This is a genomic window from Antarcticirhabdus aurantiaca (genome assembly GCF_009765365.1).
Taxonomy (GTDB): domain Bacteria; phylum Pseudomonadota; class Alphaproteobacteria; order Rhizobiales; family Rhizobiaceae; genus Antarcticirhabdus; species Antarcticirhabdus aurantiaca.
The window spans coordinates 111,195-165,802 of the sequence record NZ_VTOM01000001.1; the positions used below are offsets into that span (position 1 = coordinate 111,195).

Annotated in this window: 55 protein-coding genes and 1 tRNA gene (2 of these 56 cut by a window edge); 30 read left to right on the forward strand and 26 right to left on the reverse strand. The window is 71.0% G+C overall.

The genetic code is table 11. The features are described 5' to 3' along the window. From FZN60_RS00525 to FZN60_RS00560, 8 genes are all read right to left on the reverse strand, one after another. Positions 1–735, reverse strand: partial view of a metal ABC transporter permease gene (locus tag FZN60_RS00525; RefSeq protein ID WP_199266448.1) — the 5' portion only. Its footprint begins 396 nt before the window's first position; only the first 735 of its 1,131 coding nucleotides appear in the window; the start codon lies at positions 733–735; its stop codon lies off the left edge, out of view. A 2-nt stretch (positions 736–737) separates the two neighbouring features. Beyond that, the gene (locus FZN60_RS00530; RefSeq protein WP_158869971.1) at positions 738–1,523 is read right to left on the reverse strand and encodes a metal ABC transporter ATP-binding protein; all 786 of its coding nucleotides are present in this window, start codon (positions 1,521–1,523) and stop codon (positions 738–740) included. 50 nt (positions 1,524–1,573) lie between these two features. After that, positions 1,574–2,575, reverse strand: coding sequence for a metal ABC transporter solute-binding protein, Zn/Mn family (locus FZN60_RS00535; protein ID WP_158869973.1), 1,002 nt, complete (start codon positions 2,573–2,575; stop codon positions 1,574–1,576). Positions 2,576–2,759: 184 nt separating this feature from the next. Beyond that, on the reverse strand, positions 2,760–3,212 hold the full coding sequence (gene mntR, locus FZN60_RS00540; RefSeq protein WP_158869975.1) for a manganese-binding transcriptional regulator MntR: 453 nt from the start codon (positions 3,210–3,212) through the stop codon (positions 2,760–2,762). A 93-nt stretch (positions 3,213–3,305) separates the two neighbouring features. Continuing rightward, positions 3,306–3,854: a molybdenum cofactor biosynthesis protein B gene (gene moaB, locus FZN60_RS00545; RefSeq protein WP_158869977.1), complete on the reverse strand. Its 549-nt coding sequence runs from the start codon at positions 3,852–3,854 to the stop codon at positions 3,306–3,308. A 28-nt stretch (positions 3,855–3,882) separates the two neighbouring features. Then, a complete protein-coding gene (locus FZN60_RS00550; protein ID WP_158869979.1) occupies positions 3,883–4,797 on the reverse strand; it encodes a 4-(cytidine 5'-diphospho)-2-C-methyl-D-erythritol kinase in 915 nt (304 codons plus the stop codon). Then, on the reverse strand, positions 4,794–6,593 hold the full coding sequence (locus FZN60_RS00555) for a tetratricopeptide repeat protein (RefSeq protein WP_246726502.1): 1,800 nt from the start codon (positions 6,591–6,593) through the stop codon (positions 4,794–4,796). The genes FZN60_RS00550 and FZN60_RS00555 overlap by 4 nt, the downstream gene beginning before the upstream one ends. 177 nt (positions 6,594–6,770) lie before the next feature. Further along, positions 6,771–7,784 (reverse strand): polyprenyl synthetase family protein, encoded by a 1,014-nt coding sequence (locus FZN60_RS00560; RefSeq protein WP_246726503.1) that lies wholly within the window; start codon positions 7,782–7,784, stop codon positions 6,771–6,773. Between the two features lie 189 nt (positions 7,785–7,973). On the opposite strand from FZN60_RS00560, the gene FZN60_RS00565 reads away from it, so the two are divergent. The 5 genes from FZN60_RS00565 (at position 7,974) to FZN60_RS00585 (ending at position 11,257) form a co-directional block, all read left to right on the forward strand. Next, a complete protein-coding gene (locus FZN60_RS00565; RefSeq protein ID WP_158869983.1) occupies positions 7,974–8,192 on the forward strand; it encodes a putative signal transducing protein in 219 nt (72 codons plus the stop codon). Between the two features lie 2 nt (positions 8,193–8,194). Continuing rightward, positions 8,195–8,989 (forward strand): methyltransferase, encoded by a 795-nt coding sequence (locus FZN60_RS00570; protein ID WP_158869985.1) that lies wholly within the window; start codon positions 8,195–8,197, stop codon positions 8,987–8,989. Between the two features lie 74 nt (positions 8,990–9,063). Then, positions 9,064–9,930: a S49 family peptidase gene (locus tag FZN60_RS00575; protein WP_158869987.1), complete on the forward strand. Its 867-nt coding sequence runs from the start codon at positions 9,064–9,066 to the stop codon at positions 9,928–9,930. 76 nt (positions 9,931–10,006) lie between these two features. Next, entirely contained in the window at positions 10,007–10,189 is a 183-nt protein-coding gene (locus FZN60_RS00580; protein WP_158870616.1) for a hypothetical protein, read from the forward strand. Between the two features lie 144 nt (positions 10,190–10,333). Then, a complete protein-coding gene (locus tag FZN60_RS00585; protein WP_199266454.1) occupies positions 10,334–11,257 on the forward strand; it encodes a glycine--tRNA ligase subunit alpha in 924 nt (307 codons plus the stop codon). Here FZN60_RS00585 and FZN60_RS00590 read toward each other — a convergent pair. Both FZN60_RS00590 and FZN60_RS00595 read right to left on the reverse strand, forming a co-directional pair. Next, complete coding sequence (locus FZN60_RS00590; protein ID WP_158869991.1) at positions 11,241–11,570, reverse strand: DUF5615 family PIN-like protein; 330 nt, start codon at positions 11,568–11,570, stop codon at positions 11,241–11,243. The genes FZN60_RS00585 and FZN60_RS00590 overlap by 17 nt on opposite strands. A gap of 5 nt (positions 11,571–11,575) precedes the next feature. Beyond that, complete coding sequence (locus tag FZN60_RS00595) at positions 11,576–11,803, reverse strand: DUF433 domain-containing protein (RefSeq protein WP_158869993.1); 228 nt, start codon at positions 11,801–11,803, stop codon at positions 11,576–11,578. 138 nt (positions 11,804–11,941) lie between these two features. On the opposite strand from FZN60_RS00595, the gene ypfJ reads away from it, so the two are divergent. Together ypfJ and FZN60_RS00605 are read left to right on the forward strand one after the other, a co-directional pair. Continuing rightward, entirely contained in the window at positions 11,942–12,850 is a 909-nt protein-coding gene (gene ypfJ / locus FZN60_RS00600) for a KPN_02809 family neutral zinc metallopeptidase (RefSeq protein ID WP_158869995.1), read from the forward strand. A gap of 19 nt (positions 12,851–12,869) precedes the next feature. Further along, entirely contained in the window at positions 12,870–13,430 is a 561-nt protein-coding gene (locus tag FZN60_RS00605; protein ID WP_158869997.1) for a P-loop NTPase family protein, read from the forward strand. On the opposite strand, the gene FZN60_RS00610 is transcribed toward FZN60_RS00605, so the two are convergent. Then, positions 13,431–14,111: an OmpA family protein gene (locus FZN60_RS00610; protein ID WP_158869999.1), complete on the reverse strand. Its 681-nt coding sequence runs from the start codon at positions 14,109–14,111 to the stop codon at positions 13,431–13,433. A 2-nt stretch (positions 14,112–14,113) separates the two neighbouring features. After that, positions 14,114–14,572, reverse strand: a complete 459-nt coding sequence (locus tag FZN60_RS00615) for a hypothetical protein (RefSeq protein WP_158870001.1) — start codon at positions 14,570–14,572, stop codon at positions 14,114–14,116. Positions 14,573–14,731: 159 nt separating this feature from the next. Here FZN60_RS00615 and glyS point away from each other — a divergent pair, with 159 nt between their 5' ends. The 5 genes from glyS (at position 14,732) to FZN60_RS00640 (ending at position 22,528) form a co-directional block, all read left to right on the forward strand. Beyond that, on the forward strand, positions 14,732–17,047 hold the full coding sequence (glyS, locus tag FZN60_RS00620; RefSeq protein WP_158870003.1) for a glycine--tRNA ligase subunit beta: 2,316 nt from the start codon (positions 14,732–14,734) through the stop codon (positions 17,045–17,047). A 309-nt stretch (positions 17,048–17,356) separates the two neighbouring features. After that, entirely contained in the window at positions 17,357–18,907 is a 1,551-nt protein-coding gene (locus FZN60_RS00625) for a glycoside hydrolase family 25 protein (RefSeq protein ID WP_158870005.1), read from the forward strand. 388 nt (positions 18,908–19,295) lie between these two features. Next, entirely contained in the window at positions 19,296–20,270 is a 975-nt protein-coding gene (locus FZN60_RS00630; RefSeq protein ID WP_246726504.1) for an L-threonylcarbamoyladenylate synthase, read from the forward strand. Positions 20,271–20,321: 51 nt separating this feature from the next. Further along, positions 20,322–21,773 carry an FAD-binding oxidoreductase gene (locus FZN60_RS00635; protein ID WP_158870009.1) on the forward strand — a complete coding sequence of 484 codons (1,452 nt, stop codon included), beginning with the start codon at positions 20,322–20,324 and terminating at the stop codon, positions 21,771–21,773. Positions 21,774–21,952: 179 nt separating this feature from the next. Then, positions 21,953–22,528 carry a DUF6101 family protein gene (locus FZN60_RS00640; protein WP_158870011.1) on the forward strand — a complete coding sequence of 192 codons (576 nt, stop codon included), beginning with the start codon at positions 21,953–21,955 and terminating at the stop codon, positions 22,526–22,528. A gap of 32 nt (positions 22,529–22,560) precedes the next feature. Here FZN60_RS00640 and ubiA read toward each other — a convergent pair whose 3' ends face one another. Next, on the reverse strand, positions 22,561–23,568 hold the full coding sequence (gene ubiA, locus FZN60_RS00645; RefSeq protein WP_158870618.1) for a 4-hydroxybenzoate octaprenyltransferase: 1,008 nt from the start codon (positions 23,566–23,568) through the stop codon (positions 22,561–22,563). A 168-nt stretch (positions 23,569–23,736) separates the two neighbouring features. On the opposite strand from ubiA, the gene purD reads away from it, so the two are divergent. Next, on the forward strand, positions 23,737–25,005 hold the full coding sequence (gene purD / locus FZN60_RS00650; RefSeq protein ID WP_158870013.1) for a phosphoribosylamine--glycine ligase: 1,269 nt from the start codon (positions 23,737–23,739) through the stop codon (positions 25,003–25,005). A gap of 181 nt (positions 25,006–25,186) precedes the next feature. Here the strand turns inward: purD and FZN60_RS00655 are convergent, their stop codons facing one another. Then, positions 25,187–25,843, reverse strand: coding sequence for a TetR-like C-terminal domain-containing protein (locus tag FZN60_RS00655; protein ID WP_158870015.1), 657 nt, complete (start codon positions 25,841–25,843; stop codon positions 25,187–25,189). Between the two features lie 94 nt (positions 25,844–25,937). Between FZN60_RS00655 and FZN60_RS00660 the strand changes: the two genes are divergently transcribed. Continuing rightward, entirely contained in the window at positions 25,938–26,414 is a 477-nt protein-coding gene (locus tag FZN60_RS00660; protein WP_246726505.1) for an ABA4-like family protein, read from the forward strand. 18 nt (positions 26,415–26,432) lie between these two features. Further along, complete coding sequence (locus tag FZN60_RS00665; protein WP_158870017.1) at positions 26,433–27,266, forward strand: hypothetical protein; 834 nt, start codon at positions 26,433–26,435, stop codon at positions 27,264–27,266. Here FZN60_RS00665 and FZN60_RS00670 read toward each other — a convergent pair. Next, a complete protein-coding gene (locus FZN60_RS00670) occupies positions 27,263–28,930 on the reverse strand; it encodes an ABC transporter ATP-binding protein (protein ID WP_158870019.1) in 1,668 nt (555 codons plus the stop codon). The two genes, FZN60_RS00665 and FZN60_RS00670, sit on opposite strands and share 4 nt — an antisense overlap. Positions 28,931–29,058: 128 nt before the next feature. On the opposite strand from FZN60_RS00670, the gene FZN60_RS00675 reads away from it, so the two are divergent. From FZN60_RS00675 to FZN60_RS00695, 5 genes are all read left to right on the forward strand, one after another. Next, entirely contained in the window at positions 29,059–30,243 is a 1,185-nt protein-coding gene (locus tag FZN60_RS00675) for an HPP family protein (protein WP_158870021.1), read from the forward strand. A gap of 76 nt (positions 30,244–30,319) precedes the next feature. Then, positions 30,320–30,931: a LysE family translocator gene (locus tag FZN60_RS00680; RefSeq protein WP_158870023.1), complete on the forward strand. Its 612-nt coding sequence runs from the start codon at positions 30,320–30,322 to the stop codon at positions 30,929–30,931. 212 nt (positions 30,932–31,143) lie between these two features. Further along, entirely contained in the window at positions 31,144–33,417 is a 2,274-nt protein-coding gene (locus FZN60_RS00685) for an acyl-CoA dehydrogenase (RefSeq protein WP_158870025.1), read from the forward strand. Then, positions 33,414–34,730 carry an acetyl-CoA C-acetyltransferase gene (locus FZN60_RS00690; RefSeq protein ID WP_246726506.1) on the forward strand — a complete coding sequence of 439 codons (1,317 nt, stop codon included), beginning with the start codon at positions 33,414–33,416 and terminating at the stop codon, positions 34,728–34,730. Before FZN60_RS00685 ends, FZN60_RS00690 begins: the two co-directional genes overlap by 4 nt. Positions 34,731–34,955: 225 nt before the next feature. After that, complete coding sequence (locus FZN60_RS00695; protein WP_158870027.1) at positions 34,956–37,061, forward strand: 3-hydroxyacyl-CoA dehydrogenase NAD-binding domain-containing protein; 2,106 nt, start codon at positions 34,956–34,958, stop codon at positions 37,059–37,061. A gap of 7 nt (positions 37,062–37,068) precedes the next feature. On the opposite strand, the gene FZN60_RS00700 is transcribed toward FZN60_RS00695, so the two are convergent. Genes FZN60_RS00700 through FZN60_RS00710 form a run of 3 tightly spaced genes read right to left on the reverse strand, consistent with a single transcriptional unit; the run spans position 37,069 to position 38,389 of the window. After that, positions 37,069–37,290: a type II toxin-antitoxin system HicB family antitoxin gene (locus FZN60_RS00700; RefSeq protein ID WP_158870029.1), complete on the reverse strand. Its 222-nt coding sequence runs from the start codon at positions 37,288–37,290 to the stop codon at positions 37,069–37,071. Beyond that, positions 37,259–37,528, reverse strand: a complete 270-nt coding sequence (locus FZN60_RS00705) for a type II toxin-antitoxin system HicA family toxin (RefSeq protein ID WP_158870031.1) — start codon at positions 37,526–37,528, stop codon at positions 37,259–37,261. Before FZN60_RS00705 ends, FZN60_RS00700 begins: the two co-directional genes overlap by 32 nt. 18 nt (positions 37,529–37,546) lie before the next feature. Next, on the reverse strand, positions 37,547–38,389 hold the full coding sequence (locus FZN60_RS00710) for a fumarylacetoacetate hydrolase family protein (RefSeq protein WP_158870033.1): 843 nt from the start codon (positions 38,387–38,389) through the stop codon (positions 37,547–37,549). 149 nt (positions 38,390–38,538) lie between these two features. On the opposite strand from FZN60_RS00710, the gene FZN60_RS00715 reads away from it, so the two are divergent. Beyond that, positions 38,539–40,341: an acyl-CoA dehydrogenase gene (locus FZN60_RS00715; RefSeq protein ID WP_158870035.1), complete on the forward strand. Its 1,803-nt coding sequence runs from the start codon at positions 38,539–38,541 to the stop codon at positions 40,339–40,341. Continuing rightward, positions 40,341–41,081: a crotonase/enoyl-CoA hydratase family protein gene (locus FZN60_RS00720; RefSeq protein ID WP_158870037.1), complete on the forward strand. Its 741-nt coding sequence runs from the start codon at positions 40,341–40,343 to the stop codon at positions 41,079–41,081. The genes FZN60_RS00715 and FZN60_RS00720 overlap by 1 nt, the downstream gene beginning before the upstream one ends. 34 nt (positions 41,082–41,115) lie before the next feature. On the opposite strand, the gene FZN60_RS00725 is transcribed toward FZN60_RS00720, so the two are convergent. Beyond that, positions 41,116–41,199: transfer RNA gene (locus tag FZN60_RS00725), tRNA-Leu, on the reverse strand. Between the two features lie 133 nt (positions 41,200–41,332). Between FZN60_RS00725 and FZN60_RS00730 the strand changes: the two genes are divergently transcribed. Both FZN60_RS00730 and FZN60_RS00735 read left to right on the forward strand, forming a co-directional pair. Beyond that, positions 41,333–42,436 carry an acyltransferase family protein gene (locus FZN60_RS00730; RefSeq protein WP_158870039.1) on the forward strand — a complete coding sequence of 368 codons (1,104 nt, stop codon included), beginning with the start codon at positions 41,333–41,335 and terminating at the stop codon, positions 42,434–42,436. A gap of 43 nt (positions 42,437–42,479) precedes the next feature. Next, entirely contained in the window at positions 42,480–43,031 is a 552-nt protein-coding gene (locus tag FZN60_RS00735; RefSeq protein ID WP_158870041.1) for a disulfide bond formation protein B, read from the forward strand. A gap of 7 nt (positions 43,032–43,038) precedes the next feature. Here the strand turns inward: FZN60_RS00735 and FZN60_RS00740 are convergent, their stop codons facing one another. Then, on the reverse strand, positions 43,039–43,599 hold the full coding sequence (locus FZN60_RS00740; RefSeq protein WP_158870043.1) for an HNH endonuclease: 561 nt from the start codon (positions 43,597–43,599) through the stop codon (positions 43,039–43,041). A 177-nt stretch (positions 43,600–43,776) separates the two neighbouring features. Beyond that, positions 43,777–44,418 (reverse strand): DNA-3-methyladenine glycosylase family protein, encoded by a 642-nt coding sequence (locus FZN60_RS00745; RefSeq protein ID WP_158870045.1) that lies wholly within the window; start codon positions 44,416–44,418, stop codon positions 43,777–43,779. A 143-nt stretch (positions 44,419–44,561) separates the two neighbouring features. On the opposite strand from FZN60_RS00745, the gene gluQRS reads away from it, so the two are divergent. After that, positions 44,562–45,512: a tRNA glutamyl-Q(34) synthetase GluQRS gene (gluQRS, locus tag FZN60_RS00750; protein WP_158870047.1), complete on the forward strand. Its 951-nt coding sequence runs from the start codon at positions 44,562–44,564 to the stop codon at positions 45,510–45,512. Here gluQRS and FZN60_RS00755 read toward each other — a convergent pair. Both FZN60_RS00755 and FZN60_RS00760 read right to left on the reverse strand, forming a co-directional pair. Further along, positions 45,484–46,440 carry an AEC family transporter gene (locus tag FZN60_RS00755; protein ID WP_158870048.1) on the reverse strand — a complete coding sequence of 319 codons (957 nt, stop codon included), beginning with the start codon at positions 46,438–46,440 and terminating at the stop codon, positions 45,484–45,486. The two genes, gluQRS and FZN60_RS00755, sit on opposite strands and share 29 nt — an antisense overlap. An 84-nt stretch (positions 46,441–46,524) precedes the next feature. Next, positions 46,525–47,319: an outer membrane protein gene (locus FZN60_RS00760; protein ID WP_158870050.1), complete on the reverse strand. Its 795-nt coding sequence runs from the start codon at positions 47,317–47,319 to the stop codon at positions 46,525–46,527. Positions 47,320–47,538: 219 nt separating this feature from the next. On the opposite strand from FZN60_RS00760, the gene FZN60_RS00765 reads away from it, so the two are divergent. The 5 genes from FZN60_RS00765 (at position 47,539) to FZN60_RS00785 (ending at position 51,091) form a co-directional block, all read left to right on the forward strand. Next, positions 47,539–48,411, forward strand: coding sequence for a DMT family transporter (locus tag FZN60_RS00765; protein WP_158870052.1), 873 nt, complete (start codon positions 47,539–47,541; stop codon positions 48,409–48,411). A 62-nt stretch (positions 48,412–48,473) separates the two neighbouring features. Next, positions 48,474–48,671 (forward strand): twin transmembrane helix small protein, encoded by a 198-nt coding sequence (locus FZN60_RS00770; protein ID WP_158870054.1) that lies wholly within the window; start codon positions 48,474–48,476, stop codon positions 48,669–48,671. 14 nt (positions 48,672–48,685) lie between these two features. After that, positions 48,686–49,258 carry a cob(I)yrinic acid a,c-diamide adenosyltransferase gene (locus FZN60_RS00775; protein ID WP_158870056.1) on the forward strand — a complete coding sequence of 191 codons (573 nt, stop codon included), beginning with the start codon at positions 48,686–48,688 and terminating at the stop codon, positions 49,256–49,258. A 129-nt stretch (positions 49,259–49,387) separates the two neighbouring features. Beyond that, entirely contained in the window at positions 49,388–50,137 is a 750-nt protein-coding gene (locus tag FZN60_RS00780) for an electron transfer flavoprotein subunit beta/FixA family protein (protein ID WP_158870058.1), read from the forward strand. 24 nt (positions 50,138–50,161) lie between these two features. Beyond that, positions 50,162–51,091: an electron transfer flavoprotein subunit alpha/FixB family protein gene (locus FZN60_RS00785; protein ID WP_158870060.1), complete on the forward strand. Its 930-nt coding sequence runs from the start codon at positions 50,162–50,164 to the stop codon at positions 51,089–51,091. Positions 51,092–51,165: 74 nt separating this feature from the next. On the opposite strand, the gene FZN60_RS00790 is transcribed toward FZN60_RS00785, so the two are convergent. The 3 genes in view from FZN60_RS00790 to FZN60_RS00800 are tightly spaced (at most 41 nt apart) and all read right to left on the reverse strand, a layout consistent with a single transcriptional unit that may run on beyond the window. Next, a complete protein-coding gene (locus FZN60_RS00790) occupies positions 51,166–52,962 on the reverse strand; it encodes a hypothetical protein (protein WP_158870062.1) in 1,797 nt (598 codons plus the stop codon). Positions 52,963–53,003: 41 nt separating this feature from the next. Then, entirely contained in the window at positions 53,004–54,074 is a 1,071-nt protein-coding gene (locus tag FZN60_RS00795; RefSeq protein ID WP_158870064.1) for a protein-glutamate methylesterase/protein-glutamine glutaminase, read from the reverse strand. Beyond that, positions 54,071–54,608 carry the 3' portion of a CheR family methyltransferase gene (locus tag FZN60_RS00800; protein ID WP_158870066.1) on the reverse strand. 359 nt of this gene lie beyond the right edge of the window, so the window shows 538 of its 897 coding nt (coding positions 360–897); the start codon falls outside the window, past its right edge — the gene reads right to left on this strand; it ends in the stop codon at positions 54,071–54,073. Before FZN60_RS00800 ends, FZN60_RS00795 begins: the two co-directional genes overlap by 4 nt.

The window sequence follows — 54,608 nt, forward strand, 5'->3', positions numbered from 1 at the left end:
CATGACCGCGCCGAAGACGCCGCCGGCCATGCCGATCGCGGCGGCGAGCACGACCATGCCCTCCAGGCGGCGGGTCCATTGACGCGCGGCGACCGCCGGGGCGATCACCATGGCCGCCATCAGGACGACGCCGACCATCTGCAGCCCGACCACCACGGCGAGGGCGATCATCACCGTCAGGAGCACTTCGAGCATCACGACCGGCAGCCCGATCGAGGCGGCGAAGACGGGGTCGAAGGAAACGAGTTTGAACTCCTTCCAGAAGGCCGCGACGAGACCGAGCGCGGCGATCGTGATGCCGCCCATGATCCAGAGGTCGCTGCGCAGGATCGCCGCGGCCTGGCCGAACAGGAAGGATTCGAGCCCGCCCTGCGAGGCGTTGCCCGAGCCCTGAATGGCGCTGAGGAGAACGACGCCGATCGCGAAGAAGACGCTGAGGCCGATGCCGAGCCCCGCATCGGTCTTCAGGCGGCTGTTGCGGGTGAGGAGAAGCATCAGGAGCGCGGCGAGCGCCCCGGTGACGAGCGCGCCGACGAGGATGCTGCCGAGCTCGCGCCCGCCCGCGACGATGAAGCCGAGGCAGATGCCCGGCAGCGCGGCGTGGCTCAGCGTGTCGCCGAGAAGGCTCTGCTTGCGCAGGACCGCGAAGGAGCCGAGGACGCCCGAAATGATGCCGAGCATCGCCGCGCCCATGGCGACGGTCTGGATCGTGTAGTCCTGGAGGAGCGCCAGCATGCTCAGGCCCGCGCCTCGCCGGCCGCGAGCGCCTCGCGCTCGATGAGCGCGATCTGCCCGCCATAGGCCTTGCGCAGGTTCTCAGCCGTGTAGACCGCCGCGACCGGTCCTTGGGCGACGACGCGCACGTTCAGGAGCAGCATCCAGTCGAAATAGGTGCGCACCGTCTGGAGGTCGTGATGGACGACGATCAGGGTCTTCCCCTGATCGCGCAGGCGGTGGAGGATCTCGACGATGGCGCGTTCGGTTGTCGCGTCGACGCCGGCCATCGGCTCGTCGAGGAAGTAGACGTCGGCCTGCTGCACCAGGGCGCGGGCGAGAAAGACGCGCTGCTGCTGGCCGCCGGAGAGCTGGCTGATCTGCCGCTCGGCATAGTCCTGCATGCCGACGAGCTCGAGGGCGTGCTCGGCCTCGGCCCGCTCGCGCCGGCCGGGCCGGCGCAGCCAGCCGAGCCGGCCGTAGAGGCCCATGGTGACGACGTCGAGGGCCGTCGTCGGGAAGTCCCAGTCGACGCTGGAGCGCTGGGGCACGTAGCCGACGCGGCGGCGCTGCGCCCGGTAGGGCCGGCCGAACAGGGTGACGTGCCCCGCGGTCGGGGTGACGAGGCCGAGCACGGTCTTGATCAGCGTCGACTTGCCCGCGCCGTTCGGCCCGACGATCGCCGCCATGACGCCCGGCGGCACGTCGAGGTCGACGTCCCAGAGCACGGGCTTCGACTGGTAGGCGACGGTCAGATCCTCGACGTGCAAGGCGAGGTCCGGCTCGTGAAGAGACCCGCGGCTGGGCATGAAGCGAAGGCTCGATGTGCGAGGGAGGGGATCGGCGGGAAAAGCGGGCGCTACTGCGCCGCCGGCACGTTCGCCGAGGCGTCGGCCACGTCCCAGGTCTCGGCCCAGTCGCGCAGCGCGTCCGGCATCGCGGGGGGCGTGCCGCCGAGGGCGGTGACGATGTTGCGCGTGTTCTCGTAGATCATGCCGATATAGGTGCCGCCGGCGGTGCCGGCCTCGCCCATGGCGTCGGAATAGAGTTCGCCGCCGATCCGCACCTCCTGTCCCTGCTGGGCGGCCGCGTCGATCACGGCCTGGATGGTGCGGGGATTGATCGTGGATTCCACGAAGACGGCGGGGACGCCGAGCTCGGCGACGCGCGCGGCCGCCGCGCGGATATCCGCGACGCTCGCCTCGGCCTCGGTGCTGATGCCCTGGATGCCTTCGACCCGAATGCCGTAGGCGCGGCCGTAATAGCCGAAGGCGTCGTGGGCGGTGACGAGGATGCGCTGCTGCTCGGGCACGGTGGCGACGGCGCGGCCCGCCCAGTCGTGGAGCGCGGCGAGCTGGCGGCCGTAGCTCTCGGCATTCGCCCGCATGGCGTCGGCGCAGTCGGGCCTCATCTCGCCGAGGGTCTGCGCGATCGTCGGGGCGATCCGGGACCAGAGGCCCGCATCCATCCAGAGATGCGGATCGATGCCGTAGGCGCCCTCGACGGCGATCAGCTCGCCCTCTTCGATCGACGCTTCGGCGACGGCGAGCGTCGGCTTCATCTGCGAGAAGCGCTTGAGAACCGCGCCGAGCTGCCCTTCGAGGGAATAGCCGGAATACAGGATCACGTCGGCGTCCTGGAAGGTCTGCACGTCGCGCGCGCCCGGCTGGTAGAGATGCGGATCGACGCCCGGCCCCATCAGCGTGGTGACCTCGACGCACGAGCCGCCGACATGGGCGGCGACGTCGCCGATCATGCCGATCGTCGCGACGGCCCGGATCGGCGCCTCCTCCGCCTGCGCGGCGCCGAGGCAGAAGGCGAGGGGCAGGCCTGCCGCGAGACGAGTTGCCCATCGCTTCATGATATCACCTCGACTTTTTGGTTTGTGACACGCAATCAAGATTAGCATTGGCTAATTTTGGCTGTGCGCAAGCGCCTGTCAAGGGCCGGGCGGGCGAGGCGGCGCGACCCGAGCCGGCGGCACGGACCGCCCGGCGCCTCGCGGCGGCCCGGTTTCGGCCAGACATGGCAGGAGGTGGGGGAAATCAGGCGTCGCGGACGAAGCGCTCGAAGGCCTTCAGCGTTTCCGCGCTGACGTGGTGCTCGATGCCCTCGGCATCGGTGCGGGCGACCTCTTCGCCGACGCCGAGCGCGAGAAGGAAGCGCTCGACGATCTGGTGGCGGCGCCGGCTGTCCTCGGCGATGCGCTTGCCCGCCTCTGTGAGGAAGACGCCGCGATAAGGGCGCCGGCTCACCAGCCCTTCCTCGTCCAGCCGCTTGATCATCTTGGCGACCGTCGGCTGCGCCACGCCGAGGCGGCGGGCGATGTCGACCTGGCGCGCCTCGCCGTGGGCGTCCATGCAGTCGGCGACGAGCTCGACATAGTCCTCGATCAGCTCCATGCGGCGCGCGACGCGGGCCTTGCGGAAGCCCTCGGCCTGGCTGTCGGCATCGGTGGGAGGCTTGGGAGGAGCGGTCTTGCCGGGCGCTTTCGTCATGGTGGATCGCCCTTGCCTGAAACGAACAGAACAGCCGGCAGCGGCTGAAACTTAGCCGCAGCCATACCTGATGCCCGGCGAGAAGTCAGCGCTTCAGGCGCGACCGCCGCCGCGGCGCATGTGCTCGTCGAGGCGGGGCATGATCTCGACGAAGTTGCAGGGGCGGTGGCGGTAATCGAGCTGGGCCGCGAGGATGCCGTCCCAGGCGTCGCGGCAGGCGCCGGGCGAGCCGGGCAGGGCGAAGACGAAGGTGCCGGCGATGAGGCCGCCTGTGGCGCGCGACTGGATGGTGGAGACGCCGATCTTGGCGAAGGAGATGGCGTGGAAGACGGCGGAGAATCCGTCCATGCGCTTCTCGAACAAGGGCTCCAGGGCGTCGGGCGTGACGTCGCGGCCGGTGAAGCCGGTGCCGCCCGTGGTGATCACGACGTCAACGGCGGGGTCGGCGCACCAGCCCTCCACCGCGGTTCGGATCACCGGGATCTCGTCGGGCACGATGCGCCGGTCGGCGAGCCGATGGCCGGCGCCCGTCAGGCGCTCGACGAGCGTGTCGCCGGAGCGGTCGGTGTCGAGCGTGCGCGTGTCGGACACCGTCAGCACGGCGATCGAGAGGGGAACAAAGGCGCGGGGGCTGTCGCTCATCGGGGCGTCCCGTCGGGCTGAAGGGGAATCAGGAGAGGGAGGATAGGCGCGTCTGCGCCACCCACCAGCCGGGATGGCGCTCGGCGAGATCGCGCGCCGCGCGGGCGGACGTCTCGTCGTCGGCGAAGAGTCCGAAGACGGTGGCGCCCGAGCCCGACATGCGGGCGAACAGCGCGCCGGCTTCGCAGAGGTCCGCGACGCCCTCGGCGATGGCCGGCACCAGCTCGACCGCCGCGGCTTCGAGGTCGTTGCGCGTCGGCGCGAGCCAGGTGGCGAGGGCTCCTACGTCGGGAAAGCCGCGCACGGGAAGCGGGGGCAGGGGCGGGTGATCGCGCCGGGCGAGGCGGCGGAAGACGTCGGGCGTCGAGACCGGCGTGCCGCAATTGACGAGGACCGTCGGGGCCGCCGGCAGGACCGCGACCGGCTTGCCGGCCTCGCCGATGCCGAAGACGCGGGCGGGCACGCCGTCGAAGCACATGGGAACGTCCGCGCCGAGCCGCAGGCCCGCCTGGCGCAGCGGAGCGCGCAAGGCGGGATGCCAAGCCGCGACGTGGGCGAGAAGGGCCGCCGCGTCCGCCGAGCCGCCGCCGATGCCGGATGCGGGGGGCAGGCGCTTGATCAGGCGGATGCGGGCCGCGGGCAGGTCGAGGTGGGCTTGCGACGCCACCTCCCGGGCCGCGGCGAGGGCGCGCAGGACGAGGTTGTCGGCGCCCGCGGGAACGGCCGCAGCGAAGGGGCCGTCGAGTTCCAGCTCGTCGGCCTCGCCGGCCGCGGGTTCGAGCGCGAGCCGGTCGCCGATCTCGGCGAAGGCGACGAGGCTGTCGAGGAGATGGTAGCCGTCGGCCCGCCGGCCGACGACGTGGAGGGCGAGGTTGATCTTGGCCCGCGCCGCGAGATCGGCGGCGCGGACCGGCGCCTCCGCTTCGGGAAGCGCCAGGCTCACTGCGGGGGCGCGGCCGGGGCGGGCGCCGGGGCGCCGCTAGCGGCGGGCGGAGGCGGCGCGTCGGCGGCGGCGACGGCATCGAGCCCGTTGGAAAGCTTCTGCCGGATCTTCAGCGCGACGTCCTCGGCCGGCGCCGGGTCGCCCTTCAGCGCGCGATCCCACTGGAAGCGCGCCTCGCGCTGGCGCCCGACCCGCCAGTAGGCGTCGCCGAGATGGTCGTTGATCGTCGGATCGGCCGGGGTGATGAGCACCGCGCGCTCCAGCTCCTCCACCGCTTCCGGATAGCGGCCGAGGCGGTAATAGGCCCAGCCGAGCGAATCGATGATGTAGCCGTCGTTGGGCCTGAGCTCGACCGCCTTGCGGATCATGTCGAGGCCCTCGTCGAGGTTGCGCCCCATGTCGACCCAGGAATAGCCGAGATAGTTCAGGACCTGCGGCTGCTCGGGCGAGAGCTGCAGCGCCGTCTTGAAGTCCGGCTCGGCCTTGTCCCAGAGCTTCTGGCGCTCGTAGGCGATGCCGCGCTGGTAGTAGAGGTTCCAGTTGGACACCTCGCCCGGCTCGGACAGCTCGATCGCCTTGGTCAGAACCTCGGCGGCCTCCTTGTAGCTCTCGTCGGCCGACAGGACGTTGGCGAGCGCGCGGTAGCCGAAGATGTCGTCGGGCCGCAGTTCGATGGCGGCGCGCAGGTGGGTCTTCGCCTCCTCCTTGCGGTCGGCGTACCAGAGGTCGAGGCCCATCTGCAGCTCGGCCATGCGGCTGTAGGGCGAGTTGTCGGGAACCTGCTCGTAATAGGAGATGGCGAGGTCGAGCTGCTCGGCCTGCTCGGCGAGCTCGGCCAGCGCCGTGAGGATCGAGGGATCGTTCGGGTTCAGCGCCCGGGCCATGTGGAAGTAGAGGAGGGCGACCTGCTGGCCGTCGCCGCGCTTGATCGCCTGGCCGAGCGTGCGCAGCGTCTCGGCGGCGCCCTCGCGCGCCGTGTCGGCGGGCGCGTCGATCGGCTTGCCGGCCTCGATGTCGGCCTCGAGCGCGATCAGGGGATCGAAGGTCGGGGTCAGCATCAGGCCGTTGCGGATGGCGTCGATCGCCTCCTTCTTGTGGCCGGTGCGCGCTTCGACGCGGGCGAGGGCGTCGACGGCGGCGAGATAGGTCTCGGGCGAGGCCTGGGCGTTGGTCTGGTCGCCGACGATGCGCTGCAGCATGGTGCGCGCCTCGTCGGGGCGCCCGGCCGCGGCGGCGATGAGGCCGCCCTGATAATCGTTGAAGACGGGGTACCAGGGCGCGTCGTCGAGCCCGGCGATGCGCTCCAGCGCGGCCGGCGCGTCGCCCCGGCCGAACTCGGCCCAGGCCGTCAGATGGTTGAGGAGCAGCTTGTCGAGATCGTTGGTCTCGACGATGTCGAACTCGGCGATGGCGTCCTCGTAGCGCTCGACGGTGAGGGCGTGGACGCCCAGCGCCAGGCGCGCGACCTTGCCGGCATCGCTCGCGTCCCGCAGGCGGGCGGCGAGGCCCACCGCCTCGTCGAAGCGGCCGTCCGCGAGATAGGCGAACATCGCGTCCTGCTGGAGGAGCTCGGAGGACGGGTCGAGGACGAGGGCCTGCGCGTAGAAGTCGGTCGCGCTCTGGAGGTCGCCGCTGACCTGCGCGGCCTTGGCGGCGAGATACGCGCCCGACAGCGTCTGGGCGCGGATCTCCTCCGGCTTCGTCGGCTGGCCTGCGGCCGCGAGCGCGGCTCCGGCGGTTCCGGAGGACAGCGCGGCGCAAAGGAGCGCGAGCTTGAGAAGCCTCGTTGTCTGCACGGCGATCAAACCTTTCGAACGACGCGGCCGGTCCGGATCGGCCGCCGCTTCTCTCCCGGGCGCGGCGTCCCGAAGACTAGGCCGCGCCGCTTGCGCATACAACATGCGAAGCTGTTGCAGGCACGACGACCATCCGAGCTTGGCGGTTTTGCGGCCGAGCGGCGCGGCGAAACGCCCTCAGCTGACGCGGTCGATGCAGAACTCGACCACCGAGAGCAGCGCGTCGCGCGCGGCGGAGGGCGGAAGGCTCGCCGCGGCGTCGAAGGCCTTGGCGCCGAAGCCGCGGGCGCGCTCCACCGTGCCTTCCAGCGCGCCGTGGCGGTGGATCAGCGCGGTGGCGCGGGCCAGCGCCTCGTCGTCGTTGCGCCCGTTTTCCATCGCCTCGCGCCAGAAGGCGCGCTCGGCCTCGTCGCCCCGCGCATAGGCGAGGATGACGGGCAGGGTGATCTTGCCCTCGCGGAAGTCGTCGCCGGTGTTCTTGCCGAGATCGGCCGCCGAGCCGCCGTAATCGAGGACGTCGTCGACGAGCTGGAAGGCGAGGCCGAGGCTGCGCCCGTAGTCGCGCATCGCCTCGCGCTCGGCGGCGCCCTTGTTCGCGATCACCGGGCCGACCTCGGCCGCGGCGGCGAAGAGCGCGGCGGTCTTGGCGTCGATCACGGCCATGTAGTCGGCCTCGGAGGTCGTCAGGTGCTTGGCGGCCGAAAGCTGCCAGACCTCGCCCTCGGCGATCACCGCGGAGGCGTTGGACAGGATCGCGAGGGCGTCCATCGAGCCGACCTCGACCATCATCTTGAAGGCCTGGCCGAGCAGGAAGTCGCCGACGAGGACGCTCGCCTGGTTGCCCCAGATGGTGCGCGCCGTGCGCTTGCCCCGGCGAAGGTCGCTCTCGTCCACGACGTCGTCGTGGAGCAGCGTCGCGGTGTGCATGAACTCGACGCTCGCCGCGAGCTTGACGTGGCCTTCGCCCGAATAATCGTGGGCGAGCGCCGAGGCGATGGTCAGCATCGGCCGCAGCCGCTTGCCGCCCGACGAGATCAGGTGCTCGGCGATCTCCGGGATCAGCTCGACGTTCGAGCCCGCCATGGACAGGACGAGGTCGTTGACCCGCTTCATGTCGGGCGCGGTCACGCGCAGGATCGGATCGATCGAGGCCGCCGGCGCGGGCTTCTGGGCGGGCTTCAACAGGGTCACCGCGCGGCTTCCTTCCAGGTCTCGAAACGGTTCGCGGCGCGGGACGCGTCGGCCGGCCCCCGCACCCGTGACATGGCGCGTCCCGCGCCGCGGGAAAGGGCGGAGCGGACGCGTCGGCTTGACGCTCGCGGCACGGGGCGCGATGGACGGAAGACGCCGCCTTCGCGCGGACGACGAGCCGGATGGGTCATGATCGAACTGATGCGCTCCAACGACGCCGTCCTCATATCCTTCGTGGACGCCCTCTTGAACGAGGCGGACATCCCGCATTTCGTCGCCGATGTCCACATGAGCATCCTCGACGGCTCGATCGGCGTGCTGCCGCGCCGCGTGATGGTCGACGGCGAGCGCATCGATCAGGCGCGCCGCATCCTGCGCGAGGCCGAGCTCGGCCACGAGCTGTCCTGAGCATGGGCGGGGACGGCGCCGCGCAAGGGGAGGCGGGCGTCGACGCCTTCTGGCGCGGGCGCTTTGTCCTCAAGCAGCTGCGCGGGCGCGGCCACCGCGCCGGGCTCGACCCGCTGCTTCTCGCCTGCGCCCTGCCGGACTGGCTGTCGGGGCGGGCGGCGGATCTCGGCGCCGGGGCCGGCGCGCTGGGCCTTGCCGGCGCCTGCCGCTGCGCCGGGCTCGCGGTGCACATGGTGGAGATCGAGCCGGACATGGCGGCGCTGGCGCGCGAATCGCTGGCGCTTGCCGAGAACGCGGCTCTCGCGCCGCGCCTGACGGTCGCCGAGGGCGACATCCTGGCCGGTCGCAAGGCGCGCGAGGCGGCAGGCCTCGTCGACGCCTCGCTCGACGCCGTTCTCACCAATCCGCCCTTTCACCCGCCCGGCGGCCGCGTCTCGCCCGACGCCCTGCGGGCCGGCGCGAAGAGCGTGCCGGACGCGGCCTTCCTGCCGGAATGGGTGCGCGTGTCGGCGAGCCTCCTCAAGCATGGCGGGCTCTTCGCCTGCGTCGTTCGGCCCGACGTGATTCGTCCGATCCTCGACGGGGCGGAGGGGCGGCTCGGCGGCATCGAGCTGGTGGCCGTTCATTCGCGCCCGGAGAAGCCCGCGGTGCGCCTCCTGGTGCTCGCGCGCCGCGGCTCGCGCGCCCCGCTCGCCATCCGCCCCGCCGTCACGCTGCAGGACGAGGCGGGGGCGCCGACGCAGGCGGGCGAAGCGGTCGCCTCCGGCGCGCCGCTGTTCGGGGCTGCGGCGGCCTGACGACGCGGGCTTTGCGGCCGGCGATGCGGCGCCTTACATGCCGAATTCCCGCCGCCGATCCGAAGGCCGACGCCGTGTTGACATCCCTCCGCCGCTTTCTTCCCGCCCGCTTCCGCGACACGGCGCCCGTGGTGCCGGTCGTGCGCCTCGCCGGCACGATCATGGCGGCGGGCGGACCCTTCCGCCCCGTTCTGTCGCTGGCGAGCGCCGCGCCGCTCCTGAAGAAGGCCTTCGCGGTGAAGAAGGCGCCGGCCGTCGCGATCATCGTCAACTCGCCCGGCGGCTCGCCGGTGCAGTCGCGGCTGATCTACCGGCGCATCCGCGACCTCGCGGCCGAAACCAACAAGCCCGTGCTCGTGTTCGTCGAGGACGTCGCGGCCTCGGGCGGCTACATGATCGCCTGCGCGGGCGAGGAGATCATCGTCGATCCCTCCTCGATCGTCGGCTCGATCGGGGTCGTGTCCGGCGGCTTCGGCTTCGTGGACGCGATCGGAAAGCTCGGCATCGAGCGGCGCGTCCACACCTCCGGCGAGAACAAGGCCCGGCTCGACCCCTTCCAGCCCGAGCGGCCGGAGGACATCGAGCACCTGAAGGCCCTGCAGCGCGAAGTGCACGAGACCTTCATCGACCTCGTCAAGGCGAGCCGGGGCGCGCGCATCGAGGCTGCGGGCGAGAACCTCTTCACCGGCCAGTTCTGGTCGGGCAAGCGGGGCGTCGAGCTCGGCCTCGTCGACCGGGTTGGGGACCTGCGCGGGGAGCTGCGCCGGCGCTTCGGCGCGAACGTGAAGATGCTCCAGATCCAGCCGGCCCGCGGCCTTTTCGCGCGCCGGGCCGGCATCGCGGCCGGGCTGCCGGCGCCAGACGCGATCGGCGCCGGCCTCGGCCTCGGCCTTCTTCAGGCGGCGGAGGAACGGGCGCTCTGGGCGCGCTTCGGGCTGTGAGGCGGGACCGGCGGCCTTTACGCCGCCTTCATCGCGGGGGATAATCGCGGTCGAGATGCAACTGGTGTCCGACCTCATGCCCCCCCTGATCCTCCTCGGCTTCGCCGGCGCCGCGGCGTGGTACGGCTATAACCAGATGAAGAAGGAGGCTGCCCGCGTCTCCGAGCGCTCCAAGCGCGCGGAAGCGGAACTGCGCAGCGGCGCGCAGGGCACGCTGGTGCGCGGGGCCGACGGCGTCTACCGCTTGAAGCAGGACTGAAGCGCCCGTCCCGGCCTTGACCCTTCGCGGCCGGGCGTGGCACCTCGCGCGGCGAAACGCCGAGCGCCGGGCCGACTGGCTCCGCGCGGCCCTGTTCGAAGGTTTGCGCCGCCCGTGTCCGCCCTCACCGACCTGCCGCCCCACATGGATCCCCGCCGCTCCTTCCAGGCGCTGATCCTGACCCTCCACCGCTACTGGGCGGACTACGGCTGCGTCGTGCTCCAGCCCTACGACATGGAGGTGGGCGCGGGCACCTTCCACCCGGCGACGACGCTGCGGGCGCTGGGTCCCAAGCCCTGGAACGCGGCCTATGTCCAGCCCTCGCGCCGGCCCAAGGACGGGCGCTACGGCGAGAACCCGAACCGTCTGCAGCATTATTACCAGTACCAGGTCATCCTGAAGCCGAACCCGCCGAACCTCCAGGAGCTCTATCTCGGCTCACTGCGTGCGATCGGCGTCGACATGGCGCTGCACGACATCCGCTTCGTCGAGGACGACTGGGAGAGCCCGACGCTCGGCGCCTGGGGCCTCGGCTGGGAATGCTGGTGCGACGGGATGGAGGTGTCGCAGTTCACCTACTTCCAGCAGGTCTGCGGCATCGAATGCGCGCCGGTGGCGGGCGAATTGACCTACGGGCTCGAGCGCCTCGCGATGTACGTCCAGAACGTCGACAACGTCTACGACCTGAACTTCAACGGCCGCGAGGGCGCGGAAAAGGTCACCTACGGCGACGTCTTCCTCCAGGCCGAGCAGGAATATTCGCGCTTCAACTTCGAATATGCCGATACAAGCATCCTGCTGCGCCACTTCGAGGACGCGGAAAAGGAATGCCGGGCGCTCCTGTCGGCGGGCGCGCCGGGGGAGGCAGGCGGCCTCCACAAATGCGTGCTGCCGGCCTACGACCAGGCGATCAAGGCAAGCCACGCCTTCAACCTCCTCGACGCGCGCGGCGTGATCTCGGTGACGGAGCGCCAGAGCTACATCCTGCGCGTGAGGACGCTCGCCAAGGCCTGCGGCGAGGCGTTCCTGATGACGGATGCGGGCGGGGCGGCTAGCGCAGCTCGATGAGCATCTCGCCGGCGTCGATGCCGGCGACGATTTCGGGAAGGACGCGCGCGAAGGCCTCGCGCAGCGCCGCGTTGCGCGTGTTCCCGAGCCGCACCCAGACCACGGGCGCGCCGAAAGCCGCGCCATCGGCGAGATGGCGGAAATCGATGTCCTTCGTGACGAGAACGGATCGCGTCGCGCAGGCGTGGTTCCAGATCGCCTCGTCCGTCGCCGATCCCAGCCGAAGGCGGCTGACGTGATCGGCCTCGTGGCCGTGGCTGCGCAGAAACAGGACGAGGTCGGGCGGCAACTGCGCGTCGACCAGAAACCGCACGATGGTCAGGCCGCCCGGATGACGCGGTGGTCGAGCATCTCGGCTGCGTAGACGAGCGACGCGGTGATGTCCTCGTCGGTCAGATAGTCGTAGTCGGCCAGGATCTCCGCGCGCGAGGCGCCCTCGCCGAGCAGAGCGAGGATATCCGCGACGCGCATCCGGGTGCCCCGGACGACCGGACGACCGCCGCAGATGGCGGGATCGGAAACGATGCGGGGGTGGGCGGATGCCATCGGTCGCTCCTGTTGCCGAGGCCGGTTCGTCCCCAGAATGGCGACGCCGGCCTAGCCGGTCAACGATCGCGCCATGTTCCTCATCACTTTGGCTCCCATATCGCTCACGAAGGGCGTGATCGCAGGGAGCCTCGGGCCATGCAGTGGAAAGGGCGCCGCCAGAGCGGCAACATCGACGACCGGCGGGGCGGGGGCGGGATCTCGCCCGGCGGCTTCGGCCGGGGCGGCGGGGGCGGCATGCGCGGGCCGGTGCGTGCCGGCGGCGGCAGCATCGTCTTCCTGATCATCGCCGCGCTGATCCTCTGGTTCGGCTTCGGCATCAACCCGATGGTGCTGTTCGGCGAGGGCAACTACGGCAGCGGCACGACGACCACGGCCTCGAACAGCGGGCCGGGCGTGCAGGGAACGGCGGACGAAACGGACGATTTCGTCGCGACCGTTCTCGCCGATACCGAGGACGTCTGGAACCGGCGGTTCCAGCAGGCCGGCTCGACCTATGCCGAGCCGACGCTGGTGCTGTTCGAGAACCGCGTCCAGTCGGCCTGCGGCATCGCGGGCTCGGCGACGGGGCCGTTCTACTGCCCGGGCGACCGGAAGCTCTACATCGACCTGTCCTTCTTCCAGCAGCTCCAGGGCCAGCTCAACGCGCCGGGCGACTTCGCGCAGGCCTACGTCATCGCCCACGAGGTCGGCCATCACGTCCAGAACCTCACCGGCGTCATGGAGGACACCGACCGGGCGCGCCGCGGCATGAGCGAGGCCGAGGCTAACGCCCTGTCGGTGAAGGTCGAGCTCCAGGCCGATTGCTATGCCGGCATCTGGGCGCATGATTCCGGCCAGGCCGGATACCTGGAGGACGGCGACATCGAGGAGGCGCTGAACGCCGCCTCGCAGATCGGCGACGACACGCTCCAGCGCCGCTCGGGCGGCGACGTCGTGCCGGACTCGTTCACCCACGGCACCTCGGCGCAGCGCGTCGAATGGTTCCGCCGCGGTTTCCAGTCGGGCGACACCAACCAGTGTGATACGTTCGGCAGCACCATCTGATTGCTGCCGGAGCCGTTGCATGCCCGATGACGGATCGCTGTCCGCGGCCGGCCGCGCGCCGGTCGGCCGCAACGTGATGATCATCGGGAGCCCCGGCAGCGGCAAGTCGACGCTCGCGCGCGAAATCGGGCGGCGGCTGGGGCTGCGGGTCGTTCACATCGACCAGCTCTACTGGCTGCCCGGCTGGCGAATGCGGCCGCCCGAAGAGATGCCGGCGCTCGTCGAAGCGGCGGTGGCCGAGGACGGCTGGGTCTTCGAGGGCAACAATTCGCGCACGCTCCCGATCCGCGCGGCCAAGGCCGACACGCTGATCTGGCTCGACCTGCCGCGTCTCCTGTGCACGGCGCGCGTGCTGCGGCGGATCGCGCGCTCCCACGGGCGGGTGCGGCCGGACATGGCGGCGGACTGCCCCGAGCGGCTCGACTGGACCTTTGTCCGCTGGACCTGGGATTTTCCCCGGCACTCCCGGCCGGCGCAGGCGCGGTTCTTCGAAAGCGCGGCCATCCGCGCCAAGCATCGCCTGACGAGCCCGCGCGCGGTGGCGCAGCTCGTCGCGGCGCTGCCCGGCCGAGCCGGCTGATCAGGACGCCGGGCGCACCAGGATCTCGACGCGGCGGTTCTTCTGGCGGCCTTCGGGATCGTCGCCCCCGCTCGCCGTCTCGTTCGGCGCGGCGGGCCGGCTCTCGCCGAGGCCGGTCGTTTCGATGTCGGCGGCGGAGAAGCTCTCGGCGTCGGTGAGGAAGGCCTTCACCGACTCGGCCCGGCGCTCGGACAGCGCCTGATTGTAGGCGTCCGAGCCCTTCGCATCGGTGTGGCCCTCGACGAGGAAGGTCGCGGAGGGAAAGCGGCGGCGGGCGTCCGCCGACAGGGCGGCGAGCGCCTCGCGCGCTTTCGGGCGGAGCGTGGCCGCGTCGAAGTCGAACAGGATGTCGGCCGAAAGCGTGTAGCGCACGCCGCCCGCTTCCTCCGTCACCGCCAGCCCCTCGGCCAGCGGTTCGGGTTCGGGCGGCGCGGGAGCAGGGGCGGACTTCGGCGCGAAGGCCTTCTCCTCGTCGGTCAGCCGCTCCGCGTTGAAGGTGACGTGCGGAGCGTTGAAGGTGATCGAGGGCCGGTTGAAGGTGATGCGCGGGGCGTTGAATGCGATGCGCGGGGCGTTGAAGTTGGCACGCTCCGGCAGCTCGCCAGGCGGCGCGTTGGTGGTGTAGGCGCCGGCGGGCGGGGCGAGGAGAAGGAGCGGCAGGAGAGCTGCGGCGCGGCGCATGCTCAGTCCAGCGGCACGTCGAGGATCGGCCGGGCGGAGCCGAAGCGGACCGCCAGCGGGCCGTTGACGGTCTCGGGCGGGCTGAACCAGGCCCAGCCCTCGAAGCGCGCCTTGGCGGCGAGCGCGTTGTCCTCCGGCGCGTCGGAGCAGAGGCAGTCGTCCGCCGTGCCGATGCGGTACTCGGTCTCGTTGGCAAAATCGAGGAGGCCGATGCCGCTGAGGCCCTGGATGCCGGCAAGCCCCGCCTCGCCGAGGTCGACCGTCGCCTCGCCGGTGTTCTCCAGGACGTAGTCGAGCTGCACAAGGGGCTTGCCCGGCAGGCGCTTCAGCGAGACGACGCTGGCCTTGAGGCCCGGCGCCACCTCGACGCTTTCCGCGGCCGCAGTCTGCGCCACCGCCGGCGCGAAAAGGCCGGCCAGGGCGAGCGATGCCGCCCCCGCGATCAGTCGCCAATGCGTCATTCCGCTCATCCCCCGAGATCGGATCGCGCCGGCCGGGCGCCGCGCGGGCGCGCTGACCTGACGCTACGGCAGGATTGTCTCACCTTTACGCCTCGCCGTCGAGGCCCTAGACGGTGCGCGACCCGACCCGAAGCCCGTTTGCGCCCGAGTGCTCGTCCCATGCCCGATCTCCTTCTCGAACTCCGCTCCGAGGAAATTCCCGCCCGCATGCAGCGCAAGGCGGCGGGCGACCTGAAGACGCTCGTCACCGACGCGCTGATCGCCGCGGGCCTGACCTTCGAGGGCGCGCGGGAATACTGGACGCCGCGCCGCCTCACCCTCGACATCCGCGGCCTCGACGCGCGCTCGCGCGACGTCGTGGAGGAGCGCAAGGGGCCGCGGACGGACGCCAACGAGAAGGCGATCGAGGGCTTCCTGCGCGGGGCGGGCCTGTCCTCGATCTCGGAGGCGCACGTCCACAGCGATCCGAAGAAGGGCGACTTCTTCGTCGCCCACATCCGCAGAAACGGCCGGCCGGCGGAAGAGATCGTGGCGAGCGTGATGCCGGGCATCATCCGCGACTTCCCCTGGCCGAAATCGATGCGCTGGGGCGCGGCCTCGGCCGAGCCCGGCAGCCTTCGCTGGGTGCGTCCGCTCCAGTCGATCCTGTGCACCTTCGGGCCGGAAACGGCCGAGCCGGTGGTGGTCGACTTCGAGGTGGGCGGCATCCGTTCGGGCAACCGGACGGTCGGCCACCGCTTCCACGCGCCGGCCGAGTTCGCCGTGCGCCGCTTCGCCGACTACGCCGACAAGCTGGAAAAGGCCCATGTCGTCCTCGACGCCGAGCGGCGGCGCGAGATCATCCGGCACGATGCGGAGAACCTCGCCTTCGCGCGGGGCCTCGAAGTCGTGCCGGACGACGCGCTCCTGGAGGAGGTGTCGGGCCTCGTGGAATGGCCGGTGGCGATCATGGGCGGCTTCGACGCGGCCTTTCTCGACATCCCGCCGGAGGTCATCCGCTCCACGATCCGCGCCAACCAGAAGTGCTTCGTGACGAGGCGACAAGGCGGCGGGAGCCTGTCCAACGACTTCATCCTCGTCTCCAACATCGAGGCCCCGGACGGGGGCGCGGAGATCGCGCGCGGCAACGGCAAGGTCGTGCGCGCGCGGCTCTCGGACGCGCTCTACTTCTGGGAAACCGACCGGCGCGACCTGCCGGACCTCGAGGGTCTGCGGGCCTCGGCCGCCGATCTCGGGCTGGATCTCTCCAAGCCGCTCGACCAGCGCATGGCCAAGCTCGACGCGCTCGGCGTCACCTTCCACGCCAAGCTCGGCACGCAGGGGCAGCGCGTGCGCCGCATCGCGGCCCTTGCCGAGGCCATCGCGCCGCTCGTCGGCGCCGATCGGGCGGAGGCGCGCCGCGCCGCGCTGCTCGCCAAGGCGGACCTGACGACGGAGGCCGTCGGCGAGTTCCCCGAGCTGCAGGGCCTGATGGGCCGCTACTACGCGACGCTGCAGGGCGAGGCGCCGGCCGTCCAGGTGGCGGTCGAGGACCACTACAAGCCGCTCGGCCCCGGAGACCGGGTGCCGAGCGAGCCGGTGGCGATCGCGGTGGCGCTCGCCGACAAGCTCGACACGCTGGTCGGCTTCTGGTCGATCGACGAGAAGCCGACGGGCTCGAAGGATCCTTATGCGCTGCGCCGCGCCGCGCTCGGCGTCATCCGAATCATTCTCGCGGCAAGTGTTTCCATCAGTCTGAGAAGTGTTCTTCTTCGCCATATAGGCGATCTTATGCCTTATCTTATTGATCAAAGAAAATTCGATTACGACACGGAGCGCAAGTGGTTTGCCGGCAGCGGCATCGAGATCCGAATGACAATGGCGAAGGATCTACTTGCGAGATTGTTTGAAGAGCAGACCGGCGCGGTTCCGTTTGCGGTCGAAACCACCGAAGATCTCCTCGCCTTCTTCCACGATCGCCTGAAGGTGCAGCTGCGCGACGAGGGCGCGCGGCACGACCTTCTCGACGCCGTCCTGTCGGGCGGAACCGGCGGGGCGGGGGCCAAGGACGATCTTCTCGACGTGTCGCGGCGCGTCGCCGCGCTCGGCGCCTTCCTCGACACGCCGGACGGGGCGAACTTGCTGGCCGGAACGCGCCGCGCCGCCAACATCCTCGCGGCCGAGGAGAAGAAGGGCGCCGTGGTGCCGGAGGCGGTCGATCTCCAGCTTCTGGCCGCCGCGGGCGAGCCGGCGGAAACGGCGCTCGCCGGCGCCATCGACCGGGCCGAGATGCTGCTCGACGAGGCGCTGCAGGGCCGCGACTACCCCAGGGCCATGGCCGCCCTGGCCGAGCTGCGGCCCTTCGTCGACGGCTTCTTCGAAACCGTCCTCGTCAACGCCGAGGACGAGCGGCTGCGGGCGAACCGCCTGGCGCTTCTGTCGCGCATCCGGGCGGCGACGCTGCGGGTCGCGGACTTCTCGCGAATCAGCGGCTGATCTCGCGGCTTCAACGGCGCCGCCCCTCCTGTCCAGAGGCGCGGCGCGGCCCTCTTCATCGCCCGTTAACCCGGATGATTAACCATCGAACGGTCGGAACCCGTTGGTGGAACAAGGGAGACTTCTTCGAAGGGTCCGTCGCCGCCTGAGCATAAACAGCGGCCTGTCACGTTTCTGTGATCGTCGTCGTCCCGAAACCTGCCCGATTGTCACCCGATAGCGTCAGTCACGCCGGGCAGGGGGAACGGGGTTTCGATCGCCCTGGCGTTCATGGACTGACAGCTGCGCCTTCGAGGGGATGCCTTGCGAATGACGACGATGACCGCCGCTCTCGCGGCAGCCATGAAGCTCGCCTGTGCCATCGCGGCCGGCACCGTTCTTCTGGCGTCGGGCGCTCGCGCCGACTGGAAGGCGCCGTGGAAGGACGAGACCCGGGCGCTCGTCATCGACGCCTACGAGTTCAATCCCATCGACTGGGAGAAGATGACCGGCGACGATCGGATCGCCGGCTTCATCAACAAGGCCTCCGACGGGCTTCCGCCCGACTGGCGCTGCGGCAAGCTGACCGGCGACGACGAGAAGCTCTGCAAGAACCGCTGGTGGAAGTACGAGGTCACCAAGGAACTCTACATGACCCGCCGGGCCATGGCGAAGATGAAGGGCCTCCTGTGGGGCGCCTACCATCTCGGCCGCCCCGGAAACCCGCGCGAGCAGGCCGACCACTTCATCGACTTCGCCGAGCCCGGCCCCGACGAGCTGATCGCGCTCGACATCGAGGACAACACCTCCGAGTGGATGAGCCTGGCCGACGCCGAGATCTTCGCCGACCAGATCAAGATCCGCACCGGGCGCTATCCCGTCCTCTACACCAACGGCTCGACGGCGCAGTTCGTGTCCGACCACGCCGAGACCTATCCGCTCCTGTCGCGCCTGCCGCTCTGGTATGCGCGCTACCGCGACGACATCACCGGCAAGTTCCCGACTGAGACCTGGCCGAGCTACGCGCTCTGGCAGTTCTCCTCCATGCACAACTGCAACGCCCGCTCCTGTCCCTACCGGGTGCCGGGCGCCAAGACCGACATCGACGTGAACGTGTCGCCCCTGACGGTGGCGGAGCTGCGGGAGGAATGGCCGTTCCGCGAGCTTCTGCCGCGCCGTGACGTCGCCGATCCGGGCGCGCTCATCGCGTCGGTCTCGGACGAGGCGAAGCAGGCGGTAGCCGAGGTCGTCGAGGTGGCCGAGGCGCAGGCTCCGGCTCCGGCTCCGACCGAGCCGGGCGCCAGCCTCGTCGCCGCCTACGGTCCGACCGAGGGCGAGACGCCGCGCATCGATCCGTTGGAACTCCTGACCGCCGCCGCCCACGAGAAGCCGGCACCGGCCACCGCCGAGGCGGCCAAGGTCGCCGCCCTCGATGCGCGCGATCCCATGGCCACCGGCACGGTTCGCGCCGACGACGGCGCGAGCGCCGCGGCGAAGCAGGCGACCGCCGCCTTCCACGCCATCGAGCCCGCGACCTTCGCCGAAAGCTACGCCGCCGCGCTGAAGGGCCTCGCCTTGGCCGCGACGCAGGTGCCGCTTCTCACCCGCGGCGAGGCGGCGGCCCCCGCCCATCCCCAGCGCGAAACCTCGCTGGGGCAGCGCTCGCGGCTGAGCGAGATCCTCGCCGCCAAGGGCGAGACGCTGGCCGGCCTGCAAGGACCGGCAGCGCCTGCCGACATCCTGTCGGAGGCGCGGGCAGCCTTCAGTCAATCGAGGGGAGGGCGCATTCTTCGCGCCGGCGCGCCGTCGCGCGGGACGTTGACGGCCGAGCTCGAAGCGGCCGACGCGCGCGTTTCCGACGCCTTCGCCGCCACGCGCTGATCCGCGCTTCTCATCCCGCACGTCCCATCCGGCGCCGCTTCCGACAGGAGGCGGCGCTTCGCTTTCGGGGCTCCGCGGGAGCTCCGAGATCAGCTTCGGACGGAATGGTAAAAATTCTCCGAAGATCGCGGAACCTTTTCCGCGGCCCGCGGTTCATCGTGCAGACTTCCGTATGCGACGCCGATGCCGGCATCCCCCGGAAGGGACAAACGGACGAGCCGCACGTTCCCCCGACGCGCGCCTCATTCGCCCTTTCCAGCCGGCGACCCCTGCGGCCTCGCGATCGAAGACGTCGTCCGGTACCCCTCCGGATGCTTCAAGGGCAGCGGTCGACCCCCCTCGGACCGCTGCCCTTTTTATTTGTCCCGACTTCTGCGATGCCGGTCCGGTGACGACGACCACCATCCTCCTGTCGCCCGACGATCCCGCATCGATCGGGCGCGCCGCCGACCTCCTCGACGCGGGCGCCCTCGTGGCGCTGCCGACCGAAACCGTCTACGGCCTCGCCGCCGACGCGGCGCGCGGCGAGGCCGTTGCCGCCGTGTTCGAGGCCAAGGGCCGCCCGCGCTTCAATCCCCTGATCGTCCATGTCAGCGACCTCGCCATGGCGCGGCGAGACGTTCATCTCGACGCGGCGACCGAGCGGCTCGCCGCCCGCTTCTGGCCGGGGCCCTTGACGCTGGTCTTGCCGAAGGCGGCGGGCTCGGCCGTTCATCCGCTCGCCTCCGGCGGGCTCGACACGCTGGCGCTGCGCATGCCGCGCGGGGCCATGGCCGACGTGATCGCTCGGCTCGGCCGGCCGGTCGTCGCCCCGAGCGCCAATCCTTCGGGGCGCATCAGCCCGACCGCCGCGAGCGACGTGATGCGCGGGCTTTCCGGCCGGATCGCGGCCGTTCTCGACGGCGGGCGGGCGCCGCACGGCCTCGAATCGACGGTGGTGAAGCCTTTGCCCGACCGGCTCGTGCTCCTGCGCCCCGGTCCGATCGACCGGGAGGCGCTGGCGGACGCCGCCGGCCTGCCGGTGGTCGATCCCGAGGCGGGAAGCGGCATCGAATCGCCGGGCCAGCTCCTGTCGCACTACGCGCCGCAGGGGCGCGTGCGGCTGGACGCACGGCGCGTCGAGCCGGGCGAGGCGCTGATCGGCTTCGGGCCAGAGGGTGCGGCGAACCGGGCCGAGGCGCTGGACTTCGTCAACCTCAGCCCGTCGGGCGATCTCGTGGAAGCCGCGGCGAACCTCTTCGCCGCGCTCCACCGTTTCGACCGGCCGGACATCGAGGCGATCGCCGTCGAGCCGATCCCCGCGACCGGGCTCGGCGAGGCGATCGCCGACCGCCTGCGACGCGCCGCCGCGCCGCGCGGCTGACGCGCCGGACGCCCGGTGGCGGCGGGCCGCGAGGCGGAGTACAGGGGACGCATGATCCCGACCGCTTCTTCTTCCGCCGCCGACGCCCTGCCGCCGATCTCCGACGAGCTCCTGGCGCGCTTTTCCGCCATCACGGGACCGGCCAACGCGCTGAGCGCGCCGGACCTCCTCGCCCCCTTCCTGTCCGAGCCGCGCGATCTCTGGCCGGGCCGCACGCGCCTCGTCCTTCGGCCCGGCAGCGTCGAGGAGATCTCCGCCATCCTGGCGCTCGCCAACGAAACGAAGACCCCCGTCGTGCCGCAGGGCGGCAATACGGGGCTCGTCGGCGGGCAGCAGCCGCGCTCGGAGGGCGAGATCGTCCTGTCGCTGGCGCGGCTCAACTGCGTGCGCGAGGTCGACGCGGTCGGACGCACGCTGACCGTCGAGGCGGGCGTCGTTTTGGCCGAGGCGCAGCGCCTCGCCGAGGAGGCGGGACTGTTCTTTCCCTTGTCGCTGGGCTCGGAGGGCACCTGCCAGATCGGCGGCAACCTGTCCTCCAACGCCGGCGGCACGGGCGTTCTGGCCTACGGCAACGCGCGCGAGCTCTGCCTCGGTGTCGAGGCGGTGCTGCCGTCCGGCGAGGTGCTGCACGGGCTGCGCCGCTTGAAGAAGGACAATCGCGGCTACGACATGCGCGACCTCCTGATCGGCTCGGAGGGCACGCTCGGCGTCATCACCGCGGCTGTGCTGAAGCTCTTTCCCAAGCCCGCGGGGCGCGCCGTCGCCTATGTCGGCCTCGCCTCGCCGGAAGCGGCGCTCGACCTTCTCGGCGTGTCGGAGCGGCTCGGCGGCGGGCGGCTCACTGCCTTCGAGCTGATCGCGGCGCAGGGCATGGAGTTCACGCTGCGCCACACGCCGGGCGCCCGCGATCCGCTGGGCCAGCGGCACGCCTGGTACGTCCTGATGGAGATCGCGTCGCAGACCTCGGAAGCGGACGCGAGCGAGACCCTGGAGGCGATCCTGGGAGAAGCCTTCGAGGCGGGCATCGTCGAGGACGCGGCGATCGCGCAGTCGCTCGGGCAGGCCAAGGACTTCTGGCACATGCGCGAGAACCTGTCCTGGGCGCAGAAGCCGGAAGGCGGCTCGATCAAGCACGACGTGTCCGTGCCCGTCGCGCGCGTGCCGCGCTTCCTCGCCGAGGCGGGGAAGGCGGTGACGGCGGCCATTCCGGGCGTGCGGATCGTCGCCTTCGGGCACCTCGGCGACGGCAACATCCACTACAACCTGTCCCAGCCGGTCGGGGCGGACAAGGCGGCCTTCCTGGACCGCTGGTATGAGATCAACGGGATCGTCCACGCGATCGTCGCCGAGCTCGACGGCTCCTTCTCGGCCGAGCACGGCATCGGGCAGTTGAAGCGCGAGGAGCTCGCCCGCACCAAGCCGGCGGTCGAGATGAACCTGATGCGCGCCATCAAGGGCGTCTTCGATCCAAACAACATCTTAAACCCGGGAAAGCTGATTTAGACGAAGTTTAGTTTTTAGATCTGCTAACCCTTCCGGGAGTGACGATCAGTTTACCGACTTTCTTAGGCCGGGAATAAACGCCGCCTCGCTAGAACTGAAGCATCGAAGGCCGGGAAAACATCGGCCGCGCGGGAAGCCGGAACACCGGCTCTCGGGAGAGGCAACAAAGGCGTCGAACAATGACCGTGGCTAAGAACGAGATGCTGCCGCTGAAGCCTGAATGGGCCGCCCAGCCGGTTCGCCTGGACCCGGAAGCGGCGAGCCGCCGCCAGACGGTGGAGCGCATGGAGAACGGCGAGCGCGTGACCTATCGCGTCGACCGCCGCGGCGCCGTGATCAACCGCCGGCTCGAAAAGGCCGACCTGCCGATCTCGATCGCGCTCGGGCCCCACGCCTTCCGCGGCGTCGCGGCCCGCGCGATGGAAACGCCGGAGGGCGGCGTCACGGTGACGCTCGAGCTGCACCACGACGACCCCAAGCTCTGCGTGCCGCTCCTGGTGGCCAGCGACCTCTACGACGTCGCCGCCGACTGGCGCGGCTGGTCGGAGCTGTTCAGCCTGCCCATGCTGATGATCGAATCGGACGGCGCGGTCGTGCCGCTGGAGGAAACCCTCGGGCAGCTGCGGACCGGCGAGCCGGTGAACCGCCGCCGCGCCGCCAACAAGCGCCGTCCCCGCTTCCTCGCCCGCCGCAAGCCGGGCGGCCTCGGCCTTCGCATGGTGGTGCAGGGCGCCGAGATCATCGCCCGGGACTGAGCCCCGAGGCCCGAGCCTCCTTCCCGCCGGCGTCAGGCCGGCGGCAGGGGCAAAGCGAGGGACCAGAGGGCCGAGAACAGGAAGCCGAAGAACAGGATCCAGCCGAAGCGGCCGTTCGACTTGAACAGCCGCAGGCACTGGTCGGGATCGTCGATGTCGAGCTGGCGGATCTGCCAGGCCATCTGCCCGGCCCCGATCAGAAGTCCTGCATAGGCCGGCCAGTTGACCCCCGAGCGGGCGTCCGAGCCGGTCATCCAGCAGGCGAGCGCGAAGCAGACGACGGCGCCGAGATAAAGCAGGCCGAGCGCTTCCTTGGTGCGGGCCCCGAAGAGGCGCGCCGTCGAGCGGACGCCGACGAGCGCGTCGTCCTCCTTGTCCTGATGGGCGTAGATCGTGTCGTAGCCGACCGTCCAAAGGATCGATCCGGCGTAGAGCAGGAGAGCCGCGGGCGAGAGCGCGCCCCAATAGGCGGCCCATCCCATCAGCGCGCCCCAGGAAAAGGCGAGGCCGAGCCCGAGCTGCGGCCAGTCCGTCACCCGCTTGAGAAAGGGGTAGACCGCGACGACGCCGAGCGAGGCGATCCCGAGAAGGACCGCGAAGAGATTGAACTGGATCAGCACCAGGAAGCCGACGAGCGCCTGGATCACCAGGAAGGTCTTGGCCGCGCGCGGGCTGACCCGGCCCGAGGGCAGGGGGCGCGAGCGCGTGCGCGCGACCTTGGCGTCGATGCCCCGGTCGACGAGGTCGTTCCAGGTGCAGCCCGCCCCGCGCATCGCGATCGCCCCGACGAGAAAGAGCAGGAGATGCCAGGGATTGGGCAGGCCCGTCGCCATGGCGCTGGGGCTCACGGCCTGGGGCGCGAGCGCCGCCGACCACCAGCACGGCCACAGCAGGAGCTGCCAGCCGATCGGCCGGTCCCAGCGCGCCAGCTGCGCGTAGGGCCAGAGCCGGCGCGGCAGCGCGCGGTAGACGAAATTGTCCGAGGGCGCGTCCGCCACCCTCTCGAAGGCGGCGCCGTCGCCGTGCTGGGTCTTCCACATGCCGGCCAGAGTGTCCGTCAAAGGCCGTCCGTCAAGTCGGATCGATGGGCCGAACCGTCCGTTCCCGCCTTGACCCGCGGTGGGCCAAGCTTTTAAGCGCCACGGAAAGTTTTTCGCGCCGGGCGCCTTGTGCGCCGCCGCGGACCGCCCATGCCAGGAGCGCCAGCCATGTCGACCCATGTTCTCCTGATCGGTTCGGGCGGGCGCGAGCACGCGCTGGCCTGGAAGCTCGCCCAGTCGCCCGAGCTCGGCAACTTCTTCGCCGCGCCCGGCAATCCCGGCATTGCCGCCTACGCGACCTGCGTGTCGCTCGATCCCTTCGACCACGCCGCCGTCGTCGACTTCGCGCGCGAGAACGCGATCGGCCTCGTCGTGGTCGGCCCGGAAGCGCCGCTCGTCGCGGGCCTTGCCGACGCGCTGGACGCGGCCGGCGTGCCGGTCTTCGGCCCCTCGGCGGCCGCCGCGCAGCTCGAGGGCTCGAAGGGCTTCACCAAGGATCTCTGCGCCGAGCAGAACATTCCGACCGCGCGCTACGAGCGCTTCGCGGACCGCGACGCGGCGCTGGAATACGTCGCCCAGCGCGGCGTGCCGATCGTGATCAAGGCCGACGGCCTCGCCGCCGGCAAGGGCGTCACCGTCGCCCAGACGCTGGACGAGGCGCTCGCGGCCGTGGAAGGCTGCTTCGAGGCCGAAGGCGCCGAGATCGTCGTCGAGGAATGCCTCGAAGGCGAGGAGGCGAGCCTCTTCTGCCTGTGCGACGGGAAGGGCGCCTTGTTCTTCGGCACGGCGCAGGACCACAAGCGCGCCTTCGACCGCGACCGGGGGCCGAACACCGGCGGCATGGGCGCCTATTCTCCGGCGATCAACCTGTCGCCCGAGGCGACGCGGCGGGCGATGCGCGAGATCGTCGAGCCGACGCTCAAGGGCATGGCGGCGCGCGGCACCCCGTTTCGCGGCGTGCTCTATGCCGGGCTGATGCTGACCGACAAGGGACCGCAGCTCATCGAATACAACGTGCGCTTCGGCGATCCGGAGGCGCAGGTCCTGATGATGCGCCTCGAGAGCGACCTCCTGCCGATCCTCCTCGCCTGCGCGAAGGGCGACCTGTCGGGCGTCGAGCCGCGCTGGCGCGACGACCGGGCGCTGACCGTCGTCATGGCGACGGAGGGCTATCCCGGCGCTTATCCGAAGGGGACGCCGATCGGCCCCTTGCCCGAGCCGCGCGACGACCTCGTCGTCTTCCACGCCGGCACGAAGCTCGGCGCGGACGGGACGCTCCTGTCGGACGGCGGGCGCGTCCTCAACGTCACCGCGCGGGGGCCGACGGTGCGCGAGGCGGCGCGTATCGCCTACGGGGCGATCGAGGCGATCGACTGGCCGTCCGGCTTCTGGCGCTCCGACATCGGCCACGCCGCCATCATGCGGGAAGACGTCTAAGAGCGTCTAACAGAACCACCGGGCGGAGGGCTGGCGAGGGATTTGACGTCACCGCTAGGAGCCGAGCGCAGCCTATGCAGCGCATAGGCGAGGTCCGAAGGACGGGCGAGACGCGTGGCTCGCCCCGTGGAGAGGACGTGGTGGCGGCAAAGACCCGCCAGACCGACCCCGCGAGGTTCTGTTAGACGCTCCCAGCTCCGAGGCTCGCGGCGAAGCGGTCGATCGCGTCGGCGACGATCGCCTCGCGCTCGGCCGGAGGAAAGGGCTGGAGAAAGCCCGCGGCCCCCTCGATGAGGAGGTGGGCGAGGCCGTGGACGAGGCCCCAGGCGGCGGCGATGGCGCGGGCGATCTCCGCCTCGCTCGCGCCCGGGCCCAGGACGTCCGCCACCGTTTGGCGCAGCATCGCGAAGGCGCGGCCCGGCGCTTGCGGCACGCCGTCCGGGGCGAGCTTCTCGGGGCGCTTGCCGAAGAACATCAGCCGGAATAGATGCGGGTTGGCGCGGGCGAAGGCGACGTAGCCGCGGCCCGCGGCGGCAAGGCGCGCGCGCGCCGATCCGCCCGCCGCGGCGATGGCCGCTTCCATGGCCGCGACGAGGCGCTCGAAGCCGAGAACCGCGAGGGCGGCGAGAAGCGCGTCGGCGCTGGCGAAGTGGTGGGCAGGCGCGGCATGGCTGACGCCGGCGCGCCGGGCCGTCGCGCGCAGCGAGAAGCCGGCGAGTCCGTTTTCGGCGAGTTCCGCCTCGGCCGCCGCGAGGAGCGCGGCGCGAAGGTCGCCGTGATGGTAGCCGCCGCGCCCGGCCTGGCCTCGCCGCTCGGTCCGCTCGCTTGTCGCCGGCATTCCCGCTCGCCTTTCATGCTCGTCGATCCGCACCCCACAATAGGATCGCACCCCGATCTAGACAATGTCAGGATTTTATCTTGACGCCGACAAGATGGCCGCTATCCTCCTCGTCACGATCCCGGAGGCGACGCGCATGACCCTCGAGACGATCTTTTCCCTGTGCGGCCTCCTCGCCCTGATCGGCTGGGCGGCGCTCCTCGCGAGCCCCTGGATTCCGGTCTGGTCCGACCGGATCGCCGGCTGGATCGTGCCGGGGCTTCTCGCCGTCATCTACGTCGCGCTCGTTCTCGCCTTTTTCGGCGAGGCGGAGGGCGGCTTCGGCTCGCTGGAGGAGGTGGCGCAGCTCTTCTCGTCGCGTCCCGTGCTCCTCGCCGGCTGGCTCCACTACCTCGCCTTCGACCTCCTGGTCGGCGCCTGGGAGGCGCGCGAGGGGCGCCGCCGGGGCGTGCCCTTCCTTCTCGTCGTGCCATGCTTCGCGGCGACCTTCCTGGTCGGCCCGGCCGGCTTCCTGCTCTTTCTCGTGGTGCGCGCCGCCGCCGGGCGCCGCGCCGTCGCTTCCGCCGCCTGACCTCGAAGGAGACCGCGCATGACCGCGACCGCCCTGCGCCTGCCGGCCTTCCGCTCGGGCCTTCCGCCAATCGCCGCGTGGGAGCCGGTGACGACGCGGCTCGGCTTCGCGCTCCTCGCGGTCCTGCCGCCACTGGCGCTCGCGGCCCTTCTCGACCCGCGCGAGTTGCACGGCATCTCGCTCTGGGCCAAGCCCATGAAGTTCGCCGTCGCGCTGTCGCTCTATCTCCTGACGCTCGGGCTCTTCGCCGCCTTCGTCGATCCTGTCTGGCGCGCCCGGCGCCGCTTCCGCTGGCCGATCGCGGCCGGAGCGGCGGCGATCGCGCTGGAGCAGGTGCTGATCACCCTGCAGTCGGCCCGCGGCGTCGGCTCGCACTTCAACCTCGCCACCGGCTTCGACGCGGGAGTCTACGCCGCGATGGGCGCCGGCTCGGTGATCCTCACCGCCATGACGCTGCCGGTCGCCGCGGGCCTTGCGCGCTACGCCGCTGGCCGGCTCGACGGGGGCGTGCGCCGGGCGATCGTCGCCGGGCTCCTCCTCACCCCCGTCCTGACGCTGATCACCGCCGGCACCATGTCGTCCGGCGACGGGCACTGGGTCGCCGGCGCGCGCTCGGACGCGGGCGGGCTCGCGCTGATGGGCTGGGCGCGCGACGGCGGCGACCTGCGCGTGCCGCACTTCTTCGCCACCCACGCCATGCACGCCCTGCCGCTCGCGGCCCTTCTTCTCCTGCCGCTGGTCCGCCTCGGCCGGCGCGGCGCAGGCGTGCTCGCCGTCCTCTACGCCGCCTTCGTCCTCGCCACCTTCGCGCAGGCGCTCGCCGGGCAGCCCTTCCTGCCCGTGCTCGGCTAGGCGAGGCCGCCCTCGCTGAGGCGGATCACCTGATCGCCGGGGCGGATGATGCTGCGGCGGTGGGTGACGGCGAGGATGGTGAGGCTTCCCGCCAGCGCCCGAAGGCCGTCCATGATCTCCGCTTCCGTGTCCTCGTCGAGGGCCGAACTCGCCTCGTCGAGGAGGAGGATGGACGGTTCGCCGTAAAGAGCGCGGGCGATGGCGATGCGCTGGCGCTCGCCGCCCGAGAGCTTCAGGCCGCGCTCGCCGACGGTCGTCGCGAAGCCCTCGGGCATCGCCTCGATGCGGGCGAGGATCGAGGCCCGCTCGGCCGCGCTGCGCAGCCGCGCCTCGTCGTGCGGCCGGCCGAGCACGATGTTGACGGCGAGGCTGTCGTTGAGGAGCGCGACGTCCTGCGGCACGACGCCGACATGGGCGAACCACTCGTCGCGGCGGATGCGGGTGACGTCGGTGTCGCCCGCGAGGATGCGGCCTTCCTGCGGCTCGGCGCTCTTCAGGAGCAGCCGCAGCACCGTCGACTTGCCCGATCCCGTTTCGCCGACGAGAAAGGCCGGCGTGCCGCGCACCACGGTGAAGTCGAGATCGGACACGCCGCGACCGTTGGGATAGCGGAAGCCGACGCCCTGGAAGGCGAGCGTGCCCGCGCCGGGCGGGAAGGGCAGGGGATCGGCCGGCTCGGTGTCCTCCGGCGCGCTCCACATGGCCGCGAAGGGACGGAAGCGGGCGAGGGCGTCGGCGACCTCCTTGATGGCCTGGCCGACGAGCCGGCAGGGCTGGTTGAGCTGGAGCAGCAGCGTATTGAACAGGACGATCTCGCCGACGGTGATGGTCCCTGCCTCATGGCGGGGCAGGAGGATCAGGAAGGTCACGGCGAGCTGGAGGCCGACCGCGAGGCCGGCCACCGCCGCGAAGCCGCCGCTGACCAGGGCGTAGCGGCGCCAGCTGGCAAGGATGCCGCGCGCGCCGTCGAGGAAGCGGTCCTGCATCCACGCCTCGCCGCGCGTCTGGCGCAGCGTCTCGATCACCGCAACCGCGTTGCCGACGAGGCTGGCATTCTCCTGGCTGCCGTCGATGGCGGCGTTGATGGACGGGTTCACCTTCGCCACGCGCGCGAAATCGAGCCCGACGACGACGACGCCGTAGACGAGGACGATGAGCGCCGTTTCCCAGCTGACGAGCCCGCCGAGCACGACGAGGCTGAAGACGATCTGGACGAGGCCGGGCAGGACGCCGCCGATGCCGAACTGGAGCACGAGGTCGAGGGCGTAGCTGCCCTCGCGCCGGGCATTGCCGATCTCGACTTGGTTGCGCTCCAGGAAGAAGCCGGCGGTCTTGCGCAGGAGGCGAGAGAAGAAGGCGAAGTTCGAGATGAAGGACAGGCGCTGTCCGCACAGGACGAGGATGTAGCGCGCCGCGTCGCCGAGCGCGTCGGCGATGCCGAAGACCAGGGCGTAAAGGAGGAGCGTGCGCAGGATCGCATCCGGTTCGCCGCCAGCCGCCAGCGCGTCGACGGCCCGGGCGAAGAGCACGGGCGCGGCGATGGCGCAGAGCGCGCCCACGATGCTCGCGCCGACGACGAGGAGGGTGATCCAGCGCGCGTCGCGCCAATAGGTGGCGAAGAGCGACAGGATGACGGGTTTCAGCGAGGGCTGGTTCTCGGCCATGGGGCGGGCTCCGGCGTCGCGAAAAGGACGGCTCCCATAGATCAAAGGTTGCGTTAAGGCCAGCGTAGGGATGTAGCGGCGCGCTCCCGCTTGCGGCGGCCCGGCCGGGGCGCTAACCCGCGGCGGCCATGCACCCGTTTCTTCGCCGCTTCCTGCCCGACCTCGTTTCCGTCAGCCGCCGCGAGCAGCTGCGCGCCAGCATCGGCGCGGGGGTGGGGATCCTGGGCACGGCGGTCGTGTCGCGCACGGCGCTCGGGGAAGCGCCGGGACTGCCCTTCCTCGTGGCGCCGATGGGGGCGTCGGCGGTGCTGCTCTTCGCCGTGCCGGCGAGTCCGCTGGCACAGCCCTGGTCGATCCTCGGCGGCAACCTCGTCGCCTCGCTCGTCGGGGTGACGGTGGCGCGGCTTGTGCCCGATCCGGGGCTCGCGGCAGCGCTCGCGATCACGCTCGCCATCGCCATCATGATGGCGCTGCGCTGCCTGCATCCGCCGAGCGGGGCGGTGGCGCTGACGGCGGTGCTGGGCGGCGAGGGCATCCGGGCGCTCGGCTACGGCTTCGTTGTCTGGCCGATCCTGGCGAACTCGGCGCTGATGCTGGGCGCCGCGCTCCTCTTCAACAACGCGACGGGGCGGCGCTATCCGCACGCGGCGCCGAGCGCGCCGGTGGAGCGCGGCACGGCCGATCCGCCGCCGACGGCCCGGCTCGGCTTCACCTCCGCCGACCTCGACGCGGTGCTCGCCGAATTCGACCAAGTGATCGATGTCGACCGCTCTGATCTCGAAGCCATCCTGCGCCGGGCCGAGCAGCGCTTCCTGGCCCACCGCGCCGGCACGCGGACTTGCGCCGAGATCATGTCGCGCGACGTCGTGGCGGTGGGGCCGGACGCGTCCTTCCGCGAGGCGATGGACCTCCTGCGCCGGCACCACATCAAGGCGCTGCCGGTGACGGACGAGGGGGCCCGCATCCTCGGCCTCGTCACGCAGACCGACCTCCTGGAAAAGACCGCCTGGGGGCCGAAGGGGCCGCGCCTCGCGTTCCGCCACCGGCTGCGCCTGACCGCGAGCCGCACGCGGGCGCCGGCCTCGACGGTGGCGGACATCATGACGGCGGCGCCCGCGACCGTGCGGCGCGACACGCTCGTCGCCGCCATCGCCCCGGTCATGGCCGATGCCGGCCTCCACCACCTGCCGGTGGTCGAGGCGGACGGCCGCCTCGTCGGCATCGTGTCGCAGACCGACGTCGTCGCAGCGCTTCTGGCGGAACTCGGCGCGCGGGCGGCCGGAGCGCAGCCGGCGGAAGCGCTGCCCGCCTGAAATCGGGTGGCGCGCGCCGGCGGCGCGCGTCAGGCTCGCTCGGCATGCCCCCGCGCGTCGAGGAAGTCCCCGATCCATGAGCCCCGAATTCCTTCTCACCTCGCTGATCGTCGTCGCCTCGCCCGGCACCGGCGTGGTGCTGACGCTGGCCGCCGGCCTGTCGCGCGGCGCCCGGGCGAGCCTCGTCTGCGCCTTCGGCTGCACGCTCGGCATCGTGCCGCACATGCTGGCGGCCATCACGGGCCTTGCCGCGCTTCTCCACGCGAGCGCGCTCGCCTTCGCGCTCGTCAAATATGCCGGCGTCGCCTACCTCCTCTGGATGGCCTGGGCGACCATGAAGGAGCACGGCCCCTTGCGGATCGAGGCGGAGGCGACGGAGCGCTCCGACCGGGACGTGATCGTCTCGGCCATCCTCGCCAACCTCCTGAACCCCAAGCTCTCGATCTTCTTCGTCGCCTTCCTCCCGCAATTCGTGCCAGAGAACACGGCGAGCCCGGTTCGTCTCATGGGCGAACTCAGCCTCGTCTTCATGGCGCTGACCTTCGGCGTCTTCGCCCTCTACGGCGTGTTCGCCGCGGCAGTGCGGGAAAGGATCGTCTCGCGCCCAGCCATCATGGCCTGGCTGCGGCGCGGCTTCGCGGCCGCCTTCGTCGGCCTCGGCGCCAAGCTCGCCTTGACGGAGCGCTGACGCGGAGGCTCGCGGGAGCAGTCATTCGGTAACATTGCCAATCGAAGATCGGGCCAAGTCGAGACCTGAAGCCCCGCTGCCCTTTGACTCGCCTGCATCTTACGTTTACGTCAATGTGAAGGGGCGGCGGCTGACGGGCCGCCACGGGCGGCCTATATCCGGGACGAGGGAGTGGCCGCCCGCGCGACCCATTGACCGGAGGAGACGACCCCATGTCCTTTCGCCGCGAGAAGCTGACCAAGCCGATCTTCAAGTGGGCCAAGGGCGTGATGCCCGCGATCTCCGAGACCGAGGCCAAGGCGATCGACGCCGGCACGGTCTGGTGGGACGGCGAGCTGTTCACCGGCAATCCGGACTGGAACAAGCTGCTCGCCATGCCGCCGGCGAGGCTGACCGCCGAAGAGCAGGCCTTCATGGACGGGCCGGTCACCGAGCTCTGCGGCATGATCGACAACTGGAAGATCGAGACCGAGGACAAGGACCTGCCGCCGGAGGTCTGGGACTTCCTGAAGAAGAACAAGTTCTTCGGGATGATCATTCCCAAGGAGTATGGCGGCCTCGGCTTCTCCAACACGGCCCATTCGGAGGTCGTGCGGAAAGTGTCGTCGGTGTCGGTCGTCGCGGGCGTCACCGTCATGGTGCCGAACTCGCTCGGCCCCGGCGAGCTGATGCTGCACTTCGGCACGCAGGAGCAGCGCGACCACTGGATGCCGCGCCTCGCGGACGGGCGCGAGATCCCCTGCTTCGGCCTGACCTCGCCCTCGGCGGGCTCGGACGCGGCGGCGATGACCGATACGGGCGTCGTCGAATACGGCGAGCACGAGGGCCAACGGGTGCTCGGCATCCGGCTGAACTTCGAGAAGCGCTACATCACGCTCGGTCCCGTCGCGACGGTGATGGGCCTCGCCTTCAAGATGCGCGATCCCGAGAACCATCTCGGCCGCGGCGAGGAGCTCGGCATCACCGTCGCGCTGATCCCGACCAGCCATCCGGGCGTCTCCCACGGCGACCGGCACATCCCGCTCGGCCAGCACTTCCAGAACGGGCCGCTCTACGGGCGCGACGTGTTCGTGCCGATGGACTGGATCCTCGGCGGCGAAAAGCAGATCGGCGAGGGCTGGACCATGCTGATGACGGCGCTCGCCGCCGGCCGGTCGGTCTCGCTGCCCTCGCAGTCGGCCGCCGCCGCGGCGATGTGCGCCCGCGTCACCGGCGCCTATGCGCGCGTTCGCAAGCAGTTCAACGTGCCGATCGCCCTGTTCGAGGGCATCCAGCAGCCGCTCGCCGACATCGCCGCGAACGCCTACCAGATCGACGCGGCGCGCCGCCTGACCATCGCCGCGCTCGACCAGGGGCACCGCCCCTCCGTCGTCTCGGCGATCATGAAGGCGCACGCGACCTATCGCATGCGCGAGTCGATCGAGCGCGCCATGGACATCCACGGCGGCAAGGCGATCATCGACGGGCCGAAGAACTACATGGCCCAGCAGTACAAGTCCGTCCCCATCGGCATCACGGTGGAGGGCGCGAACATCCTGACGCGCAACCTGATGATCTTCGGCCAGGGCGCCATCCGCGCGCATCCCTACATGCTGAAGGAGATGAAGGCGCTGTCGAACCCGGACCGCGAGGCCGGTCTCGACGCCTTCGACAAGGCCTTCTGGGCCCATGTCGGGCATTCCGTGAAGAACGCGGTGCGCGCGCTCTACCACGGCTGGACCGGCGGTCTCGCTGCGCACGCGCCGGACGACGCGGCGATGACGAGCCATTGGCGCCAGCTCTCGCGCTACGCCTCGGCCTTCGCGCTGGTGTCCGACCTCGCGCTGCTGACGCTCGGCGGGGCCTTGAAGCGCAAGGAGATGATCTCGGCGCGGCTCGGCGATATCCTGTCGGAGCTTTATCTCCTCGGCGCCGCGCTGAAGCGCTTCGAGGTGGAGGGGCGGCCGGAAGCCGACAAGCCGATCGTCGAATACGTCATGCAGAAGGGCGGCAACCGCATCGCGCTCGCCTTCGACGGCGTTCTCGACAACCTGCCCTCGCGCTGGGCGGCGCTCGTCGCGCGCTTCATCGCCTTCCCGCTCGGCGTGCCCTATGCCGAGCCGGCGGACGAGCTGACGAGCGAGGTCGCGGCGATCCTGACGCGGCCCTCCTCGCAGCGCGACCGCCTGACCGCCGACATCTATCTCGGCGAGCGCCACGAGAGCCACCCGATCGCCGACCTCGAACGCGCCTTCGAGCTGGTGACGGCGGTGGCCCCGATCGAGAAGAAGCTGCGCGAAGCCAAGGTCCGCGACTTCAAGGCGGCGCTGGAAGCCGGCATCATCACGCAAGCCGAGTTCGACCAGCTCGCCGAGGCCAAGGCGGCGGTGGACGTGGTGGTCGCGGTGGACGCCTTCCCGATGGAGGAGGTCTCGCCGCTGGCGCATCAGCACCGCAAGGCGCCGGCCGCCGAGCCGGCCGTCGAGCGCCGGGAGGCCGCGGAGTGAGCCGGGCCGCCGAACCGATCCGGTTGAACCGCCGTCCCGTCTACCTCGTCGACGGCGCGCGCACGCCCTTCATCAAGGCGCGGGGGCGGCCGGGGCCGTTCTCGCCGGTCGACCTCGCCGTCCAGTGCGGCCGGCCGCTGCTCCTGCGCCAGGCCTTCGCGCCCGACGCCATCGACCTCGTGGTGCTCGGCTGCGTCAACGTCGTCGCCGAGGAAATGAACCCGGCCCGCGTCGCGGCGTTGCGGCTCGGGATCTCCGACGAGGTGCCGGCCTTCACCGTGCAGGTGAACTGCGGCTCGGGCATGCAGTCGATCGACACGGCCTACCGCTCTATCGAGGACGGAACCGCCGACATCGTTCTCGCCGGCGGCGCCGAGGCGCTGAGCCATTCGCCGCTGGTGCTGACGCGCGGCGCGGTGGAGTGGTTCGCCGAGCTCAATGGCGCGCGCTCGGCCACCGACCGGCTGAAGGCCTTCGCGGGGCTGCGGCCGGGCTTCCTCAAGCCCGTGATCGGGCTGGAGCGCGGCCTCACCGACCCGATCACCGACCTCAACATGGGCCAGACGGCGGAGAAGCTCGCGCATCTCTTCGGGATCTCGCGGCGCGAGGCCGACGAATACGCGGCCGAGAGCCACAACCGGCTGGACGCGGCGACCAAGGCCGGGCACCTCAAGGGCGAGATGCTCACCGCCATCGCCCGCGACGGTCAGGTCTTCGACCACGACGACGGCGTGCGGCCGGGATCGTCGGCCGACACGCTCGCCAAGCTGAAGCCGGTCTTCGAGAAGCCCTTCGGCAAGGTCACGGCCGGCAACTCCTCGCAGATCACCGACGGCGCCTCCTGGACGATCCTGGCGTCCGAGGAAGCGGTGGAGAAGCATGGGCTGACGCCGATCGCGCGCATCGTCGACTCGGCCTGGGACGGGCTCGATCCGTCGATCATGGGCCTCGGCCCGGCGGTCTCGGCGGCGCTGCTCCTCAAGCGCCAGAAGATGAGCCTGTCCGAGATCGACCTCTGGGAGCTGAACGAAGCCTTCGCGGCGCAGGTCCTGTCCTGCGTGAAGGCGCTGGCGGATCCGGAACTCGGCCGCACCGTCCTCGACCTCGACGAGGGCCAGGGCGGCGAGATCGCGCGGGACCGGCTCAACGTCGACGGCGGCGCCATCGCGCTCGGCCACCCCGTCGGCACCAGCGGCAACCGCATCACCCTGCATCTGGCGAATACGATGAAGCGCCTCGGCAAGAAACGCGGCATCGCCACCCAGTGCATCGGCGGCGGCCTCGGCGGCGCGATGCTGCTGGAGGCGGTGTAGCCACATTTCGTGAATGCGGCATTTCAACCGCTTCCCCTTCTCCCGTCCCGGGAGAAGGTGCCCCGAAGGGGCGGATGAGGGTCTCCAGCCGCAACGTCTTCTGGAAAACCCTCACCCGCCTCGCTTCGCTCGGCACCCTCTCCCGTTGGCGGGAGAGGGGGGCGCTCCATCCGGCGCCGTGTGCATCCTCTCGACCGAATGCTTCTTCTCGAAAGGCCCCATCCCATGAGCCGCATGCTCGACGCGCTTCAGCCTCGCGACCTGGAACTCGGACCGGCCCGCGGGGCGCCCGTCGAAGGAAACTGGCGCAGCGCGATCGACGAGAACCGCGTGCGCTGGCTGGTGCTCGACCGGCCGGGCCGATCCGTCAACACCGCCGACCGGGCGGTGCTGGAAGAGTTGGCGACGCATGTGATGCGGGCCGAGGCCGAGCGGCCGGCGGCGCTGGTGATCCGCTCGGCCAAGCCCTCGGGCTTCGCGGCCGGCGCCGACATCAACCAGTTCAAGGGCGCGAGCAAGGCCGAGATCGAGGCGGCGATGCGCGAGGCGCATTCCGTGCTGGATCGCTTGGAAGCGCTGTCCTTCCCGACGATCGCGGTGATCCACGGGCACTGCCTGGGCGCGGGGCTCGAATTCGCGCTGGCCTGCCGCCACCGGATCGCGACGCCCGATGCCAGCCTCGGCTTTCCCGAGGTGATGCTCGGCCTCCATCCGGGGCTCGGCGGCACCTATCGCTCGACCATGGTCGCCGACCCGATCGAGGCGATGACCATGATGCTGACCGGCCGGCCGGCGCGGGCGAAGAAGGCCAAGGCGATCGGCCTCGTCGACGCCGTTGTCGAGGAGCGTCACGTCGCGGCGGCGGTGGCGGCCTATGCGAAGGGCGAGGGGCGCAAGGCCGAGAGCGGGGGCTTCAAGGCGCGCGCCTTCTCGCTGCGCCCGGCCCGCGCCTTCGCCGCGAGCCAGATGCGCCGGACCGCGGCGGAGAAGGCGCCGAAGGACCATTATCCCGCGCCCTACAGGCTGATCGATCTCTGGGAAGCGCATGGCGGCAACGCCAAGGCGATGCAGGCGGCCGAGATCGAGAGCTTCGCGACGCTGATCGAGACGCCGACCGCGCAGAACCTCGTGCGCGTCTTCTTCCTGCGCGAAACGATGAAGGGCCTGAAGGACGGCTCCTCCGGCGTCTCCCACGTCCACGTGATCGGCGCCGGCGCCATGGGCGGCGACATCGCGGCCTGGGCGGCGCGCGAGGGGTTCCGTGTCACCCTCGCCGATCTCGACCCGAAGGCGCTGGGACGCGCGGTGAAGGCCGCGACGACGATGCTGGAGAAGACGCTTCGCAATCCGCTGAAGGTGCGCGACGCGCTCGACCGGCTGGTGCCGGACCTCGACGGCGTCGGCGTCGCCCATGCCGACCTCGTGATCGAGGCCGTCCCGGAAAAGGCGGCGCTGAAGACGAGCATCTACGCGGCCGTCGAGCCGAAGCTGAAGCCCGGCGCGATCCTGGCCACCAACACCTCGGCCCTGCCGCTGGAGAGCCTGGCGGAAGGGCTCAGCGACCCCTCCCGCTTCGTCGGCCTGCATTTCTTCAATCCCGTCTCGCGCATGCAGCTCGTCGAGATCGTCTCGCATCCCGCGGCGTCCAGCGAAACGCTGCGCCGCGCGACGGCCTTCGCCGCCGAGATCAACCGCCTGCCCGCGCCCGTCGCCTCGGCGCCGGGCTTCCTCGTCAACCGCTCGCTCACGCCGTACATGGCGGAAGCCCTGGCGATGGTCGACGAGGGAATCCCGAAGGAGCGGATCGACGAGGCGGCGACGCGCTTCGGCATGCCGATGGGGCCGGTGGAGCTCGCCGATCAGGTCGGGCTCGACATCGCGCTGGACGTCGCGACCTCGCTGCGCGAGCGGCTCGGGCCGGACGCGCTGCCGGAGGCGCCGGAATGGCTGAAGCGGCTCGTGGCGGAGAAGAAGCTCGGCCGCAAGACGCGCGCCGGCCTCTACGAGTACGACGCCGACAACAAGCCGAAGAAGGGAAAGGTCGAGGCGCTGAAGGACGGGGCGAAGAGCGATCCCGACCTTACCGATCGCCTGATCCTGCCGATGCTGAACGCCGTCGTCGCGTGCCTGCGCGAGGGCGTCGTCGCGGACGAGGCCGTGGCGGACGGCGCCATGATCTTCGGCACCGGCTTCGCGCCCTTCCGCGGCGGGCCGATCCACTATGCCAGGACGCGGGGCGTGGACGAGATCGTCGCCACCATGCGCCGCCTCGAAAGCCGCCTCGGCCCCCGCTTCCGCCCGGACGAGGGGTGGGAGCGGCTGAAGGGGTGAGGATGGCTCAGGCGATCCGCAAGTGGGGCGAGGGGGCTGGCACGGGTCGATCCAGATCGTCCGCCGCCTCGATCCAGCAGCGGATGGCATCGCGCACGTTGTCGATCGCTTCTTCCGGCGTCGCGCCGTCGCTCATGCAGCCGGGCAGGTCGGGCACGAAGGCCGCGAAGCCGCCTCCGTCCTCCGCCGCCAGCGGCTCAATCACGATCGGGTAACGGAGCGGTTCCATGGGCAGCCCTCACCTCGTCGATCAGCGCGACGAGCTTGCGAATATAGATCGGCTTGATCAGTCGTTTGAAGGGCAGGGTGAGGATCGCGGCAACCGCGGGGTGCGAAATCTTGTAATGCGACCTGCCGCCGCGCGGCGGTTCGGCCGAGACGCCGAACTCGCGGCACAATGCCTCGACGTCCGCGATCGTCCAGTCTCCCTGCGGCGCGCGGCGCATGCGGTCGAGGCGTCGGCTCACCGGGGATCCGCCTCAGCCTCAGCTCGCGATGCAGACGTAGTCCTGCTGGCCGAGGCCGTCTGCGCCCAAGGTCACGCGGTCGCCGGGGGCGAGGAAGCGGGGCGGGTCGAAGGACAGACCGACGCCCGGCGGAGTGCCCGTCAGGATCACGTCGCCCGGTTCCAGGCGCGTGAAGCGCGACACGTAGGAGACGAGGTAGGGCACCTTGAAGATCATCTCGCGCGTGTTGCCGAGCTGCTGGCGCTCGCCGTTCACGTCGAGCCAGAGATCGAGCTCGTCGTAGTTCCGAAGGTCGTCCGGCGTGACCAGCCAGGGGCCGAGCGGCGCGAAGGTGTCGTGGCTCTTGCCCTTCGACCACTGGCCGCCGCGCTGGAGCTGGAAGGAGCGCTCGGTGACGTCGTTGGCGAGCGTGAAGCCGGCGACGTGGTCCATCGCCTGCTCGACGGTGACGTACTTCGCCACCCGTCCGATCACCACGGCGAGCTCCACGCCCCAGTCGACGCGGCTCGCCATGCGCGGGATCTCGATCGGGTCGTTCGGGCCGCTCGCCGCGCTCGCCGCCTTCATGAAGACGGTGGGCTCGGGATTGACCTTGAAGCCGGCGAGGATGGCGCTCTCGTGATAGTTCGGGCCGATGCCGACGATCTTGCCGATATGGCCCACCGGCCGGCAGAGGCGCGCGCCGTCGGGCGCGAGCGGCAACGCGTCGAGGTCCAGCGCGGCGACGCGCTGGAGGTTGGCGGGATCGAGCGAGGCGCCGGAAAGCCCGTCCAGATGACCGGTCAGATCGCGGATGCCATCGTTTCGGTCGAGGATGCCGACGCGCTCGGATCCACGCTCGCCGAACCGCACAAACCGCATTCAAATCACTCCTGCTTCCACTCGCTGTAATGTTGTAGGGGAGAAGGCGTTCCGGTCATGGGCATCGCGGCGCTTTTTGGTCGCGGCACAGTGAATATACGTCCCGGCCGGCAGAGGGGTAGGGGACGCGTCGATGAGGAGGTGAGGACATGTACAAGGCACCCGTGACGGACATCGCCTTCACGCTGAAGAGCGTGGCCGGCCTGGACGAGGCGATGGCGAACGGACGGCTCGGCGAACTGACGCCCGACCTCCTGGACGCGATCCTGGAGGAGGCCGGCCGCTTCGCCGGCGAAACGCTCGCGCCGCTCGCCCCCAGCGGCGACCGGGAAGGCGCCCGCGCGGCCGACGGCCGCGTCACGACGCCGGCCGGCTGGCCGCAGGCCTATGCCGACTGGAGCGCCGGCGGCTGGGCCGCGCTGACCGGGCCCGAGGCCCATGGCGGACAGGGCCTGCCGACGGCGCTCTCGGCCGCGGCCTTCGAGATCTGGAACGGCGCCTCGATGGGATTCGCGATCGGCCCCTGCCTCACCGTCGGCGCGGTGGAGGCGCTGGAAGCGCACGGCTCGGCGGAGCTCCAGGCGCTCTACCTCCCGCGCCTGATCTCGGGGGAGTGGATGGGGACGATGAACCTCACCGAGCCGCAGGCGGGATCGGACCTGTCGGCCCTGCGCACCCGCGCCGAACGCCGCGCGGACGGCACCTACCGGATCTTCGGCACCAAGATCTACATCACCTACGGCGAGCACGACTGGACGGAGAACATCGTCCACCTCGTCCTCGCGCGCCTGCCCGACGCTCCGGCCGGTGTGAAGGGCATCTCGCTGTTCCTGGTGCCGAAGTTCATTCCCGATGCCGACGGCGCCCTCGGCGCGCGCAACGACGTCTGGTGCCATTCCATCGAGCACAAGATGGGCATCCACGGCTCGCCCACCTGCACCATGATCTACGGCGACGGAAAGGGCGAAACGGGCGAGGCCGGCGCCGTCGGCTGGCTCGTCGGCGAAGAGAACCGCGGCCTCGCCTGCATGTTCACGATGATGAACAACGCCCGCCTGCTCGTCGGCATGCAGGGCGTCGGCGTCGCGGAGGCCGCGACCCAGAAGGCGGTCGCCTACGCCCACGAGCGCCGGCAGGGCCGCTCGACGCTTCTCGCCGCAAAGCCCGAGCCCTCCGATCCGATGAGCCCGATCGTCGAGCACCCGGACGTCGCCCGGATGCTCCTGACCATGAAGGCGATGACCGGCATGGCGCGGGCGATCACCTATGCCTGCGGCTTCGCGACCGATTTGTCGCGCGAACGGGACGACGCGGCGCAGGCGCGCTTCTGGCAGGAGCGGGCGAACCTCCTCACCCCCGTTGCCAAGGCCTTCGCGACGGATGTCGGCGTCGAGGTCGCCTCGCTGGGCGTCCAGGTCCATGGCGGCATGGGCTATGTCGAGGAAACGGGCGCCGCGCGCCTGCTGCGCGATGCCAGGATCGCCCCGATCTACGAGGGCACCAACGGCATCCAGGCGATCGACCTCGTCACCCGCAAGATCGGCCAGAGCGAGGGGGCGACGGTTGCCGCCTACCTCGCCGAGCTGGAGGCCGTCGCGGAAGGCCTGCGGGCCTCCAACCGGCCCGACACCGGGGAAGCGGCGGCGCGCCTGTCCAAGGCCATCGCGGACCTGCGGGAGGCGACGGACCATCTCCTGCGCCGGATCGCCGAGAAGCGGACGGGCGAGGCGCTGGCGGGCGCGACACCCTATCTCCGGCTCTTCGGCCTGACGGCGGGCACCGCCTACCTCGCCAAGGGCGCGCTCGCCGACGAGGCGCCGGCGCGCCTCGCGCTCGCCCGTTTCGCCGCGGAGAACCTCCTGCCCGAGACCGCCGCCCTCAAGCGGATCGTCCTGTCGGGCGCGGCGAGCCTTGCCGCCGCCCACGCCCTTCTCGTCGAGGAGTCCGCCTGATGAGCGATCACGTCGAGACGCGCCGCGAGGACGGCGTCCTCGTTCTGCGGATGAACCGGCCGGACAAGAAGAACGCGCTGACGCGGGCGATGTACGCCGCGCTCACCGCCGGCCTCGCGGAGGCGGAGGGCGACGACGCGATCGCCGCGACCGTCATCCTCGGCCTGCCCGGGACCTTCAGCGCCGGCAACGACATCGCCGACTTCGCCGCCATCGCGGCGGGCGGCGAGGCACCAAGCGAGGTGCGCGGCTTCCTTCACGGGCTCGCCCGCGCCACCAAGCCGCTCGTCGCCGGCGTCGACGGGCTCGCCATCGGCATCGGCACGACGCTCCTGATGCATTGCGACGTCGTGGTCGCGAGCGCCGGCTCGACCTTCCGCACGCCGTTTCTCGACCTCGGCCTGACGCCGGAAGCCGGATCGAGCCTTCTCGGGCCGAGGCTCATGGGCGCGCAGCGCGCCTTCGCGCTCCTGGTTCTCGGCGAGGCCTTCGGTGCCGAGGAGGCGCGCCAGGCCAACATCGTCACGCGCGTCGTCGAGGCGGATGCGGAGGGCGCGGCGCTCGACGCGGCGCGCCGGCTCGCGCGAAAGCCGCGCGGCGCGCTCCTGGCGGCCCGCGCGCTCCTGCGCGGCGATCCGGACGAGACCGTCCGGCGTATCGACGATGAGATCGAGCTCTTCGCCGAGCGCCTGCGCTCGCCCGAAGCCCGCGCCGCCTTCGCAGCCTTCCTCAAGCGCTAAGGGAAGCGGCCGGACGCGATTTGCCGAAACGAGATGGTGCGGGCGGTCGGACTCGAACCGACACGTATTGCTACGGCGGATTTTGAGTCCGCTGCGTCTACCGTTTCGCCACGCCCGCAACGGCGCCAGATGTGCCAAATCCAAAGCGGATTGTCACGGCTTTTGTCGGGAGCGGCACGGGCTGTCCGGGGCTGGACCGGAAGGCAGGCGAACAGATACCATCGCCCGGCGGCTCGTCGCCGGGAGATGGGATGACGCGGATCAATGGCTTCACCGCGCTTCGGCTTCTGGCCGCCGTGCTGGTGATCTTCACTCATTCCTACTCGCTCGGCGGCGCGGTGGAGGACCCGTTCATGGCGACGGTGGGGCTCGTGCCGGCCAGCACCCTCGGCGTCGACGCGTTCTTCGCCATCAGCGGCTTCCTCATCTGCGGCTCGCTGATGCGCCAGCCGCAGATCGGGCGCTTCCTTGCCGCGCGCGCCCTGCGGATCCTTCCCGCGCTCGTCGTGCTGCTTCTCGTCACCGTCTTCGTCATGGGGCCGCTGGTGACGACGGCGGCCGATTACTGGGAGCGGCCGCTCACATTCCAGTATCTCCTGAACGGCCTGCTCTTCGTCTGGCGTCCCTTCCTGCCCGGCGTGTTCGAGGCGGCCACGACGACGCCCGTCGTCAACGGCTCCCTCTGGACGCTGCCGATGGAGGCGATCTGCTACCTCGTCCTCGCCCTCATGGCCTGGTGCGGCAGCTTCAACCGGCGCGGGCTCTTCGCCTTGACGCTCGGCGGCTACCTGTTCTTCGTGCTCGGGGCGTTCCACAAGGACTTCATCCTCTTCAACTACGCCGGCGGGCTCATTGCGGAGCATCTCATGCGCTTCGTCGCTCTGTTCGGCGGCGGAGCGCTGATCCGCATGCTGGAGGCGCCGCGCGCCCTCTCGGGGCCGGCGACGCTCGCCGCCGGCGCGCTTGTGGTTCTCGCCTTTCTGCTCGGGCAGATCGACTGGCGCTTCTTCCCGTATCTCTACCTTCTCGCTTGGCCGTGGTTCGTCGTCGGACTTGCCTTCCGGCTGAAGGCCCTGGCGGGGCTCGATCGGTTCGATGTCTCCTACGGCCTTTACCTCTACGCCTTTCCCGTGCAGCAGGTGATCGTGCAGGCTGCCGGCGGCTCGATGCCGCAGCTCCTGCTGTTCGCCGCCTCGCTCGCGCTCACCCTCGTTCCCGCGACGCTGTCCTGGTTCCTGGTCGAACGGCCGATGCTGCGGCTGAAGCCCGGCCGGCCCGATCCGCGCCTCACTGATCCCGCAGGAAACGCTGCGTCGTCGGTCGGCGCGTTTGCAATCGGCCGGGGCGGGGGCTAGAGCCGCTGCCGGTGCGACGCGGGCGGAACGGATGGGATCGGGAATGAGCCGGAGCAGTCTTGGCCTTGGCGGCGGCGCGGCGCCCGCACGCTCGAACCGCAGCGTCGGTGTGGCGGCGGTGCTCGTGCTCGGCCTCGCGGCGACCGTCGGAACGGCGCTGCTCTTCCAGCATGTCGGCGGCTACATCCCTTGCGCGCTCTGTCTGCAGCAGCGCACGCCCTATTACGTCGCTCTGCCGGTGGCGCTGCTGGCGCTCGTGCTGGCGCTGGCGAAGGTGGGTCCGGCGGCATTGCCGCGCATCCTCTTCGCGGTGGTCGGGCTTCTCATGCTCTGGGGCATGAGTCTCGCGATCTACCATGCCGGCGTCGAGTGGCAGTTCTGGGCGGGCCCGACGGACTGCGCGAGCGTCGCGGGCGGCGACCTGATGACGGGCGACCTTCTCGGCTCGATCGACGCGGTGCGTCCGCCCGCCTGCGACCGGGCGGCAGGGCGCTTCCTCGGCCTGTCCTTCGCCGGCTGGAACGTCCTCGCCTCGGCGTTCTGGGCGCTCGTGGCCCTGTGGGGCGCCGCGCGGGGCGGCCGGGCGGCGGGCTGAGGCCGGCCTATTCCGGCTCCAGCTCCGAATCCCAGTAGAGGTAGTCGAGCCAGCTCTCGTGCAGGAAGTTCGGCGGGAACAGGCGGCCGTTGTTGTGCAGCTCGTGAACGGTCGGCTGGAACGGCATCTGGTGCGGGATCATGCCCGCGACCTTCGGCATCATGCCGCCCTTCTTCAGGTTGCACGGGCTGCAGGCGGCGACGACGTTCTCCCAGGTCGTCAGGCCGCCGCGCGAGCGGGGAATGACGTGATCGAAGGTCAGGTCGTGCGGCGAGCCGCAATACTGGCACTGGAAGCGGTCGCGCAGGAAGACGTTGAAGCGCGTGAAGGCGGGGTGCCGCGCCGGCTTGACATAGGTCTTCAAGCAGACGACGGAGGGCAGCCGCATCGAATAGGTCGGGCTGCGCACGGCGCGATCGTATTCGGCGAGGATGGTCACGCGGTCGAGGAACACGGCCTTGATCGCGTCCTGCCAGGACCAAAGGGACAAGGGATAGTAGCTCAGCGGACGATAGTCCGCGTTCAGGACAAGCGTCGGAGACAAGTCCTGGGTGAGCGCAATCGTCACCGAGATTCTCCTTGAGCATGCGCGGCGCTCTGCCGCGATTGTTTAACTATCGTGCTCCAACGTGTCGTCTTTGTGAAGCCTTGCCGTGATTCGGGCGCATGGGCCTGATGTCACAGGGGAAAAATCGCGAATCTCCCGCGTGCTGCAGCGTCGAAATCTGTGGATGGACGGCGGATCTCACGTGGCCGGCGCAGCGTCGCGCCGGGTGACGACGTGATAATGCCGCCAGAACAGCCGGGCGGCGACGGAGCGGTGGGGCGACCAGACCCGCGCGATCTCGGCGACGCTCGCCTCCTTCGGCCGCGCATCGGACAGGGCGAGCCCGTCCGCGACGGCGAGCCGCAAGGCGAGGTCGCCGGCCGGGAAGACGTCGGGATGGCCGAGCGAGAAGAGCAGGAAGCATTCGGCCGTCCAGAGGCCGATGCCGGGCAGCGCCACGAGCTCCGACACCGCCGCGGCCGGCTCCGCCCGCTCGATCCGGGCGAAGTCGAGCCGTCCCTCGCTCATGGCGAGAGCCGCGGCGCGCAGCGTGCGGATCTTCGCCGCCGACAGCCCGGCGCGCCGCAGCACCTCGTCCTCGGCGTCCAGAATGGCGGCCGCGCGGGAAATCTCCACCGCCTCGCGCAGGCGGCCGAGGATGGCCGACGCGCTGGCGCGGCTCACCTGCTGGGCGACCACGGTCGCGACGAGGCCTGCGAGGCCCGGCTCGGCCCGGCGCAGCGGGACCGGACCCGCGCCCTCCACGACCGGGGCGAGGCGCGGGTCGAGCCGCACGAGGGCGTCGAGGCCCGCGGCCACGTCGGCATCGGTCAGGATCATGAGCTCGCCTCCATCGCATGCCGGCTCGGGAACCCGCCCGGGCAGCCCGCGCGTTGGTCGGACGAACGGCGTGGGCAGGCTCGGCCGGAGGCTGTATAGAGCCCGTCGCGGGGCACGGAACAATGAGGGCAGGACGCAGAGCGATGTTGGCCGGTCCGAGCCCCGATCGCGGTTCCGACGCGCTTGTGTTCCGCTTCGCGCCGAGCCCGAACGGCGACCTGCATCTCGGCCACGCCTTCAGCGCCGTTCTCGACCACCGCATGGCGCGTGCGGCGGGCGGGCGCTTCCTTCTGCGGCTGGAGGACATCGACACCGCGCGCTGCACGCCGGCCTTCGAGGCGGGGATCCTCGACGACCTCGCCTTTCTCGGCCTCGACTGGGATGGGCCGCCGCGCCGGCAGTCGGAGCACTTCGCCCGCTACCGCGGCGCGCTCGCCGAGCTGGAAGCGCGCGACCTCATCTATCCGGCCTTCATGACCCGCGGCGAGGTGCGGGCCCATGCCCTGCGCCACGCCGCGCGCACCGGCGATCCCTGGCCCCGCGACCCCGACGGGGCGCCGCTCTATCCGCGGCTCGACCGGGATCTGGGACCCGCCGAGCGGCGCGAGCGGATGGCGTCCGGCGCGCCCTTCGCCTGGCGCCTCGACATGGCGCGCGCGGCGGCCCTCGTCGGGCCGCTCGATTTCGTCGAAACGAGCGAGGTGGGCGAAGCGGCGGGACCGCACCGCGTGGCCGCGCAGCCGGAGCGCTGGGGCGACGTGGTGCTCGGCCGCAAGGACGTGCCCGCGAGCTATCACCTCGCCGTGGTTCTGGACGATGCCGACCAGGGCGTGACGAACGTCGTGCGCGGCCGGGACCTCTTCGAGGCGACGAGCGTCCACCGCGTCCTTCAGGCGCTGTTCGGGCTTCCCGTCCCGACCTATCACCACCATCGGCTGATCCGCGACGCGGAGGGCGCCAAGCTGTCCAAGAGCCGCGCCGCGCCGAGCCTGCGCTCGCTGCGCGAGAAGGGGGCCCTGGCCGAGGACATCCTCGCCATGGTCGGGCTCGCGGGCCGCGCGCCCGTCAGCCCAGGATCACGAGCCAGGCGCTGAGGCTGACGACGGACAGGCAGGTGCCCAGAAGCGTCGCGCTCGCCGCGAGCTTCTCGCCGGCGCCGACATTGGTGGCGAAGAGATAGGCGTTGACGCCGCTGGGGGCCGCTGCCGTCAGCACCGCGACCTTCAGCCAGAGCGGCGACAGGAGGGGCGCGGCGATGAGCCAGACCGCCGCCGGCATGACGACGAGGCTGAGCCCGACGATGCCGAGCGTCAGGCCGAGGTCGCCGCGCAGGCCGAAGCGCCGCAGCGACATGCCGAGGGAGAAGAGCGCGAGCGGCCCCGCCGTGCCGGCGAGGGGCGCGAGAATCTCGTCGAGGAGCGGCGGGATGGTAAGGCCCGTGAGGCGCCAGGCGCCGCCCGCGAGGATGCCGATGATGATCGCGTTGCGAAGGAAGGCGCGCACCAGGCTCGCGAGGATCTGCGCGACCGGGCGGCGCGGCGCGGGCGTGCCGGCCGCGCGAAGGTCCGCCGCGGCCGCGCCTTCCAGGAGCAGCGTGCCGGCCGCGGTCATGAGCGGCAGGTGGACCGACAGGATCACGAGAAGGGGCGCGAGGCCGGCCTGGCCATAGGCGCGCTCCACCGCCGGAAGCGCGATGAAGACGGTGTTGGAGAAGCCCGCCGCCACCCCCGCGACGACGCCCGTGCGCCGGTCGAGGCCGCCGACTTTGCGGGCGAGGAGCGTGCCGAGCGGCCAGGCGACGCAGACCCCGCCGAAATAGGCGGTCCAGAGGAGGACGGGATTCTCGCCCCCGAACTCCGCCCGGGCGAGCGTGCGGAACAGGAGAACCGGCACCGCGACGGCGAAGACGAAGCGCGCCAGCGCGTCGGCGACCGCGTCCCCGAGAAGGCCCGAGGCGCGTGCCGCGTAGCCCGCGGCGATCAGGCCGAAGATCGGCACGGTGATGAGGACGATGATCTGCATGAAAGCCGCCGGCGCGGGTGCGAGGACCTTGGCCGGCGATAAACCCTTCGCGCGGCGGGCGCGAGACCCGCCGCGCGGGGGCGGTCAGAAGAAGTGGTAGGAGAGCTTGCCCTCGATCTTGTGCAGCTTCACGTCCTCGCCCGCATCCTGGACGGTGAAGCGGCCCCCGCCGCGCTCGTTGAAGCGGGCGGGCGAATCGGCGTTGCCGAGGTTGGTGTAGGTGTATTCGGCGCCCAGGCTCACCTTGTCGTGGATCATGTAGTCGACGCCGCCGCCGTAGGTCGCCCCGACCAGCGTGTCGGAGTCGCGCGTCACCCCGTCGCCGACGATGTTGGAGGGATCGTCGACGCGGGTCTCGGTCTCGACGCGCCCGTAGGCGACGCCGGCCGTGCCGTAGACCATGAGCTTGTCGCTGGCGAGGCCGAGCCGGGCGCGGGTCGAGCCGAGCGAATCGACCCGCCGCTCGGTGGTGACGCTGTTGCCGCCGAAGCGCGCGGTCGCCTCCGAGCCGGCATTGACCTTGCCGTAGTCGGTGACGGCGCCGACGACGATCGCGCCGAAGCGCAGGTCGGCGCCGACATGGCCGCCGATCGTGCCGCCCGCCGAATCGTCCTCCGAATCGCGCCGCGGGCCGGCGGCGACGAAGGCGCTGTTGCTGGAGCTCACCGACGTCTCGCCGTCCGAGCCGTTGAAGGAGCCGCCGGCCTGGATGCCGGCGTAGAGGCCATTGAAGTTGAGGCCGTCGTCCGAGGCGAGCGGAGCGTCGTAGCCGCCCGAACCGCCCGGCGGCTCGTAGAGGATGTCGGCGGCGGACGCGGGCGTCGCGGCGAGGGGGAGAAGTGCTGCGGCGAGAACGAGAAGCGGGGGCTTGGATGTCATGGGCATGGATCTTTCGTGGCGGAGCGGCGCGGGGGGACGTGCGCCGCATCGACGCCGGACCGTCACACGGGCATGGTTGGCCCGCCGTTAAGCGAAAGGGTTAAGCAGACGTGAACGCACCGCGATATGTTGCGGGCGGAGCCCGGCGGGACTATCGCGAAACGACGTGCTCGCCGCGCCCCCGCGACGATCCGACGCCCCGGAGGCCTGCGCCGACCCATGCCCATCCGCGACCGCCTGATGCCGGCGCTCTTCGTGCTTCTCTGGTCCACGGGCTTCATCGGCGCGCGCTACGCCATGCCCTATGCCGAGCCCTTCACCTTCCTGTCGATGCGCTACGCGCTGGCGATCCTGATCCTGGCGCCCGCCGCGCTGATCGCCCGGGCGGCGCTCCCGAGCGGGCGACAGGCGATGCACGCGGCGATCTCCGGCGTCCTCATCCACGGGGTCTATCTCGGCGGCGTGTTCTACGCCGTGCGCCACGGGCTCGACGCCGGCATCGCCGCGCTCATCGTCGGCCTGCAGCCGGTGATCACGGCCGTTCTCGCGGCGCTCTTCCTCGGCGAGCACCTCGCGCCCCGCCATCTCGTCGGGCTCGCCCTCGGCCTCGTCGGCGTCGGCATGGTGGTGGCCCCCCGCATCGGCGCGGAAGCGAGCCTCCACGCCGCGACGCTCGTGCCGGTCTTCGCCGCCGCGCTCGCCATCTCGGCCGGAACGATCTGGCAGAAGCGCTTCGGCGGCGGGCTGGACCTTCGCGTCAACACGAGCGTCCAGTATCTCGGCGCGCTTGTTCCGACCGCGATCCTGGCGGCGCTGACGGAGACCGGGCAGGTCGAGGTCAACGGCGAACTCGTCTTCGCGCTCGTCTGGCTCGTCTTCGTCCTGTCGATCGGCGCGGTGTTCCTGATGCTGAAGCTGATCCGCGAGGGCGCGGTCTCGTCCGTCGCCTCGCTGATGTACCTGACCCCGGGCGTCACCGCGGTGATGGCGTGGGCGCTCTTCGACGAGCGGCTCCTGCCCGTGCAGATCGCGGGGCTCGCGCTCGCCGGCATCGGCGTCGCCGCCGCGACGCGCCGCCGCGCCCCCGCCTGAGCGGCAGGGGCGGCGCGTTCCTATATCGTCACCGAACCGATCCCTCCTTGCCTGGGTCCCGCATGGCCGACGTCCTCACCTATCTCGCGCTCTTCGTCATGGTGGTCGTCGCCATCATCCTCCTGAAGGGCCTTGTCAACATGATGAAGGGCGGCTCGCCCAGCCGCTCGCAGCAGCTGATGCGCATGCGCGTCCTGTTCCAGGCGCTGGCCGTGCTCCTGATCGTCGGCGCGCTGGTCGCGCTCGGCGGCGGGCGCTGAGGGGAGAAACGATCATGGTCCGGCTGAACCGCATCTACACCCGCACCGGCGACCGCGGCGAAACGGGGCTCGCCACCGGCGAGCGGCGCGCGAAAAGCGACCTGCGCATCGAGGCGATCGGCACCGTGGACGAGCTGAACGCGACGCTCGGCCTCGCCCGGCTCCACGCGCAAGGGCCCATGGACGAGGCGCTGGCGCGCATCCAGAACGAGCTCTTCGACCTCGGCGCGGAGCTGGCGACGCCCGAGACCGGCGAGCCGCTGCCCTACGAGCGGCTGACGGTGACGGCCGCCCAGGTGGAACGGATCGAAGCGGAGATCGACGCGATGAACGAGCGGCTGGAGCCGCTGCGCTCCTTCGTTCTGCCCGCGGGCTCGGCCCTCGCGACCCATCTCCACCTCGCCCGCACCGTCGCCCGCCGGGCCGAGCGGCTGGCGGTGGCGCTGGCCGCTCGCGAGAACGAGATCGTCGCCGACACGGCGCTCGCCTACCTCAACCGTTTGTCGGACCACCTCTTCGTCGCGGCGCGGATCGCCAACGACGAGGGGCGCGCCGACGTTCTCTGGGTGCCCGGCAAGAGCCGCTGAACCGCAGCGCGAGCGTGGATTGGCGCGAAACCGCCGGGAAATGTCGCTCCCGGTTTTGACGCTTCCGTCAGATTCGCCTATCGCGGTGGGACCCGTCCGGCAACTTTCGGGCAAGGAGGAAGAGCGGGCATGAAGATCCTCGTCGCGGTGAAGCGTGTGGTGGACTACAACGTGAAGATCCGGGTGAAGCCGGACGGCACGGGCGTGGACCTCGCCAACGTCAAGATGAGCATGAACCCGTTCGACGAGATCGCCGTGGAAGAAGCGATCCGCCTGAAGGAGAAGGGCGTGGCGACGGAAGTCGTCGCCGTCTCGATCGGTCCGGCGCAGGCGCAGGAGCAGCTTCGCACCGCGCTCGCCATGGGCGCCGACCGCGCCATCCTCGTGAAGGTCGACGGCGTCACCGAGCCGCTGACCGTCGCCAAGATCCTGAAGGGCGTGGTCGAGGCCGAGAGCCCCGACCTCGTGATCCTCGGCAAGCAGGCGATCGACGACGACGCCAACCAGACCGGCCAGATGCTCGCCGCGCTCACCAAGCGTCCCCAGGGCACCTTCGCCTCGAAGATCGAGCTGAAGGACGGCCGCGCCGAGGTGACGCGCGAGGTCGACGGCGGCCTCCAGACGATCTCGCTCTCGCTTCCCGCGATCGTCACGACGGATCTCCGCCTCAACGAGCCGCGCTACGCCTCGCTGCCCAACATCATGAAGGCCAAGAAGAAGCCGCTGGAGGAGAAGACCGCCAGCGACTTCGGCGTCGATCCGGCCCCGCGCCTGGAGGTCGTCAAGACCGCCGAGCCCCCGAAGCGCCAGGCCGGCGTGAAGGTCGCGAGCGTGGACGAGCTGATCGGCAAGCTCAAGAACGAAGCCGGCGTGATCTGACGCGAGACAAGGGAGAACCGACCCATGACCATTCTGCTTCTCGCCGAGCACGACAACGCCGCCCTCAACGAGCAGACCGCCAAGGCGCTGACCGCCGCGAGCCGGATGGGCGGCGACGTCCACGTGCTGGTGGCCGGCCAGGGCGCGCGCTCGGTCGCGGACGCCGCGGCCAGGCTTCAGGGCGTATCCAAGGTTCTGCTGGTGGAGGATGCGAGCCTCGCCCACCATCTCGCCGAGCCGTTGGCCGACCTTCTGGTGTCGCTCGCGCCCGGCTACGACGCCATCGTCGCGCCGGCGACCTCCATGGCCAAGAACGCCCTGCCGCGCGCGGCCGCGCTCCTCGACGTGATGCAGGTCTCGGACGTCATCGCCGTCCACGGCCCCGACACCTTCGAGCGCCCGATCTATGCCGGCAACGCGCTCCAGACGGTGCGCTCGACCGACAGGATCAAGGTCGTCACCATTCGCGCGGCGAGCTTTCCCGCGGCCGGCGAGGGCGGCTCGGCCAGCGTCGAGACGGCGAATGCCGCGGGCGATCCGGGCCTGTCGACCTTCGTCGGTGAGGCGGTCGCCCACTCCGAGCGCCCGGAGCTGGCTTCCGCCAAGATCATCGTGTCGGGCGGACGGGCGCTGGGCTCCAGAGAGAAGTTCGAGGAGGTCGTCCTTCCGCTCGCCGACAAGCTCGGCGCGGCGGTCGGCGCTTCGCGCGCCGCGGTGGACGCGGGCTACGCGCCCAACGACTGGCAGGTCGGGCAGACCGGCAAGGTCGTGGCGCCGGACCTCTACGTCGCCTGCGGCATTTCGGGCGCGATCCAGCACCTCGCCGGCATGAAGGACTCGAGGGTCATCGTCGCCATCAACAAGGACGAGGAAGCCCCGATCTTCCAGGTGGCGGATTACGGCCTCGTCGGCGACCTCTTCACCGTGCTCCCGGAGATCACGAGCAAGCTCTGAGACCCTCCGCATTGGACAGCGAAAAAGGGGCGGCCCGAGAGGACCGCCCCTTTTTCGTGTCTGCGTCGTTGTTCTCAGAACAGGATGTCGTCGAGGTCGTCGCTCGCCGGGGCCGGGGCGGCGGAGCCCTTGGCGGAGGCGGGGAGGCGGCCGAAGACCTCGACGAAGATGTCGCGCTCCTCGACCATGGTGTAGCTCTTGCCGAGTTCGTCGAGGATGGCGTCGACGGCGACGGGATCGGCGCCGCCGTCCTCGGCGGTCGCGGCGGACAGGCCCGCCAGCGACGCGCCGACGGACAGCATCATCGCGCAGCCCTTCACGTGCGGCGTCATCAGCTTGGTGATGGCGGACACGAGGCCGCCGAGGCCGTTGGCGGTGGAGGCGCCCTCGCGCAGCTGCTCCAGGCATTCGCCCTCGATGGAGCCGAGGGTGCCGGTCGCCGCTGCGAAGGCGGCGGACACGCCGTCCTCGGCCGCCGCTATGGCCGGCAGGATGCGCTCGCCGAGCTCGTTCGTCGCGGCGACGGCCACCTCGATGCCGCTGCGAACGTCGTCGGCCTTGTCCTTGGCGATCGAGGCCTGGTCGCGGATCTCGCGGGAAATGTAGCCGATCGTATCGTCGCCCGAGTCGACGTGGGCGGCGCGCACCGCGGCGTTGAAGCCGGCGAGGCGCAGCGCGTGCTCCAGCTCCGCCAGCTCGTCCGTCATGCCGATCAGCGGATGGGCCGCCTCGACGCAGGCCGCGAGCGTGTCGTTGAGGCGCTGGCGGTTCTTCTCGCCGCGCTGGAAGCGGGCGCGCACGCGCGCCGCCTCGGCCTCGAGCACGGCGATGGCGCTGCGCCCGGCATTCTGGCCGCTGCCGGAGGCGAACATCGAGGCGAGGCGCTGGTCGCTCGCCTCGACCTCCTCGTCGATCACGCCCAGCACCGACTGGATGTGGCCCATCTTGTCCTCGTAGAGGCGGGCGAGGCTGGCGAGCTGGGCCATTTCGAGGCGGGCGATGCTGTTCACCGCCGCGCCGCGCAGCGCCGGGTCGAGTGGCTCGCCGCCGGGCGCCAGCCGGCCCTCGCGGGCGAGAAGCTTCAGCCGCGCGAGGTTGTCGAGCGAGTGCTCCATGCGCTGGCGGGCGATGTCGTGGAACTGGAGGCCCGCGACGAGGCCGGCCACCGCCTCGCCGATCTTCTGGAATGAGGCCTGCGCGCCGTCGCGCACGACGTCGGCACCGGCCCGCTGCTCGTCGAGCTGGGCGAGGAGCTTGTCGAACTGGCCGGCGATGTCGCCGCCCTCGCTGTCGGCGGCGAACTGCAGCTCGGTCGCGACCGCGCGGCTCTCGTGGATCGAGTTGAGGAGGAGGCGGACGCGCTCGTCGAGGTCGCGGGCGATGCGCTGGCCGGATTCCACCAGCTCCTGGACGTGGTGGGTGAAGGGGCCGAGCTCGTCGCGCGCGTCGGTCATCGCCTCGATGTGGGTGCGCGCGACGAGAACCACGTAGTCGAGGAGGCGGAAGACCAGCGCCACTTCGGACGAGCCGGCCGCGGCCGAGCGGGCGGCGTCCGACAGGCGCTCCAGCGCCGCGCCGCGTTCCACGGCGAGGTCCTGCGCGCTGAGCGCCTGCGCGGCGGCGGCGCGCAGGTTCGCCTCGACCTCGTCGGCCTTGCCCTTCGACATGATCTCGGTGGCGCGGCGGATGCAGTCGCGCACCGTCATGACGCGGCGGTAGAGGAGCTGCAGCTCGTTGCCGGCGGCGAGGTAGACCGCCTCGCTGGAGATGTTCCAGGCGCGCAGATCGTCGAGGCGGGCGTCGAGCCCGACATGCGCCTCGGTGCTCGTCGAGCCGGAGGGATCGTGCTTGATGGCGGTCGCGGCGGTCATGAAGGTCGTCCGGCGTCGGAGGGTGGAACAGGCAAGGGGCGTCAGCCGGCGAAGCGGACGATCTCGGCGGGGATCTTGGAGAGCGGCATCTCGTGCTCGACGGCGCCGAGCTTCATGGCTTCCTTCGGCATGCCGTAGACGATGCAGCTCGCCTCGTCCTGGCCGATGGTGTGGGCCTTGGCCTGGCGCATCTCGAGCATGCCCTTGGCGCCGTCGTCGCCCATGCCGGTCATGATGATGCCGAGCGCGTTGGCGCCGGCCGAGCGCGCGGCCGAGCGGAACAGGACGTCGACGGAGGGGCGGTGACGCGTCACCAGCGGCCCGTCGCGCACCTCGACGTGGTACTGCGCGCCCGAGCGCTGGAGGAGGAGGTGCGAGTTGCCCGGCGCGATGAGGGCGAGGCCGGGCATCAGGCGGTCGCCGGTCTGGGCCTCGCGCACCTCGATGGCGCAGAGCGAATCGAGGCGCCGCGCGAAGGCGGCGGTGAAGCCGGCCGGCATGTGCTGGACGATGGCGATGCCGGGAACGTTGGCCGGCAGCGGCTCCAGCACCTGGCGCAGCGCCTCCGTGCCGCCCGTCGAGGCACCGATCACCACGATCTTGTCGGTGGTGACGGTGAGGGGGCGCCCGTTGGAGGGGGGCAGAACGGCGTCGGCGGTGAGCTTGGGCTGGACGCCGAGGTCGGTGCGCTGCGGGCTGCGGGCGCGGGGGCGCGCCTGCGCGGCGGCGCGGATCGCGTCGGCGATGCGCATGCGCGATTCCAGGAGGAACTGCGGCGTGCCCATCTTGGGCTTGGCGATGACCTCGACGGCGCCCGCCTCGAGGGCCTGCATGGCGGTGCGCGAGCCGGCTTCCGCCAGCGACGAGCAGATGATCACGGGAAGCGGGCGCTGGCTCATCAGCTTCTGGACGAAGGTGATGCCGTCCATGCGGGGCATCTCGATGTCGCAGATGATGACGTCCGGCACCTCGTCGCGCATGCGCTCGGCGGCGAAGTAGGGGTTCTGGGCGGTGCCCATCACCTCCATGCCCGGCTCGCCCTCGATGATCTCGGTGAGGGCGGCGCGAACGCTCGCCGAGTCGTCGACGATGAGGACGCGGATGGGCTTCATCGGGGGGCCTCCCTCAGGCGTTCGTAGATGTTGCCCCGGATGAGGCGAAGCGGCAGAGCCTTGGAGCGCACCGTGTCGGAATGGCCGAGGATCAGGAGGCCGCCGGGGCGCAGGTGCCGGCACAGCTTGGCGACGACCTGGAGCTGGACGTCGGGCTCGAAGTAGATGAGGACGTTCCGGCAGAAGATCACGTCCATGCCGGATCCCGGCCGGTAGTCGGCGTCCATGAGGTTGATCTGGCCGAAGCGCACGTTGCGCCGCAGCTCCGGCGCGACCTTGACGCGCCGGTCGTCGGGATCGCGCGAGCGCATGAGATAGGCCTGGCGCAGGCGCTCCGGCACCGCCGCGACGTCCTCCACCGTGTAGATCGCGTCGCGCGCGGCGGTGAGGATGCGGATCGAGATGTCGGTGGCGAGGATCTTCCAGGGAAACTCGGTGCCCCCGCGCGAGGCCTCGTCGGCGATCATGGCGAGGCTCCAGGCCTCCTCGCCGCTGGAGCAGGCGGCCGACCAGATCTTCAGCGTGCCGTCGTTG

Excerpts from the sequence above, each read along its gene's own strand:
- FZN60_RS00530 (WP_158869971.1), bottom strand. The coding sequence starts at position 1,523 with ATGCCCAGCCGCGGGTCTCTTCACGAGCCGGACCTCGCCTTGCACGTC.
- FZN60_RS00535 (WP_158869973.1), bottom strand. The coding sequence starts at position 2,575 with ATGAAGCGATGGGCAACTCGTCTCGCGGCAGGCCTGCCCCTCGCCTTC.
- mntR (WP_158869975.1), bottom strand. The coding sequence starts at position 3,212 with ATGACGAAAGCGCCCGGCAAGACCGCTCCTCCCAAGCCTCCCACCGAT.
- moaB (WP_158869977.1), bottom strand. The coding sequence starts at position 3,854 with ATGAGCGACAGCCCCCGCGCCTTTGTTCCCCTCTCGATCGCCGTGCTG.
- FZN60_RS00565 (WP_158869983.1), top strand. The coding sequence starts at position 7,974 with ATGATCGAACTGATGCGCTCCAACGACGCCGTCCTCATATCCTTCGTG.
- FZN60_RS00570 (WP_158869985.1), top strand. The coding sequence starts at position 8,195 with ATGGGCGGGGACGGCGCCGCGCAAGGGGAGGCGGGCGTCGACGCCTTC.
- FZN60_RS00580 (WP_158870616.1), top strand. The coding sequence starts at position 10,007 with ATGCCCCCCCTGATCCTCCTCGGCTTCGCCGGCGCCGCGGCGTGGTAC.
- FZN60_RS00585 (WP_199266454.1), top strand. The coding sequence starts at position 10,334 with ATGGATCCCCGCCGCTCCTTCCAGGCGCTGATCCTGACCCTCCACCGC.
- FZN60_RS00595 (WP_158869993.1), bottom strand. The coding sequence starts at position 11,803 with ATGGCATCCGCCCACCCCCGCATCGTTTCCGATCCCGCCATCTGCGGC.
- ypfJ (WP_158869995.1), top strand. The coding sequence starts at position 11,942 with ATGCAGTGGAAAGGGCGCCGCCAGAGCGGCAACATCGACGACCGGCGG.
- FZN60_RS00605 (WP_158869997.1), top strand. The coding sequence starts at position 12,870 with ATGCCCGATGACGGATCGCTGTCCGCGGCCGGCCGCGCGCCGGTCGGC.
- FZN60_RS00610 (WP_158869999.1), bottom strand. The coding sequence starts at position 14,111 with ATGCGCCGCGCCGCAGCTCTCCTGCCGCTCCTTCTCCTCGCCCCGCCC.
- FZN60_RS00615 (WP_158870001.1), bottom strand. The coding sequence starts at position 14,572 with ATGACGCATTGGCGACTGATCGCGGGGGCGGCATCGCTCGCCCTGGCC.
- glyS (WP_158870003.1), top strand. The coding sequence starts at position 14,732 with ATGCCCGATCTCCTTCTCGAACTCCGCTCCGAGGAAATTCCCGCCCGC.
- FZN60_RS00625 (WP_158870005.1), top strand. The coding sequence starts at position 17,357 with ATGACGACGATGACCGCCGCTCTCGCGGCAGCCATGAAGCTCGCCTGT.
- FZN60_RS00635 (WP_158870009.1), top strand. The coding sequence starts at position 20,322 with ATGATCCCGACCGCTTCTTCTTCCGCCGCCGACGCCCTGCCGCCGATC.
- FZN60_RS00640 (WP_158870011.1), top strand. The coding sequence starts at position 21,953 with ATGACCGTGGCTAAGAACGAGATGCTGCCGCTGAAGCCTGAATGGGCC.
- ubiA (WP_158870618.1), bottom strand. The coding sequence starts at position 23,568 with ATGTGGAAGACCCAGCACGGCGACGGCGCCGCCTTCGAGAGGGTGGCG.
- purD (WP_158870013.1), top strand. The coding sequence starts at position 23,737 with ATGTCGACCCATGTTCTCCTGATCGGTTCGGGCGGGCGCGAGCACGCG.
- FZN60_RS00655 (WP_158870015.1), bottom strand. The coding sequence starts at position 25,843 with ATGCCGGCGACAAGCGAGCGGACCGAGCGGCGAGGCCAGGCCGGGCGC.
- FZN60_RS00660 (WP_246726505.1), top strand. The coding sequence starts at position 25,938 with ATGGCCGCTATCCTCCTCGTCACGATCCCGGAGGCGACGCGCATGACC.
- FZN60_RS00665 (WP_158870017.1), top strand. The coding sequence starts at position 26,433 with ATGACCGCGACCGCCCTGCGCCTGCCGGCCTTCCGCTCGGGCCTTCCG.
- FZN60_RS00670 (WP_158870019.1), bottom strand. The coding sequence starts at position 28,930 with ATGGCCGAGAACCAGCCCTCGCTGAAACCCGTCATCCTGTCGCTCTTC.
- FZN60_RS00675 (WP_158870021.1), top strand. The coding sequence starts at position 29,059 with ATGCACCCGTTTCTTCGCCGCTTCCTGCCCGACCTCGTTTCCGTCAGC.
- FZN60_RS00680 (WP_158870023.1), top strand. The coding sequence starts at position 30,320 with ATGAGCCCCGAATTCCTTCTCACCTCGCTGATCGTCGTCGCCTCGCCC.
- FZN60_RS00685 (WP_158870025.1), top strand. The coding sequence starts at position 31,144 with ATGTCCTTTCGCCGCGAGAAGCTGACCAAGCCGATCTTCAAGTGGGCC.
- FZN60_RS00695 (WP_158870027.1), top strand. The coding sequence starts at position 34,956 with ATGAGCCGCATGCTCGACGCGCTTCAGCCTCGCGACCTGGAACTCGGA.
- FZN60_RS00700 (WP_158870029.1), bottom strand. The coding sequence starts at position 37,290 with ATGGAACCGCTCCGTTACCCGATCGTGATTGAGCCGCTGGCGGCGGAG.
- FZN60_RS00710 (WP_158870033.1), bottom strand. The coding sequence starts at position 38,389 with ATGCGGTTTGTGCGGTTCGGCGAGCGTGGATCCGAGCGCGTCGGCATC.
- FZN60_RS00715 (WP_158870035.1), top strand. The coding sequence starts at position 38,539 with ATGTACAAGGCACCCGTGACGGACATCGCCTTCACGCTGAAGAGCGTG.
- FZN60_RS00720 (WP_158870037.1), top strand. The coding sequence starts at position 40,341 with ATGAGCGATCACGTCGAGACGCGCCGCGAGGACGGCGTCCTCGTTCTG.
- FZN60_RS00730 (WP_158870039.1), top strand. The coding sequence starts at position 41,333 with ATGACGCGGATCAATGGCTTCACCGCGCTTCGGCTTCTGGCCGCCGTG.
- FZN60_RS00735 (WP_158870041.1), top strand. The coding sequence starts at position 42,480 with ATGAGCCGGAGCAGTCTTGGCCTTGGCGGCGGCGCGGCGCCCGCACGC.
- FZN60_RS00745 (WP_158870045.1), bottom strand. The coding sequence starts at position 44,418 with ATGATCCTGACCGATGCCGACGTGGCCGCGGGCCTCGACGCCCTCGTG.
- gluQRS (WP_158870047.1), top strand. The coding sequence starts at position 44,562 with ATGTTGGCCGGTCCGAGCCCCGATCGCGGTTCCGACGCGCTTGTGTTC.
- FZN60_RS00755 (WP_158870048.1), bottom strand. The coding sequence starts at position 46,440 with ATGCAGATCATCGTCCTCATCACCGTGCCGATCTTCGGCCTGATCGCC.
- FZN60_RS00760 (WP_158870050.1), bottom strand. The coding sequence starts at position 47,319 with ATGACATCCAAGCCCCCGCTTCTCGTTCTCGCCGCAGCACTTCTCCCC.
- FZN60_RS00765 (WP_158870052.1), top strand. The coding sequence starts at position 47,539 with ATGCCCATCCGCGACCGCCTGATGCCGGCGCTCTTCGTGCTTCTCTGG.
- FZN60_RS00770 (WP_158870054.1), top strand. The coding sequence starts at position 48,474 with ATGGCCGACGTCCTCACCTATCTCGCGCTCTTCGTCATGGTGGTCGTC.
- FZN60_RS00775 (WP_158870056.1), top strand. The coding sequence starts at position 48,686 with ATGGTCCGGCTGAACCGCATCTACACCCGCACCGGCGACCGCGGCGAA.
- FZN60_RS00780 (WP_158870058.1), top strand. The coding sequence starts at position 49,388 with ATGAAGATCCTCGTCGCGGTGAAGCGTGTGGTGGACTACAACGTGAAG.
- FZN60_RS00785 (WP_158870060.1), top strand. The coding sequence starts at position 50,162 with ATGACCATTCTGCTTCTCGCCGAGCACGACAACGCCGCCCTCAACGAG.
- FZN60_RS00790 (WP_158870062.1), bottom strand. The coding sequence starts at position 52,962 with ATGACCGCCGCGACCGCCATCAAGCACGATCCCTCCGGCTCGACGAGC.
- FZN60_RS00795 (WP_158870064.1), bottom strand. The coding sequence starts at position 54,074 with ATGAAGCCCATCCGCGTCCTCATCGTCGACGACTCGGCGAGCGTTCGC.